Source organism: Streptomyces sp. NPDC093598, from assembly GCF_044764825.1.
GTDB lineage: Bacteria > Actinomycetota > Actinomycetes > Streptomycetales > Streptomycetaceae > Streptomyces.
Map to the genome: position 1 here is coordinate 1 of NZ_JBIWIV010000020.1, position 55,568 is coordinate 55,568.

The following is a 55,568-nucleotide window of genomic DNA, read 5'->3' on the forward strand; positions in this document are numbered from 1 at the left end:
CCCGTGAACGTCTCCACCCACACCGGCTCAGCCCTCAACACCCCACCCATACAGGCAAAATGCCCGCCGCAAAGCCTTCTGCAACACCCTTTAGTCCAGCTCCAGCACCCCTACCGTCTGACCCCCGCTGTTCTCGCCGTCCGGGTGGAAGCCGAGGCCCAGGTAGAAGCCCTCGGGGCCGGTCGGGCCCGGGTGCCACGTGACGTAGAACTTCTTGGTGCCGCGCCGGCGCAGCTCCTCGGCCACCGACTCGACGGCGAAACGGCCGTACCCCTTGCCCTGCTCCCCGGCCGCGATGTTCAGCCGCCACAGGCCCGAACGGATGTCGCTGCCGTCCCCGTACCAGTCGATGTCCAGGCAGGCCATGAGGAAGCCGACCGGGCGGTCGCCGTCGACGATCAGGCGGGGCCAGGCGATGCCGGGATGGACGTACGCCTCGGCGAGCGACTTCACGACCGGGGCGACCGCGTGTTCCTGGTCGGGGCGGACGTGGATGCCGAGGGCGGCGTCGAGGTTCGCGGGGGTGATCTCTTCGAGGCGCGGGCCGGTCGTGGTCATGCGCGCACCCTAGGCAGGCGGTCCGTGCCCGGGCCAGCGGCTTTCCTCAGCCCAACTGCCGGTAACGGCCCCGGAAGTACGTCAGGGGGCCGCCGTCCGCGCTCGGCACCCGGGCCGTCAGGACGCGGCCGATGACCAGCGTGTGGTCGCCCGCCCGGACGCGCTGCTCGGTGCGGCACTCCAGGACGGCCAGGGCGCCGCCGACCAGCGGGGCGTGGGTGTACTCGCCCCGCGTGTACGGGATGTCGGCGAACAGCAGGCGGTCGCTGACGCGGCCCTTCATCGCGAAGCGGCCCGCGATGTGCCGCTGGCTCTCGGAGAGGACCGAGACCGCCCACTGGTCCTGCTCCTCCAGCAGCTCGTCCATGCGGGAGCCCTCACGCAGGCTCACCAGCACCAGGGGCGGGTCCAGGGACACCGACATGAAGGCCGTGGCCGTCATGCCCACGTCCTCGACATCCGGCGCCGAGGGGTCGTCCGGGTCGAGCGATGGCTCCTGCGCGGTCACCAGGACCACGCCCGAGGCCAGCCGGGACATGGCGGCGCGGAACTCGTCGTTGCTCACCCCCTCAGCATGCCCGGAGGCTGGCGACGGAATGATCGGGGACGTGGCAGCGGGAGTGTTCGGCACACCCGGAACGCTAATCGCCGCCGCGCAGGACCCGCATCGGACTCCCGCCCGATCACGGTCTTAGGACTCCCGACGGACCTCCGCGGCCCGCCGACGGGCACGACGGAAATACCTGTGCGCAACCTGACAAAGTCTGCGTTCGGTAGCCGCACGTGAAGAACGCAGAAACTCCACTCAATTGTTCAGCTTTGCCTGTGACTTGAGTCACAAGGGGCAGGAATTGTTGACCCTGTGTACCGAGTGAGCAGCGCGCTGTGATTCAGTGGCGGGGAAGCTGCCAGGACGATACGCCGACGAGAACCCTTGAATCGCTGCGAGTACTCGGGGGGAGGGCGAGCATGGAGACCGAGTCGGAGCCCTACGTCCGTCTTGCGTCCCTGCGACAACTGCACCAGGTCATGGCCGACATGAACACGGCCCGCAGCCTGGCGGACACACTGCAGACCGTCGCGGAGGGCGTCGTGGCGGCCCTCGGGTACGAGCTGGCGTGCGTGAACCTCGTACGGCCGGACGGCGACCTCGTCGTCGCGGCCTTCGCCGGGAACCCCGCCGCCGAGGCCCTCATCACCGGCCGCGTCGGCTCGCGCGACTCCTGGGAACGCCGCCTCGGCATGGGTGAGCACTGGGGCGACCTGGTGTTCATACCGCACACCGAGGGCTGGGTCCTCGACGACGACGACGTCCCGCAGTGGTACACCGACGGCCCCGCCCCCCGCTTCGAGGACGAGTGGCACCCGGCCGACCGGCTCTTCGCCCCCATGTACGCGCCGGGCCCGCAGCGCAGCGCGGGCTGCGGTGAGCTGATCGGCGTGCTCTCCGTGGACCGGCCGCGCAACGGCCGCCGCCCCGGAGCGTGGGGCCGCGAGGCGCTCCAGATGTACGCCTTTCAGGCCGCCATCGCGATCAGCAACGCCCGGCTGCGCGCCAACATGCAGCGCGCGCTCGTCCGCCTGGAGCGCGAGCAGCAGGCGCTGCGGGCGAGCGAGGAAAGCTTCAGGCAGGCCTTCGAGTACGCGCCGTCCGGCATGGCCATCGCCGAGATGGGCGGCGACCAGCACGGCCGGATCCTGCGCACCAACGACGCCCTGTGCCGGCTGCTGGGCCGCCCCGCCTCCGCGATGCGCCGCTACTCGTTCTCCGACCTGGTCCACCCCGAGGACATAGGCACCCTGCTGCGCACCTCGGCGGAGGGCGGACGCGCTGAGCTCCGCCTCGGCCGCCGGGACGGCACCTACGTGTGGGTCAGCCTGCGCAACAGCGTCGTCGCGGACGCCGCCGACGGGCCCCGTTTCCTCCTCACCCACGTCGAGGACATCGAGGAGCGCAAGCGCCGCGAGCTTCAGCTCGCCCACCGCGCCTCGCACGACTCGCTGACCGGCCTGCCGAACTCCGCGGAGCTGCGCTCCCGCCTGTCCGCCCGGCTCTGTCAACGCGCGTCATCCCCGCGCACCGACGCGGAGTCCGTCGACGCGGCCTACGGCCATCCGGCCTTCGACGTGGTCGGGCCCGGCTTCGACTTCCGGCAGGGCATCGAGCCGTACGACGCCTACGACCACCATGTGCACACCGTCGCCCCGGACGGGGATCACGACGACGGCACCAAGGGCCTCGCCGTGCTCTTCTGCGACCTCGACGGCTTCAAGTCGATCAACGACCGGTTCGGGCACAACGCGGGTGACGCGGTTCTCATCGAGGTCGCCCGGCGGCTGAGCAACGGCGTCCGCGACGGGGACACGGTCGCCCGGCTCGGGGGTGACGAATTCGTCATCCTGGCCGACGGGCTCGGCCGCGCCGACGCACAGGACCTCGCGGTCCGGCTCCGAAACGAGATCATCCAGCCCATCCGCGCCGAGGGGCGGGCCGTCCGGGTGGGCGCCAGTTTCGGCATCGGATGGGCACACTGTGGAATGACGGCGGACGAAGTGTTGAAATCCGCTGACGAGCGGATGTACGTCGAGAAACGATCTCGTCCCAAACAACACAGACGCGCGGGGTGAACCCTAGGTCAGCGCGTTGATGCGGTCTGAGTCACCCGTTTGGGTCCCTGGGAGCGGGTAGGCTCGCGTTCTCACGACCCGTACCGCATGCACCGCACCTGACTGAGGAGACCAAGGGATGACGCCCGGCAACAACGGCGCGAGCACGCCCGAGGACGACGACCCGTTCGGCTATCTCTACGCCGACGGGCAGGCCAACGGAGCCCAGCCGCCGTCCGGTGGCTACGGCTACCCGAACTCGGTCAACCGGGTGCGAGCGGTCGGCACGCGCCAGTACGGCCAGCAGCCGCAGCACGCGCAGACGGCGCCGTACGGCCAGGTCCCGCAGCAGCAGGGCGCATACAGCCAGCCGAGCGCGCACTACGCGGCGCCGGAGACGCTGCCGGGTGGTGCGCAGACCGCGCAGCACGCGACCCCGGCGGGCGGCGGCCGGGGTGGCCGCGGCCCCAACACCAAGGGCCTCCTGATCGGCGCGATCGCGGTGGTCGCCGCGGTCGTCATCGGCATCGGCGTGGCCATGCTGGGCGGCGACAAGGACAAGGGCGACGCGGCCAACGAGACGGGCACGACCCCGACCCAGTCCCAGGAATCGAAGCCGAGCCCGTCGGCCAGCAGGGCCGGCGCGGCCAAGCAGGATCTCCCGGAGACCGACGCGAAGGCCCTGCGGCTCAGCCCCGGCATGACGACGGCGTCCGAGTTCAAGGGCGCGAAGGCCGACGGCGGGGTCTATGTGACGGGCTTCAACCAGGTCGGCGCCAAGGTGACCTGGACGGTCGACGGCATCGAGAAGGCCGGCGACTACCGGCTGTATGCCCGTTACAGCATTCCTGGTGTCGACGCCAATGCGACGCTGCTGGTGAACGGCAAGGCGAACACCCAGCCCATGGGCCTGAAGAACTTCATCGGCTCACCGAAGGGCGACTGGGAAAAGGGCTGGCAGACCTCCTGGGCTCCGGTCACCCTGACCAAGGGCACCAACACGATCGAGCTTGCCTGCAACGAGGGCAACCAGTGCGACGCGGTTCTCGACCAGCTCTGGCTGAAGAAGTGACGACTCCGTTCAGGCCGCGCTGACCTCCCCCGAAACCGTCACCCTCCCCAGCAGCCCCTCGTACACCCCCCGGTCGAACTCCCCCGCCACCGGTGCCTGCACCGTCGCTGCCGCGAGGGCCGTCGCCCGGGCCAGGCGGTCCGGCCAGGGGAGGTGTTCCACCAAGCCCGAGAGCAGGCCCGCTACCACCGCGTCGCCCGCGCCCGTCGGGTTGCCTCGTAGCGAGGTCGGCGGGGTGGCGCGCCAGCGGCCTTCCCGGGTGGCGGCGAGGAGGCCTTCGGGGCCCAGGGACGCGACCACGGCGCCCGCGCCCCGGCGGCGGGCGTCCTGCGTGGCGCGCAGGGGTTCGTGGGAGCCCGTCAGTTCCGCCAGTTCGTCGGCGTTCGGCTTGATGATGTCCGGGCGGGCCGCGACGCCCCGGCGCAGCGGCTCGCCGCTCGTGTCGAGGAGAAGCGGGATCCCGGCGGACCTGGCCGTCCGTATCAGGCCCGCGTACGCGCCCACCGGGACGCCCGGCGGCAGGCTGCCGCACAGGGCCACCGCCGATGCCGCGGGGAGCAGGTCCTCGTAGGCCTCCTGGAAGGCCGACCATTCGGAGGGCAGGACCGTCGGGCCCGGTTCGTTCAGCTGGGTGGTGTCGCCGGTGCGCTCGTCGACCACGGCGATGGTGCGGCGGGTCGCCCCGGAGAGCGGGACGAGTGCGTCCACCACGCCCGGTACCGCCGCGAGCTTCTCCCGCACGACCCGGCCCGTCGCCCCGCCCGTGAATCCCGTCACCGTCACCTCGTGCCCGAGGGCCGCGAGGACCCGGGCCACGTTGACGCCCTTGCCGCCGGGGCGTTCCGTCACCTCGGAGACGCGGTGGGAGGTGTGCGGCCTGAGGGACCGTACGCGGTAGGTGATGTCGAGAGCGGTGTTCAGCGTGACCGTGAGGATCACCTGGGCCGACCTCCCCCGATGTGCTTGTCGACATGAACGTGCAGGTAGCCCGATCATGCCAAAGAGACGGCGGTCGGCCCAGTCCTGGAGTCGGCCACCGTCTCTCGACGGCGGGATGGATCAGCCCAGTTGGGGAGGGACCACCCATTCGCCCCGGCGCATGACGCCCTTCAGGTCGTATGCGGAGTCCAGCAGCAGCAGGTCGGCGTACTTTCCGGGCTCCAGTGAGCCGATCGTGTCGGCCAGGCCGAGGAGACGGGCCGGGGTGGCGGACAGAGCCGTCACCGCGTCCTCGACGGACAGGCCGTCGACCGTGACCGCTCGCTTGAACGCGCGGTCCAGGGTGAGGGTCGAACCGGCGATCGTGCCGTCCTCCAGCAGACGGGCCACGCCGTCCGCGACCTCCACCTCCAGCGGGCCCAGCCAGTAGCGTCCGTCGCCGAAACCGGCCGCGTCCATCGCGTCCGTGATGAACGCGACGCGGTCCGCTCCCGCGTGGTGGAACGCCAGCTGGAGCGCGGCGGGGTGCAGGTGCGTGCCGTCGTTGATCAGCTCGACCGTGATCCGGTCGTCCTCCAGCAGGGCCGTGATCGGGCCGGGGGAGCGGTGGCCGAGCGGGGGCATCGCGTTGAAGAGGTGGGTGGCGACCGTGGCGCCCGCGTCGATGGCCTCCACCGTCTGCTCGTACGTGGCGTCCGTGTGGCCGATCGCCGCGATCACGCCGTGGTCGGCGAGGAGGCGTACGGAGTCCAGGCCGCCGGGGAGTTCCGTGGCCAGGGTGACCATTTTCGCCCGGCCCCGGGCCGCGTCGATCAGCTTGCGGACGTCCGCGGGGTGCGGGTCGCGCAGGAGAGCCTCGGAGTGGGCGCCCTTGCGGCAGGGGGAGATGAACGGGCCCTCGAAGTGGACGCCGGCGATCTCGCCCTGCTCGGCCAGTTCGCTCAGCAGGCCGGCGCGCCGGGTGAGGAAGTCCATGTCGCCGGTGACGGTGGAGGCGACCAGGGTGGTCGTGCCGTGCAGGCGGTGGGTGTGGATGCCCTTGAGGATGTCGTCGACCGAGCCGGAGGTGAAGGAGGCTCCGCCGCCGCCGTGGTTGTGGAGGTCGACGAAGCCGGGGATGACGTAGTGGCCGGCTGCGTCGATGACCTGGGCGTTTTCCGGGGCGGTGGCGGCGATGCGAGTGCCGTTGACGACGACCCGGCCGTTTGTGACTGTTTCCGTGGGGAGGACCACGGTCGCTCCGGTGAGGACCGTGGGGGTTCCCGGCGTTGCGGGGTGCGGGTGCGTGATGGCTGGTCGCGCAGTTCCCCGCGCCCCTGGGGCATCCGTCATCAGGTGGTTTCCTCCGAACGGTCGGTCGATGCCAGAAGATCCCAGGCCAGCAGGCCCGCCCCCAGGCAACCGGCGCCGTCGCCCAGCGCCGCGGGGACGATCGACGGCTGCTTCTGGAAGGTGATGCGACTGCGGATCGCTTCCCGCAGGGGTGTGAACAGGGTTTCGCCCGCTTCCGCCAGGCCACCACCGATGATCAAAGTGCGTGGATCCAACAACGTCAGGGCCGTGACCAGGCCGTCGGCCAGGGCGTCCACCGCCTGCTGCCAGACCGCCGCCGCCTTCGGGTCGCCGGAGTCCACCGCCTTCGCGCAGTCCGCCGCCTCCGCACCCGGGTCGCCCGAGGCCGCGGCCCAGGCCTCGCTCACGGCCGCCGCCGAGGCGAAGCGCTCCAGGCAGCCGCGCTGCCCGCACGGGCAGGGCGCCCCGCCGGGGCGTACGACGATGTGGCCGATCTCGCCCGCGAAGCCGTGCGCGCCCGCCTCGACCCGGCCGTCGACGCCGATGGCGCCCGCGATGCCGGTGCCCAGGGCCACGAACAGGAACCGGTCCGCGCCCCGGCCCGCGCCGACCCGGCCCTCGGCGAGGCCGCCGGTGCGCACGTCGTGGCCGAGGGCCACCGGGACGCCCAGTCGCTCCGTCAGCAGGTCGCGCAGGGGGACGTCGCGCCAGCCGAGGTTGGCCGCGTAGACCGCGACGCCGTGCGCCTCGTCGACGATGCCCGGGACGGCCACACCGGCGGCGGACGCGGGCGTGCCGAAGCGCTCGGCGCCGTACGCGCGCAGCTCGGCGGCGAAGTCGAGGATGCCCGCGACGACGGCGTCCGGCCCCTGGGCGCGTCGGGTGGCCCGGCGGGCCCGGTGCACCACCTCGCCCCCCGGCCCGGCCAGTGCGGCCTTCATTCCGGTGCCGCCCACGTCGAGGGCGATGACATGTCTCACGGAGAACAGTGTGACCCGGGACCCCGCAAGAGGTCTAGTCCACTCACGTGGTGTAGACCTTGTTCCGGATATCGAAATGTTTCGGCGGCGGTGACGCCGGGGTTGGGGAAGAGCAGCGGTGCAGCGGCGGCGGATGGCAGGAACGATCGCGGTGGTGTCCGCACTGGGCATGACGGCGGTCCTCGGCGGCTGCGGCGTCACGGGCGGTCCGGGTGACGTGACCCTGAAGCTGGTCGCCGCCGACTACGGCGACAGCGCGGCCAACAGCTCGAAGAAGTACTGGGACAAGCTCGCCGAGGAGTACGAGGCCGACCATCCCGACGTCACGGTCGACGTCAGCGTCTACTCCTGGAACGACGTCGACCGCAAGGTCAGGGAGATGGTCGCCGCCGGTGACCCGCCGGACATGGCGCAGATCGGCGCGTACGCCGACTACGCCGCCCGGGATCAGCTCTACAAGGCCGACGACCTGCTCTCCATACGTACGCAGGCCGACTTCGTCGGGCAGCTGGCCTCCGCCGGCCAGGTGAAGGGCGTGCAGTACGGCCTGCCGTTCGCCGCCTCCACGCGCGTGCTCTTCTACAACAAGACCCTCTTCGCCAAGGCCGGCATCACCCCGCCCGAGTCCTGGGACGACCTGGCCGCGGACGCCGAGGCGCTCAAGGCGAAGGGCGTGAAGTACCCGTACGCGCTGCCCCTCGGCCCGGAGGAGGCGCAGGCCGAGACCATGCAGTGGATGCTCAGCGGCGGGGGCGGCTACACCGACGGCGTCGACAGCTACGGCATCGACTCCCCGGAGAACATCGACACCTTCTCCTGGCTGAAGAACGACCTGGTCGGCAAGGACCTGACCGGGCCGGTCGCGCCGGGTGAGCTGAACCGGGCCGCGGCGTTCGCCGCCTTCGCCAAGGGCGAGGTCGGCATGCTCAACGGCCACCCCTCGCTGATGAAGATCGCCGCCAAGAACGGCGTCAAGTACGGGATGGTGCCCACGCCGGGCAAGGAGGGCCCGAGCAGGTCCACGCTCGGTGTCACCGACTGGATGACGGCGTTCCGCAAGAACGGCCACCGCGACCAGGTGGGCGACTTCCTCGACTTCGTCTACAGCGAGAAGAACGTGCTGGCCTTCTCCCGCGAGTACGACCTGCTGCCGGTCACCTCCTCCGCGTCCGGCACCATGGCCGCCTCCGACGAGGACCGGCACCTCAGGCCGTTCCTGGAGGAACTGCTGGCCTCCGAGCTCTACCCGGTCGGCAAGACCTCCTGGGCCGACGTCAGTTCCCAGGTCAAGCAGCAGATCGGCAAGGCCGTCGCGCCCGGCGGCAGCCCCTCGGGCGTCCTGGGCCACCTCCAGGCGGCGGCGGTCCGGGCGGAGAGCGCGGAGTAGCTCCGCTGTCGGTGGCAGGCGTTACGGTGCCGGGCATGGACGAGGACACAGGTGAGCAGGGGCTCGGGCGCAGGGAACGGGACATCCTCGCGCTCGAACGCCGGGGTTTCCCCGGGCCCGGTGCGAAGGAGCGGGCCATACGTGAGGAGCTGGGGCTCGCCCCGGTGCGCTATTACCAGCTTCTCAATGCCCTGCTGGACGACGCCCGGGCTCTGGCCCATGACCCGGTGACGGTGAATCGGCTGCGGCGCGTCCGGGAGACGCGTCGGTCGGAACGCTGAGGACCGTAGGGCTTCCGGCCGTCGAAGGGTGCGGGGGTGCGGGGGTGGGTTGGGGTTGTTCACGCCCCGCGGCGGAGCCGCATATCGATGCTGTCCCGCGCCCCTCAGGGGCGCGCCTTCAGCCGATCCGGTTCGCCAGCGCGGCCAGCAGCCGTACGACGCCCTCCGGGCCGTCCACCACCAGGTCCGCCCGCTCCCTGAGCTCCGTCACCTCGTCGCTGCCGCTGCACACCAGCAGGCCCGGGGTGCCGTCCGCGCGCAGGGTGTCGACGGCGGCGTAGGCGGGCAGGTCGCCCAGGTCGTCGCCGCCGTAGAGGACGGACCCGGCGCCGATCTCCCGGGCGAAACCGGCGAGGGCGACGCCCTTGTCCATGCCGGGCGGGCGCAGTTCGAGGACCATGCGGCCCGGCTCGACGATCAGGCCGTGCCGGATCGCCAGGCCGGTGAGCGGCTCGCGCAGGGCCTCGAAGGCGGCCTGCGGGTCGGCGGCCCGGCGGGTGTGCACCGCCACGGCCCGGCCCTTGTCCTCCACCCAGGTCCCGCTCCCTTCGAGCAGCCCGGGCAGCTCGGCGCGGACGGCGTCGACGCCGGGGTGCGGGTCGGGGGCGGTGACCTTGCCGCTGCGGGCCTCCCACCGCTCGGCGCCGTAGTGCCCGAGGACGACGAGGTGCTCGAGACCCGGCGCGCCCTCGAAGCCGCCGTTGCGCACCGCGACCTCGGCCGGCCGGCCGGTGATCACCGCCACGGCGGCCACCTTCGGCGCGAGCGCGGCCAGCGCGGCCGGCGCCTGAGGGTGGGCCCGGGCCCGCTCCGGGTCGGCCACGATCGGCGCGAGGGTCCCGTCGAAGTCGAGCCCGATCAGTGCCTTGCCGGGACACGCGAGAAGGGCGGCGAGCCCGTCCTGGCCCGCCTTCGTGCGGGGAGTGGGCAGCGACTGCGACGCCGGCATCGTGCTGCTCATCCCCTCAGCGCGTCGAGCTGGTCGACGAACCACTGCGCCGGCGGCAGTGCCGTCGCCGCCGCTGCCAGTCGCTTGCTGCGCTCGGTCCGCTCCTCCGGGCGCATCGACAGCGCCTCGTGCAGGGCCGCCGCCGTGCCCGTCACGTCGTAGGGGTTCACCGTGATCGCGTCCTCGCCGAGCTCCTCGTACGCCCCGGCCTCCCGCGACAGCACCAGCGCGCAGCCCGCGTCGGAGACGACCGGCACCTCCTTCGCGACGAGGTTCATGCCGTCGCGGATGGGGTTGACGAGGGCCACGTCGGCCAGCCGGTACGCGGCCAGGGAGCGGGCGAAGTCGTCCTTCACGTGCAGCACGACCGGCGTCCAGCCCGGCGTGCCGTACTCGGCGTTGATCTCGTCCGCCAGCCGCTGCACCTCGGCCGTGTAGTCCCGGTACACCGCGAGGTCCTGCCGCGACGGGTAGGCGAAGGCGACGTGCACGACCCGCTCACGCCACTCGGCGTGCGCCTCCAGCAGCCGGCGGTACGCCAGCAGGCCGCGCACGATGTTCTTCGACAGCTCGGTGCGGTCGACCCGGACGATGGTGCGGCGGCCCTCACCGATCTCCTGCCGCAGCGCGGCCATCCGCTCCTCGACGTCCGGCTCGTGCGATCGGGCGCGCAGGAAGTCGGCGTCGGCGCCCAGGCCGTGCACGCCGACCCGGGTGCCGCCGAGCCCGCCCGCGAACCGCTCGGCGCACGCGGTGAACGCGTCCGCCCAGCGCTCGGTGAGGAAGCCCAGCCGGTCCGCGCCCAGCATGCCGCGCAGCACCTGCCCCGCCACGTCGTCCGGCAGCATCCGGAAGTACTCCGGCGGCGCCCACGGCGTGTGCGAGAAATGCCCGATGCGCAGGTCCGGCCGCAGCTCGCGGAGCATGCCCGGCACCAGCGTCAGGTGGTAGTCCTGCACCACCACCGCCGCGCCCTGCGCCGCCTCCTCGGCCAGCGCCTGCGCGAACGCCCGGTTGTACGTCTCGTAGGACGCCCACTGCCGCCGGAACTCCGCGTCGAAGACCGGCTCCAGAGGCGTCTGGTAGAGCATGTGGTGAACGAACCACAGGACCGAGTTGGCGATGCCGTTGTACGCGTCGGCGTGCACGTCGGCCGGGATGTCCAGCATCCGCACGCCGTCCTCGCCGACGCCGCGCCTCACCGCCTCCCGGTCGCCGTCGGACAGCGCCGAGCACACCCACAGCGCGTCCGCGTCCGAACCGATCGCGGAGAGCCCGGAGACCAGCCCGCCGCCGCCCCGTTTGGCGGCCAGCGAACCGTCCTCGCCCACCGTGTACGAGACGGGACCCCGGTTGGAGGCCACCAGCACCTGCGCAGCACCGTACGTTGAAGCCATAAGCCTCAACCTAGCCCGGCCCGGAAACGCTCAAACGTGCGGATCTGCCGTGCCCGGCCGAAAACGGCCCCGGTCAGGCCGCCCTCCGCGCCTGGTACTCGGCGATCTCCACCATCGGCGGACGCTCCTCGGTGTCCACGGAGTACGTCCGCGGCTCGAAGCCGTCCTCGCCCCGCTCGAACTGGGTCAGGGACGGCCGGACCAGATGCCCGCGGGCCAGCCGCAGCTGGGCCGTGCGGTAGATCGCGGCGGCCATCCGGCCCAGCGCCTGCCCGTCCTGGTGCCGGTGCTTGCGCACCCCCACGTCCACCTGGGCGAGGGCGTCCAGGCCCGCCAGGTGCAGGGCGTCGACCAGCATGCCCAGCTCCACGCCGTAGCCGACGGGGAACGGCAGCCGCTCCAGCAGCGAGCGGCGGGCCGCGTACTCCCCGCCGAGCGGCTGCACGAAGCCGGCCAGCTGCGGCCAGTGCATGTTGAGCAGCGGGCGCGCCATCAGCTCGGTGACCCGGCCACCCTGCCCGGTGGCGCCGGCCAGGGGACGGTCGTACATGGCCTTCACCAGGTTCACGTCCGGCTCGGTGAGCAGTGGGCCCACGATCCCGGACACGAAGTCGGACGAGAAGTCCCTGAGGTCCGCGTCGACGAAGCAGACGACGTCCCCGCGGGTGACGAGCAGCGAGCGCCACAGCACCTCGCCCTTGCCGGGCACGGCCGGCAGGCGCGGGAGTATCGCGTCCCGGTGCACCACCCGCGCGCCCGCGGCGGCGGCCACCTCGGACGTACGGTCGGTCGACCCCGAGTCGACGACGACCAGCTCGTCGACGAGCGGGACCTGCCGCATCAGGTCGTGGCGGATGACGGCGACGATGTCACCGACCGTCGCCTCCTCGTTGAGCGCGGGCAGCACGACACTGACCGTCTGCCCCGTGCGCTGCTTGGCGGCCAGGATCCGGTGGAGCGGGCGATCGTTCACTGACCAGGAACGGGTGCTCAGCCACCGCTCGACTTCTTCCAGCACCGTGGCGGCTCCTCTGCGTACTCCAGGCGGGACGGACTGTGATCCATCTCGCGGTTCGGACGACTGTCTCAACTGTCCTGGTCGTCGGTTACAGTCTTGGACAACGCGGATGACCATCGCATGTCCGGGGTCACCCGCCGCCTACAACCACATACAGCTCATCCAGAGGGGCAGAGGGAAACGGCCCGATGAAGCCCCGGCAACCCTCCAGTCGGTACTCGTAGGTCACTGGCGACCACTGCGCGAGGCTCCCGGCTAGGGAAGGTGCCAAATCCGTCTCACGGCGAGATGCGTCGTGAGGAAGATGAGGAGAAAGGGCCTCGCCTCACATGGCTGTGCAGACTGTTGCAAGCACCACTGACTCCACCGTAGACCTCGGCCCCGCCGCCGCGCTGAGCTGCCGCGAGTGCGGTCACCGCGTACCCCTCGGCCCGGTCTTCGCCTGCGAGGAGTGTTTCGGCCCGCTGGAGATCGCCTACGACTTCTCGGCCTACGACACCGAGGAACTCCGCAAGCAGATCGAAGCGGGCCCCGCGAACATCTGGCGCTACGCCCCGCTGCTGCCGGTCCCGGCCGACGTGGCGGACAAGCCGAACATCAACCCGGGCTGGACCAAGCTCGTCAAGGCCGACAACCTCGCGCGCGAGCTGGGTGTCGACGCCGGCAAGCTCTTCGTCAAGGACGACTCCGGCAACCCGACGCACTCCTTCAAGGACCGGGTCGTCGCCCAGGCCCTGGAGGCCGCCCGCGCCTTCGGCTTCACCACGCTCTCCTGCTCCTCCACCGGCAACCTGGCCGGTGCGGTGGGTGCCGCCGCGGCCCGCGCCGGCTTCCGCTCCTGCGTCTTCATCCCGCACGACCTGGAGCAGGGCAAGGTCGTCATGGCCGCTGTCTACGGCGGTGAGCTCGTCGGCATCGAGGGCAACTACGACGACGTGAACCGCTTCTGCTCCGAGCTGATCGGCGACCCGGCCGGCGAGGGCTGGGGCTTCGTCAACGTCAACCTGCGGCCGTACTACGCGGAGGGTTCCAAGACCCTCGCGTACGAGATCTGCGAGCAGCTCGGCTGGCAGCTGCCGGACCAGATCGTCGTGCCGATCGCCTCCGGCTCGCAGCTCACGAAGATCGACAAGGGTCTTCAGGAGCTGATCAAGCTCGGTCTGGTCGAGGACAAGCCGTACAAGATCTTCGGCGCGCAGGCCGAGGGCTGCTCGCCGGTGTCGACGGCGTTCAAGGCCGGGCACGACGTGGTCCGCCCGCAGAAGCCGGACACCATCGCCAAGTCCCTCGCCATCGGCAACCCGGCGGACGGGCCCTACGTGCTGGACATCGCGCGGCGGACCGGTGGTGCGGTGGAGGATGTGAACGACGAGCAGGTCGTCGAGGCGATCAAGGTCCTTGCGCGGACCGAGGGGATCTTCGCGGAGACCGCCGGTGGTGTGACGGTGGGTGTGACGCGCAAGTTGATCGAGAGCGGGGTGCTCGACCCCACCAAGACCACTGTCGTGCTCAACACCGGGGATGGTCTGAAGACGCTGGATGCGGTGGCGGGCACGGGGCTTACCGCGACCATCCGTCCGAGCCTCGATTCGTTCCGTGAGGCCGGGCTCGTCTGAGTGTCGTCGTTCGCCGCGGGCCGGTGGGGGCCGGTCGCGCCCACGCGGCGGAGCCGCACATAGACACAGCCCCGCGCGCCTGAGGGCGCGCCCCAAGCCGTAGCTCAAAAAGAACCGGAGGACATGTCCGATGAGCGTCACCGTTCGCATCCCCACCATCCTGCGCACCTACACCGGCGGGCAGGCCGAGGTCGCCGCCGAGGGGGCGAATCTCGGCGAGGTCATCGCCGATCTGGAGAAGAACCACACCGGGATCGCCGCCCGGGTGCTGGACGACCAGGGCAAACTGCGCCGGTTCGTCAACGTCTACGTCAACGACGACGACGTGCGGTTCGAACAGGGGCTGGAGACGGCGACGCCGGACGGTGCCGGCGTGTCGATCATTCCCGCCGTCGCCGGCGGCTGAACCGGTCGACCGGCTTGATTGTTACCTTGGGTAACGACGGTCACTGAGAGTTTATTGAATTGCCCCCTCCGTGAGAGAAGCGGAGGGGGCAATTCTGTGTGGTTGAGCGGGGTACAGTTGGGGAACGCGATCCCGATCCGTTGATCGGAACCCTGAATTCCTGCCGCGAGTCCGACAAGATGTAGCCAAAGTGTGCGCGTCTTTCGCGGCTTTTGTTCCCTTTGTGGAGCCCGACTTGCCCTGAATTCAGGCGAACTCTCCCCACATTCCGGACCCTGCGCGTCCAGAATTCTCGTCCGATTGACCTGTTGCAGACGGCAGTTGGACAGATACATTCAGCCGCGGTCGACGCGTTCCGGCGCACGCCCCCAACCGTGGGGGGTGAGGTCTGACCCGGGTCCGCGAAGTGTGGATCTGTGCAAGGGCCAGTAATAGGGGAGTTAGGCATGGCTCAGGGCACCGTCAAGTGGTTCAACGCGGAGAAGGGGTACGGCTTCATCGCGGTCGACGGTGGTGCGGATGTTTTCGTCCACTACAGCGCGATTCAGATGGACGGCTACCGCACCCTTGAAGAGGGCCAGCGGGTCGAGTTCGAGATTTCGCAGGGCCAGAAGGGACCGCAGGCCGACATGGTTCGCGTCTCTGCCTGAACGCGCACCACGACCAACGCTCAAGCGACCGGTCTTCTCAGAAGGGCCCGTACCCCCCCGGGGTGCGGGCCCTTCCGCGTGTTCGAAGGGCCTGGCCGGCGGCGTTCGCGGGCGGCTGACGGCCTCGCGCGTCCCCGGGAGGCGCATGCGCCCGCCCGTCACCCGACCGCCACCCCACAACGAGCACTCGCTACGCGAGCGTGCCTTGCACTCTCGGGGGTCGAGTGCTAATCATTGCGTTAGCACTCTGAAGGTGAGAGTGACAACGTAAGGACCGGGTCGGTGAGGCCCACGGACCGGATGGGGCAAGGAACCAGCCGGTCGGGGCCGTCCGTCGCGGGCGCGGGCGCGGTCCGAAGTAATCACCCCCAGTCCTGGAGGGACCACTTCACATGGCCAAGATCATCGCGTTCGACGAGGAGGCGCGGCGCGGCCTCGAGCGCGGCATGAACCAGCTCGCGGACGCCGTGAAGGTGACGCTCGGCCCCAAGGGCCGCAACGTCGTCCTCGAGAAGAAGTGGGGCGCGCCCACGATCACCAACGATGGTGTCTCCATCGCCAAGGAGATCGAGCTCGAGGACCCGTACGAGAAGATCGGCGCCGAGCTGGTCAAGGAAGTCGCCAAGAAGACGGACGACGTCGCCGGTGACGGTACGACCACCGCGACCGTGCTCGCCCAGGCCCTGGTCAAGGAGGGCCTGCGCAACGTAGCCGCCGGCGCCAACCCGATGGCCCTCAAGCGCGGCATCGAGCGTGCCGTCGAGGCCGTCTCCGCCGCCCTGCTGGAGCAGGCCAAGGACGTCGAGACCAAGGAGCAGATCGCCTCCACGGCCTCCATCTCCGCCGCCGACACCCAGATCGGCGAGCTCATCGCCGAGGCCATGGACAAGGTCGGCAAGGAAGGCGTCATCACCGTCGAGGAGTCCCAGACCTTCGGTCTGGAGCTGGAGCTCACCGAGGGTATGCGCTTCGACAAGGGCTACATCTCGGCGTACTTCGCCACCGACATGGAGCGTATGGAGGCCGTCCTCGACGACCCGTACATCCTGATCGCGAACTCCAAGATCTCCAACGTCAAGGACCTGCTCCCGCTCCTGGAGAAGGTCATGCAGTCGGGCAAGCCGCTGCTGATCATCGCCGAGGACGTCGAGGGCGAGGCCCTGTCGACCCTGGTCGTCAACAAGATCCGCGGCACCTTCAAGTCCGTCGCCGTCAAGGCCCCGGGCTTCGGCGACCGCCGCAAGGCGATGCTGCAGGACATCGGCATCCTCACCGGCGGCGAGGTGATCTCCGAGGAGGTCGGCCTCAAGCTGGAGAACGCCACGCTCGACCTGCTGGGCAAGGCCCGCAAGGTCGTCATCACCAAGGACGAGACCACCATCGTCGACGGTGCCGGCTCCGCCGAGCAGGTCCAGGGCCGGGTCAACCAGATCCGCGCCGAGATCGAGAACAGCGACTCGGACTACGACCGCGAGAAGCTGCAGGAGCGCCTGGCGAAGCTCGCCGGCGGTGTCGCGGTCATCAAGGCCGGTGCCGCCACCGAGGTGGAGCTCAAGGAGCGCAAGCACCGCATCGAGGACGCCGTGCGCAACGCCAAGGCGGCCGTCGAGGAGGGCATCGTCGCCGGTGGTGGCGTGGCCCTGCTCCAGGCCTCCCAGGTCTTCGAGAAGCTGGAGCTCGACGGTGACGAGGCGACCGGCGCCAACGCCGTGAAGCTCGCGCTGGAGGCCCCGCTGAAGCAGATCGCCGTCAACGGTGGTCTCGAGGGCGGCGTCGTCGTGGAGAAGGTCCGCAACCTCCAGGTCGGCCACGGCCTGAACGCCGCGACCGGTGAGTACGTCGACATGATCGCCGAGGGCATCATCGACCCGGCGAAGGTGACCCGTTCCGCGCTGCAGAACGCCGCCTCCATCGCCGCGCTGTTCCTCACCACCGAGGCCGTCATCGCCGACAAGCCGGAGAAGGCCGCCGCGCCCGCCGGCGGCGGCATGCCGGGCGGTGACATGGACTTCTGATCGACCTGACGGTTGATCAACGTCCTTACCGAGGGCGGTACCTCCTGTTCCGGCAGGAGGTACCGCCCTCGGGCGTGTCCGGGGTGCGGCCGGGGCGCGTGTCCGGGATCACAGCGGGGGTGGGATGGCCCGGGCGGGGCCCGATGGTTGAAGGTGTTGTCCTATGCGCATGCACATACCTGCCGGTATCCGAAAGTGAGCCCCCACGTGACAGTCGCCGCCTCCGCTTCCCGCGCCGCCGAAATCCTGTCCCGGCCCGTATCGCTGGGCGGCCTGACCGTTCCGAACCGGATCGCGATGGCACCGATGACCCGCATGTTCTCCCCGGGCGGTGTGCCCGGTGATGACGTCGTGTCGTACTACGCGCGCCGCGCCGCCGCCGGAGTCGGCCTGATCGTCACCGAGGGCACCTACGTCGGCCACGAGTCGGCCGGCCAGAGCGACCGCGTGCCCCGGTTCCACGGCGATGAGCAGCTCGCGGGCTGGGCGAAGGTCGCCGAGGCGGTGCACGCCGCGGGCGGCACGATCGTGCCGCAGCTCTGGCACATCGGCATGGTCCGCAACCAGGGCGAGCCGCCCGTCGCCGACGCCCCCGCCGTCGGCCCCTCCGGCCTGCGCATCGGCGCGAGCGAGCCCACCGGCAAGGCCATGACCCAGGCCGACATCGACGCCGTCATCGGCGCGTTCGCCGAGGCCGCGGCCGCCGCCGAGCGCATCGGCTTCGACGGCGTGGAGCTCCACGGCGCCCACGGCTACCTGCTCGACCAGTTCCTCTGGGAGGGCACCAACCGCCGCACCGACGCCTACGGCGGCGACCGGGTCGCCCGCGCCAAGCTCTCGGAGGAGATCGTCGCGGCCGTCCGCGAGACCGTCTCCGCAGACTTCCCCGTCATCTTCCGCTACTCCCAGTGGAAGCAGGAGGCCTACGACGCCCGCCTCGCCGAGACGCCCGAGGAGCTGGAGGCCATCCTGACCCCGCTCGCGGCGGCCGGCGTCGACGCCTTCCACGCCTCCACCCGCCGCTACTGGCTCCCCGAGTTCGACGACTCCGACCTCAACCTGGCCGGCTGGACCAAGAAGCTCACCGGCAAGCCCGCCATCACCGTCGGCTCGGTCGGCCTGAACGGCGACTTCATCAAGGCCTTCCAGGGCCAGGGTGCCGAACTGGGCGACCTCGACAACCTCCTCGACCGCTTTGAGCGCGACGAGTTCGACATGGTCGCCGTCGGCCGCGCCCTGCTCCAGGACCCGGAGTGGGCCCGGAAGGTCCTCGACGGCCGCCTCGAGGACCTGGCGCCGTACAACCCGGCGTCGCTGAAGACCCTCAGCTGACACCCGTCACCTGAGGCTCTGGATCTGCTTGCGTCAGTCACGGACACTGACCGGGCGCCTGTTCACCGGCATCCCGCGAGGAGATCCAGATGACGACGACCGAGTCCCGCCCGCCGACGGGCGGCCCTTCGAACGAGCCCGCACCGGTGGTCCGTACGACCACCGGTGCGGTCCGGGGCCGCAGGGAGGCGGGGCTCGCGGTCTTCCGCGGCATCCCGTTCGCCGCACCCCCGGTGGGCGAGGCCCGCTTCATGGCCCCGCGCCCCGCCCCCGCCTGGGACGGCATACGGGACGCCCACGCCTTCGGCCCGCCGCCCCCGCAGGACCTCGGCAACCTGGGCGGCCCGGGCCTGCTCGACGTGCCCGAGGGCGACGAGTGGCTCACGGTCAACGTCTGGACGCCCGAGCCCGACCCGGCGGCCCGCCGCCCGGTGATGGTGTGGATCTACGGCGGCGCCTACAAGCTCGGCCACTCCGGCAGCCCCGGCTACGACGCCCGGCACATCGCCACCGACGGCGACGTGGTGGTCGTGTCCCTCAACTACCGCCTGGGCATGGAGGGTTTCGCCTTCATCGAGGGCGCTCCCGCCAACCGCGGACTGCTCGACCAGGTGGCAGCCCTGGAGTGGGTGCGGGACAACATCGAGGCGTTCGGCGGCGACCCCGACCAGGTCACGGTCTTCGGTGAGTCGGCCGGTGCCGGTTCGGTCGCCTCGCTGCTCTCCATGCCGCGCACCGCCGGTCTGTTCCGGCGGGCGATCGCGCAGAGCGTGCCGGGGACGTTCTTCTCCGACGCGCTGGCCCGGGACATCGGCGCCGCCCTCGCCGCGGAGGTGGGCCTGCGCCCCACGGTCGCCGACCTCTCGACGATCGCTCCGCACCGACTGACCTCGGCCGGTGAGACGCTGAGCGCCAAGATGCTCCAGTACGTCGACCGCTGGGGCCAGGCGGCGCCCACGGTCACGCCCTTCTCCCCGGTGGTCGACGGCGAGGTCCTGCCCACCATGCCGTGGCAGGCGCTGGCGGCCGGCTCGGCGAAGGACGTCGACCTCCTCGTCGGCCACAACCGCGACGAGTACCGGCTCTTCATCGCCATGGCGGGCCAACTGGGCCAGATCACCGACGAGAGGGCGGTCTCGGCCCTGCGCCTCTTCGCCCCTGGACCCGACGGCGAACAGGCCTACCGCGCCGCCTTCCCCGATGCCTCCCCGAGCGAGCTCTACGAACGCGTCCAGACGGACTGGCTGTTCAACATGCCGTCCCTGCACCTGGCCGAGGCCCAGCGCGCGGGCGGCGGCAGCGCGCACCTCTACGAACTGACCTGGCCGGCCCCCGGCAACGGCGGTGCGCTCGGTGCCTGCCACGGCCTGGACATCCCGCTGCTGTTCGGCACGTACGGGGCGGACCTGGGGCTTCTGCTGTTCGCGGGCGTGGAGCCGTCCGCCGAGGCGCTTTCGCTGTCGTCCCGCTTCCGCGCGTCCTGGACGGCGTTCGCGAGGACGGGCGACCCGGGTTGGCCGGCGTACGACGACGAGCGGCGGCTGGTGCAGGTGCTGGACGCGGAGCCGGTGGTCACGGCGTATCCGGAGGAGCGGTCGCGGCGGCTGTGGGAGGGGTACGAGTTCCTGCCCCTGCCCCTGCTGTAGCCCGGCCGGTCAGAGGTTGCCCATCGGCTCGATGTCCACCTTCACCGGCGTCCCCCACACCCGCAGCACCTCGTAGTCGGTGAACTCGTGCACCAGCCGGTACGCCATGGCGGCCCGGGGAGCCTTGCGCTGGGCGTTGATGAAGAGTTCGGCCTCGCGGCGGTCCCGGCGCGGGGTCCCGCACAGCTGCCAGGTCTGGCCGTTCCACAGCTCCGCAAGCCAGCGCTGCTGGGGCTGGGGGCGGTCGCCGCGTACGCCGTAGCGGGACGGGACGGGTTCGGTGGGCTGGTACTGGGGGGCCGGGCCGTTGAACTCGTTCCGGCGGGCGGCCCTGCGCCGCGTCTCGCACAGCAGGCACAGGTCGGGGGCGGCCTCGTCCACGGGGCCGTTCGGGTGCTCGGGGCAGCGGGTGCTGGGCGCCGCGTTCGAGACGCTCTCCTCCAGCAGGTCCAGCGCGCGCTTCAGGTCGGCCTTGACCTCGTGCAGCTTGGCGTCCGGGGTGTCGGCGGTGAGGGCCTCCCCGTGCTCGCCGAGGAGTCGGAGGGCGCGGCCTAGGGCGGTCAGCTGGGCGTGGTTCATGGTGCCCATTGTCCTCAGTCGGCGTAGTCCTTGAGCTTCTCGGTGTCCAGGGTGATGTTCACGGGGGCGGGCAGCTCGACGGTGGCGCCCCAGGGGTGTCGGGAGATCTGCTGGTAGCGGCCGTCTTTCGGTTCGCTGTGGACGGTGAGTGTGTTGTTGTCGCGGTCGATGAGGAGGTAGACGGGGATGTCGGCCGCTGCGTAGCCGACGGGCTTGTCGATGCGGTCGCGTTGATCGGTGTCGCGGTCGTGGGAGGTGATCTCCACGGCCATCAGGGATCCGTCGGGGTCCGACCACTCGCCATCGCCTCGGAAGTGGTCCACTGGCACCAGAGTCCCGTCCGTGCGAGCGCGGCCCTTGCGGTAGGCCTCGGCCTTGACACCGGACTCGGGCACGAGGTCCAGGTCAGGCCGGTGTTGCATGCACTGGCGCAGCAGCCACATGAAGATCGAGCGGTGGTTGCCGTCCGGCACAGCTTTGACCTCTACCTTTCCATTGATGTACTCGAGCCGCACCGTCTCGGGCGCTACCGCGGCAAGCTCCTCGAACTCGTCCACGTCGAGCGGGCCGTGCCGGATGCACAGTCGCCCGCCCAGGAACTCCAGCCTGTTCCGGATCTCCCTCGGAGCCCTGCTCACGAGTTCGTCGAAGGCCTCGACATCCATCTGCGGGCGGTCGGTCGTGTCTCGGGTCATGGCTTCGCCTCCTTCCCTCCATCGTGCCCCGGGCTGGTGGCGCCGGACCGTAGGAGCCGTCATGTGTGTGCCCTCTCTTGTCGTCGTCGGGACATCGCAGCGCGGATCTGGGCCGCGTGGGCGTGGACCGTGGGGTCGGACAGGGGCGCGGGGGGTTGCGCGGGGGTACGTTCGCCCCGGCAGGCGCTGCAACGGCCCCCTGGCAGGGTTTCCGGACGCCCCGGCGCGCCGCAGTTCGCGCACTCCAGGACCCGTAGGGGCGGGCGTGGGGCGGGTGGAGGCGGGAGTTTGCTGGTCAGGCGGTTGCGGACCAGGGCGGCAGGGTGGTGGACGGGTGTCGGCAGGCCGGCCGTGAGTGCACGCAGTACGTCGTCCTCCGAGGCGCCCCGCGCGAACCAGTCAGTCACGAGTGGGGCGAGTGCCGCGCAGTCGGCCTGGGAGAGGGACAGCACGGGGGCCGTGCGGCCGAGGGCGGCCAGGAGGATGTGGGCCCGGGAGCGGGTGGGGCGCGCTGCCTGCCGCGGTACGTCGCCGCGGGTGAAGGCGGCCCACCAGTCGTCATCCCGAGCGGTGCGGGTGAACCACGTTCGGGTGATCCAGCGGGAGCTGCCGTCGTCTGCCGTCACGCACTCCCGGCCTCGGCGCAGGTGGCCTGCCTGCTGGAGGCGGTTGAGGGCGGTGCCAAGGGCGCACTGGCCGTACGGGAGCTGCTTGGCCAGCGTCTTCACCGAGATGTCGGCGCCGTCGGGGAGCCGGTCGAGGTAGGCGGCGATGGCGGCTTCGCGGGGTGGGAGGTGGGCGAAGTCGTGGTTGGCGCGGGGGAGTTGGTCGGGGGTGGAGCGCTTGCCGTAGCCGGGGTTGGCCATCGGGTGCGCGCACGGGGCGGCAGCACTAAGCTGGGACTCAGCCATGGGATCGAACCTGTTTTTCGATGCCGTTGGTTAAGCCCCCGCAGGTGTTGGCGCACCGGGCGGGGGCTGTTGCTTGTCCAGGAACGTTAGAGGTACGTGACTGTCCGTGGCAAGCCGGACGCGTCGCGTCAACTCGCCGGGTGGGAGGGTGGGTTGAGCCCTCCACCCGTTCCTTGAAAGAGAGCTCGAAGCCCGGCTCCCGAAGCTCAGGCCGTTTCGTCCTTGAGGTTCTCGACGAACGCGGCCCAAGCCGTGGCCCGGAACACGAGCTTCGGGCCGTGGGGGTTCTTGGAGTCGCGGACGGGGATCTCCAGTTGCCCGATGAACGACCCGCTCACGAACAGCCGTTGGCCCGGTTCCTCCTGGCTGAGGCCGGCCTTCTCGCGGGCGTGGCGCGGCTCGGCGCCCAGGAGGGCTCGAGGGGAGGAGGACGGGTCGAGGTCCCTGGCTCGGGGCATGGGCAACTCCCTGTCGCACACATGGGGTTGTCGGAACGCCGTGTATGGCCAGGAATCCGGCGGACGGCCGAGCAACTCACTGACGTGCTGCGCTCGTCGCCCGTGCGGGAGACCCTGCGGGCTCGCGTGCGGCAGGTCAACCGGGAGCCGAAGTCACGGTGACGTAATGGTGGCCGTCCTTGCCGTCTTCGCCGCCCACTCACGCTGGTGATCCTGTACACGGCGGTGCATCACGCCATCCGGCGGCGGCGCACGCTGCCGGTCGTGGTGCGCAACCTCGACATGAGCGGCGGGCATTCCGCAGTCGCCCCCACGTCCTCGGGCCGGACCGCCCATCGAGGACGAGCGGCGGGTGGTCGTGGGGGCGTGGGGGCGTGACGGCTCAGTCGCGCGCCGCCAGGGCGGCCCGCAGGTGCCCGTGGGATTCCTCCAGCAGGCGGGCCGCCGTCGGGCCGTCCACATCGGCCAGGAGGGTCAGGATCGCGTTCTTCACCTCGCCGTCCGTGGCGGTCAGAGCCCGTTCGATCTCCTCGTCGGGGGCGCCGGTGGCGAGGGCGACGATGCGGTGGGAGCGGGCGCGGAGCTTGTCGTTCGAGGCGCGGACGTCGACCATCAGGTTCCCGTAGGTCTTGCCCAGCCGGATCATCGTGATCGTCGAGAGCATGTTGAGGACGAGCTTCTGCGCCGTGCCGGCCTTCAGGCGGGTGGAGCCGGTGAGCAGTTCGGGGCCCACGACGATCTCGATGCCGTGGTCGGCGGCGGCCGCGAGCGGGCTGTCGGGGTTGCAGGCGAGGCCGATGGTGAGGGAGCGGTGGTCGCGGGCGTGTTCGACGGCGCCGATGGCGTACGGGGTGCGGCCGGAGGCGGAGATGCCGACCACCGTGTCGTCGGGGGTCAGGGCGAGGCGCTCCAGGTCCGTCTTGGCCAGTTCCCGGGAGTCCTCCGCCCCCTCGACCGAGGTGACCACGGCGTCCGGGCCGCCCGCGATCAGGCCGACGACCCGGGAGGGGTCGGTGTTGAAGGTGGGCGGGCACTCGGAGGCGTCCAGGACGCCCATCCGGCCCGCGGTTCCCGCGCCCGCGTAGAGGAGGCGGCCGCCGCGGGCCATCCGCTCCGCCACGGCGTCGATCGCGGCGGCGATCTGGGGCAGCCGGGCGGCGACCGCCCCGGCCACGGTGGCGTCCTCGCCGTTCATCAGCCGCGCGATGTCGAGGGTGGGCAGCCGGTCGATGTCCGCGAGTTCCGGCCGGAAGGCCTCGGTGGTCAGGGACTCCAACTCGGTCCTGAGATCACGGGGGTGGGAGGTGGAGGTCATGGACGGCTCTTTCCGTGTCTTTCCGGTGCTGGGCGGGGCGGCTGCCTCAGGAACGATGCCGGTGGGCCAACGCCTCGTACGACGCCGAGAGCGCCGGCGCCGCCGTCTCGTACGTCCGCTGCGCCACCCCCACGAACAGGCAGTCCACCACGAGGAGCTGACCGGTTCGGGATGACATGGCCGCCGGGCGCAGTTCGCTCTCGCGTGCGGTGGACGTGGTGAGGACATGGTCGGCGTACTGCGTGACCGGGCCGTCCGGGCGGCCGGTGATCGCCACCGTCGTCGCACCGCGCTCGAAGGCGACCCGCAGCGGCTCGATGACGTCTCCGGTCGACCCGGAGTGCGTGATGGCGATCGCGACGTCGCCCGCGCGCAGTTGCACGGCGTTGGTGACGGCGAGGTGCGGGTCGCTGTGGGCGTGCGCTATCAGCCCTATGCGCAGCAGCTTCTGCGTGAGGTCCTGGGCGACCAGACCGGACGCGCCGACGCCGTACACGTCGGTGCGGCGGGCCGTGGTCAGCGCGGTGACGGCCGCGCCCAGTTGGACGGTGTCGAGGCCGGCGGCGGTGTCGGCGAGGGTCTGCTGCTCGTCGTAGGCGAGCTTGGCGACCACGTCGGCGATCGGGTCGTCCACGGCGATGTCCGTCGTGATGGCGGGGGCGCGGCCCGACTGCTGCTGCGCGGCGAGGCCGGCGAGGGCCAGGCGCAGGTCGCGGTAACCCGGATAGCCCAGCAGGCGGGCGGTGCGTACGACGGTCGCCTCGCTGGTGCCGGTGAGTTCGGCGAGGCCGGTGACCGTGAGGGCCGCACAGCCGGCCGGGTCGCCCGCGACGGCCTCGGCGACGCGCTGCATGGAACGCGTCATCGACGGGCCCAGCGTGCGGACCTTGGCCGCGAGGGCGGCGGGGGCGGGCGGGGTGCCGCTCGCCCCGGAGGGCCCGCCACGCTCACTGGCGAAAATTTCCTTCACGTATCGGGTCACGATTGAAAGATATTTTCGGAGCGGCGTCGGGGTCAAGAGTGCGCACAATGGGTGCATGGAACCCATCAGCCCCCTGGAGCAGGCGCTGCACGCCGCGCGCGCCCTCGTGCTGGCCGATCTGGTCGCGGGACGCGTCGCCGAGGCGGATGTCGTGTCCCTGGTCGAGGACTCCGTCACCCAGCGGCGATGGTGGGTCGAGCAGTGGCCCGAGGGCGCGCGGTACGTGGCCGGCCTGGTCGCGCAGGACGTCCAGGACGCCCTGCTGGAGCGGTACGGCCGCTGGCCGCTGTGCCCGGTGTGCGGCACCGGCGAGCCGCACGCCCTCGACGTGGAACCGGAGTTGGGGCCCGATCCGCACTGGGTGTGCAGCGATGCGGGCGTGAAGGTCGCCGCCGTGGGGTCGCTGGGCGAGGCCCTCGGCGGTCCGGCGTCCTCGTGAGGCCCTCGTGACGATCTACATCGACCCGCCGACCTGGCCCGGCCACGGCCGCATGTGGTCCCACCTCGTCAGCGACGTCTCCTACGACGAACTCCACACCTTCGCCGAGCGCCTCGGCGTCCCCCGCCGGGCCTTCGAGCGCGACCACTACGACATCCCCGACCAGCGGTACGCCGACGCGGTGCGGGCCGGGGCCGTGGAGGTCAGCAGCCGCGAGGTGGTGCGGCTGCTGCACGGGGCGGGGCTGCGGCGGCCCAAGGGGCGTCACCCCACGCGGGATTCGCGCAGCTCGTAGGTCAGGTGCTCGGGGTCCTCGGCGACCTGGGTGAACCCGGCCCGCGCGAGCACGTTCTGCGAGGGCACGTTGTCCCGCTCCACGGTGGCGACCACGGTCCGCACCTCCTGCCGGCCCAGTGCCCAGGCCGACAGCGCGCGCAGCGCCTCGGTGGCGTAGCCGTGGCCGCGGGCGCCCTCGACCAGGTCGTAGCCGATCTCGACCCGTCCCGTCCCGTCGGGGACGCTGTGGAACCCCATGGCGCCGATCGCGCGGCCGTCCTCGCGCCGGACGAGCACGTACATGCCCCACTCCGGCCGGTGGACCCCGTCCTCGTACTGCTTGTACACCAGCCCGGCACCGACCCGGGTGCCTTCGATCGGGCCGCCCTCGATCCACTCGAAGCCGCCGTCGCCGACCGTGGACAGATCGGTGGCCGCCGCCGGGGTGACGCCCTGGAGAGTGAGCCGCTCGGTGCCGATCACCAGGTTGTTGTTCCAGCGCCACTCGGTGACCGGGGCGCGGCCGGCCAGTTCCCCGCGGCCGGTGGCCCACAGCAGGGTCGGCCACGGGGTGGGCCCGGGCTGGACGTGCGGGAAGATCCGGGGGAGCACGAAGTCGCACAGCTCGGGCGCCGGTTCGTACGACAGGCCCAGCCCCTCGGCGATGTCGTGCGTGTGCAGCAGCACCTCGACCACGCCCATCGCGGCGAACCCCTCACGGTTCGCGCTGCGGAACGGGTACGGATGGAAGGCCCGCACCTCGCGCGGGGTGGTGCGGACGGCGGCGGCGAGCAGGGCCCCCATCGCGCCGATCACCCGCACCGCACCCGCGTTGTCGGTCCCCTCCTCCAGCGAGAGCTCGAACGGCGCGTACCCGTCCTGCTCCCGCCCCGCCAGCTGCCCCGCGTACGCGATGAGATCCTCGGCGATGTGCACCGCCGTCGTGCGGCAGTCCCACTCCAGCCGCCCGGCCCGTACCCCTTCCCAGTCCCGATCGGTGACCGCCCCCAGCACGCTCATGCACTCGGCGACGGCCTGCTCCACCTGTTCCGCTCCCGTGGTCCACATGGCGGGCAGGCTACGAGGCGCCGTGGGGTGGGAGCGACAGCATTTCCAGCTCGGAGGTGAGGTTGTAGCGGGCCGTCGCCTCCCACTCGGCGGCGCCGTGCGGTGTCCTGAACAGGCGCGGGAGGTCCAGGAGTTGGCGCAGGACCGCGGCGCGGCCCTCGCGGAAGGCGTCGCTGGGGACGAAGTGGTACTCCTCGCGGACGGCGGTGGTGTAGGCGGCGTACGCCGACGGGGGCGAGGCGAGGATCGCCAGGTCGGCGTCGCACAGGACCTGGCCGTCGGGGTCGTCGTCGGCGGGGTCGTGGGTGACGGTGAGCCGGACCAGGCGGGCCACCTCGGCGGTCTTCGCGTCGGGAACGCCGGCTTCGGCGAGGGCGCGTTCGGCGAGGCGGGCCGAGCGCTCCTCGTTCTCGGAGCGGTCGGGGAAGTAGACCGCGTCGTGGAACCACGCGGCCAGCCGGACCACGTCCGGGTCGTGCGCGTACCGCTGAAGTTCGTCGACGCGGTCGAGGACCGCGGTGAGGTGCCCGACCGTGTGATAGCGGCGCTGGGGCTCCTGCCAGCGGGTGAGCAGGTTGCCGGCGTACGGCGCCGGGTCCGGGCCGCCGGCCGGGCCCCGGGCCGCCTCCAGGGTGCGGGCGAAGCGGGTGCGCAGGGAGTCGAGATCGGACATGGGGGCATTCTCCCGCTGAGCGGGGTCGGGCACCTAGCGTGGGGGTCATGACGACACCTGCTGATGTTCCTGACGTACGGGACCCCGAGCAGCCCGGGCGGCTGCTGACGATCGAGCGTGACGCGCTGATCCCGCTGCTGCGGGGCCGGACCGGGGAGGACTTCGCGCTGCCTGTCGCCGCGTGCCCGGGCTGGACGGTGCGGGACGTGCTGGCGCACTGCTCGGCCGCGCTGACGCGGGTGGCGGAGGGCCGGTTGGAGGAGGGCGTGTTCTCGCCGGAGTCGAACGACCGGGACATCGCGGAACGGGCCGGCTGGACCGACGCCCAGGTCGTCGACGAGCTGGAGCGGGGGATGGGTGAGGCCGGGCCCGTGATCGCCGGCGCCGGCGGGAAGCTCGACGGTCTCGCCCTGGGGGAGTGGGTGCACGCCGGGGACGTGCGGGAGGCCTTCGGGGAGCCGGGGGCGTACGGCGGGGCCGGGCTGCCGGACGCGCTCGCGCTGCTCGCCCGGATCACCCGCGAGCGGGGGCACGTGCCGCTGCACGCCGACCTCGACGACCTGGACGAGCCGCTGCGGCTGGGGGAGAGCGGCGGGGAGCGGCCCCCGGGCCGTTTCATCGGGGACGGGCCGACGCTCGTACGGCTGTACACGCGGCGGCCGGTCGACGGGGCGCCGGCGTTCGAGCTGGCGGGGGTGGAGGCGAAGGAGCTGAACATCTTCGGCTGAGCACGGCCCCGGGGGCTTGGGATTCCGCGGGAGTGGGCAGCGTAGTCTTTGATTGGACTAGACCTGTCGCCGAACGCCGACGCCCATCCGACGAAGGGGCCCCATGAGCAAGCGTGCAGTGCTGGAGGTGATCGCCCTCGGCGTCGAGGACGCGGTCGCCGCCCAGGCGGGAGGCGCGGACCGCCTCGAGCTGGTCACCGACATCGCGGCCGACGGTCTCACGCCGTCGGCCGCCACCGTCGCCGGGATCCGCCGGGCGGTCGACATCTCGTTGCGGGTGATGCTGCGGCCGGCCGACGGTTTCGCGGCGGGGGATGTCGACCGGCTGGTGCGCGTGGCCGCTCAGCTGCGGGAGGCCGGGGCCGAGGAGTTCGTACTGGGGTTCCTCGACGAAGGGGGTGCGGTGGACCTGGCGGCTGTGGAACGGGTCGTGGCCGTGCTGGACGGCTGCCCTTGGACCTTCCACCGGGCCATCGACCGGGCCGCCGACCGGGACGCCCTGCGCAAGCAGCTGGACGGGATGCCGGGGCTGGACACGTACCTGACGGCCGGGGCCTCCAGTGGGGTCGACGACGGGCTTTCCGTGCTCCTCGCGGAGGCCGCCCGGCAGGGACAGCCGGGGTACGAGCAGCATCTCCTGGTGGGAGGCGGGCTCCGGCTCGACCACGTGCCGACGCTGCTGACGGCCGGGGTCGACGGCTTCCACATCGGCGGGGCGGCCCGGCCGGAGGGCTGGGAGGCACCGGTGTCGGCGGATGCCGTCGCACGGTGGCGGGCCGCCCTGGACGTCGTCTGAACGCCCCCGGGCCTCACCCCTGGGTGACGGTGACCCGCGTGCGGTGATGTCGGACAACGCCCTGGCGGGCGACGGCAGTTCGCCGTCGCACGTTTCTCCAGGTCGCCTCTGTACGGGGAAGCAGGGGATGTGCCCGTGCGTTGTGCCGTTGCATGAGCCTGCGCTTCTCACTGATGGGTCCGGTACGAGCCTGGCGCGACGAAGAGGAGATCGGACTGGGGCCGCGCCAGCAGCGGGCGGTGCTGGCGGCGTTGCTGCTGAACAACGGCATCCGGCTGAGCAACGACCAGTTGATCAGCATGGTCTGGGACGACCCGACGCCGAGCGCGGTGATGGCGTTGCGGACGTACGTGTACAAGATCCGCAAGATCCTTCCGGAGCTGAACCTGAAGTCCAGGGACGGGGGGTACACAGTCCGCGCGGAGATCGTCCACGACTGCCGCGGCGAGCCCTTGGAAGGCCTCCGGAGTGCCTACTTCGACGCGCAACGGGTGCGGCTCGGCGACTACCGGCTCAAGGCGCGGGAGGACTGCCTCGAACGCGAACCCGACGTGCTGGAGCTGCAGAAGCACGTCGCCGCCTTCCCGCTCAGGGAACGACCGCGCGCCCTCCTGATGCGCGCGCTCTACCTGGAGGGCAGGCAGGGCGAAGCACTCGACCATTTCCACCGGGCGCGCGCACTCCTCAACGAGGAGCTCGGCCTCGAACCAGGGCCGGAGCTGCGCAAGGTCCACGCGCAGATCCTCAACGGCGACCTCACCCCGCCGCGCAGGCCGGAGCAGCTGCTGCCGGATCTGATCGACTTCACCGGCCGTGCCGAGGAGATCGCGCAGGCTCTCCGGACGTTGCCGGGCACCGTGGGCATCACCGGTATGCGGGGCAGCGGGAAGACCGCGCTGGCCACCCGGATCGGCCACCTCGTCAGGGGCCGCTTCCCGGACGGGCAGATCTTCGTCAGGGGCCGGGACGTCGCCAACGAGCTGTTGCGCGCGGTCGGCGTGGAGAACCCCGTCGGCGACAAAGCCGCACTGTGGCGGGAGAAGGCGCGCGGCAAGCGTTTCCTGGTCGTGGTCGACGACGTGCAGGACGCGGCGGCCGTACGCGATCTCGCCACGCCCGGCTCGGCGATGATTCTCACGAGCGTCCGCCGGTTGAACGAGCTGCCGGGGGTGACCTGGCTGAAGATCGCCGGGCTGGCCGACCGGGAGGCACGGGACTTTTTCCGCAAGGTCCTCGGCCCGGTGCGCGCGGACGCGGAACCCGGGCAGGCCGAGGCGCTGCTGGAACGCCTCTCGCGACTGCCGGGCCCGATCAGGGTGATCGGCGGCAAGCTCAGCTCGCGTCCTCACTGGACGATCGAGATGGTTCTGCTGCAAATGGGGCGGGAGAGCAAGCTCGACGGCGTGATCCCCTCCGACTGCGCCGCGATGTTCGCCCCGTTGATCGCGGCCGAGGAGCAGCTGAGCGATCCGGAACGGCGCATGCTCATGTGCTTCGCGCGCCAGGACGCCGAGGTGATCGACAGCCACAACGCGGCGGACGTGTCCGGGGCCGACCCCGGTGAGATCGAGCTGGTGCTGGAGTCGCTCACGGGCGTGCACTTGATCGAGCCGCTCGTACTCGGCCGCTACCGGCTGCCGCGGTTCGTGCGTCTTTACTTCGGGCGGCGCACAGTGGCCCTGACCACCTGATTCATTTCGACGTCTTGGACCTGACCAGGCCGTATATCCGGAAATTATGCTCTGACGATCTGGCGCCGCCACGTTTGCAGACATGTCAACCAACGAACTGCAGGACAAGAAGGCACTCGTCACCGGCGCCACGTCGGGTATCGGCCGCGCGATCGCGGTCAAGCTCGCGGAGGCGGGTGCCACCGTCTACGTGACGGGGCGCAGGGCCGAGCTCGGCAAGGAGACCGTCGAGCTGATCGAGCAGGCGGGCGGGACGGGTCACTTCGTCGTCGCGGACGTCGCGAACATCGACGACGTCCGCAAGCTCGCCGAGGAGGTCGGCGAGGTGGACGTGCTGGTGAACAACGCAGGCGTCTTCCCGTTCTCGCCGACCCCTGAGCAGTCGCTCGACAGCTACGAGCAGGTGTTCGACATCAACGTTCGTGCGTCCTACTTCCTGACGGCCGCGCTCGCGCCGGCCATGGTGGCCAAGAAGAAGGGTGCCATTGTCAACGTGTCGTCGGTCGCCGCGCAGATCGGCACCCCGGTCGGCTCCGTCTACAACGCCTCCAAGGCCGCGATGGACGCGCTGACCCGGTCGTGGGCCGTCGAGTTCGGCGCGGCGGGCGTTCGCGTCAACTCCGTGGCGCCCGGCCCGATCCGGACCGACATGGCCATCGACACGGCGGGCGAGATGTTCGAGGCGTTCAGCCAGAGCACACCGCTCACCCGCGCCGGCGAGCCCGAGGAGATCGCCGAGGCCGTGCTGTTCCTGGCCTCCGACAAGGCCAGCTACATCACCGGCGCGGTGCTCACCGCCGACGGCGGCTTGGTCGCGACCTGAGCGCGGGAGCGACTGCTCGGCGCTGATGGGCGACGCCCGCGGGCATCACCGCCGGTGATGCCCGTTGTGCAGGCCCGACGCTTCAGTGAAGGGTGGTCGTCGCCAACTGCGGCGGCAGCCCGGCCGCGTGCGTGACGATCAGGCCCGACACCGCTCGCGTCAGCGCCACATACAGACGTCGGAGCCCTGTCCGTTCGTCCGGCTCGCCGTCGACCATGGCCTGCGGCTCGTCCAGGACCACGTAGTCGTACTCCAGGCCCTTCGCCAGCGACGCCGGGACCAGGGTCAGGCGGGTGTCCTGGGTGGTCTCCTCGCCGGGGCCGAGATACGGGATGCCGGCCTCCGCCAGGGCCTCGGCCAGCTCCGGCACGCGGGCGTCCGCCGCGATCAGGCCCGTCGAGCCCTCGTGGCGCAGCAGTTCGCGGCAGGCGTCGACCACGTCCGTCGTGCCGGAGACCGGCCGGACCTCGAAGTGGCCCGGGTTCTCGCGGATCGAGACCACCGGGGTGAGGCCCGGGGCGATGTGCGGCAGCAGCCGGGAAGCGTAGGTGATGACGTCCGTCGGGACGCGGAAACCGGCCGTCAGCTCCTCCACCAGGGCGTCCGGCTTGCCCAGGTGGTTCAGCGCCTCCTGCCAGCTCCGGGTCGCCCACGGCGTCGTGCCCTGCGCCAGGTCGCCGAGGACGGTCGCGCTGCCCGTGGTGCAGCGGCGGCCGACCGCCCGGTACTGCATGGGGGAGAGATCCTGCGCCTCGTCGAGGACGACATGCCCGAGGCTGGGCGTGCGCTGGATCAGGTCGGTGGCCTCGTCGATCAGGACGGCGTCCGCGGGTGACCACGGGGCCGACTTCACGCTGCGCGCCGGCTTCGCCCAGAGGATCGCCTTCTGCTCGTCCTCGTCGAGGATCCCGTCGGCGTGGACGGCGAGGAAGTCCGCGTCCGACAGCAGCCGCAGCACCAGCTTCGCCGGGTCGACGGCCGGCCAGACCGCCTTGACCGCCGCCTTGACCGCGCTGTTGCGGGCCACCGCGTCCTGCACCCGGTCGTCCGGCGCCTCGCCCGACCGTTCCATCTGCACCAGCACGGCGTGCGCGATGCGCTGCGGCAGGGCGTCGCGGGCGGCGCCGTAGCGGATGTCGCGGTCGAGCAACTCGCGCACGATGTCCTCCAGTTCGTACGCGGGGATCCGCCAGCGGCGGGAGCCGCGCACGACCATGACCGGCTCGGTGGGCATCGTGACGTGCGAGTAGAGGGCCCGGCGCAGTACCCCCGCCAGCCGGGCGTCGCCCTTGACGACCGCGGCCCTCGCGTCGTCCGTGCCCCTGATCTCGACGTGCGCGACGAGGTCGTCGACGGTGGCCTGCTGGACGGTCAACTCGCCCAGTGCGGGCAGGACCTGCTCGATGTAGTGCAGGAACGACCGGTTCGGTCCGATGACCAGGGTGCCGGTGCGGGCGAGCCGCTCGCGGTGGGCGTAGAGGAGGTAGGCGACCCGGTGCAGGCCGACGGCGGTCTTCCCGGTGCCCGGGCCCCCTTGCACACACACCGTGCCGGAGAGGCCGGACCGGACGATCTCGTCCTGCTCCGGCTGGATCGTCGCGACGATGTCCCGCATCGGTCCGACGCGCGGACGTTCGATCTCCTGCTGGAGCAGCTTGCTGGTCCGGGCTGCCTCGGACGGGTCGGACAGGTGCTCGTCCTCGTACGCCGTGAGGTCGCCGCCGGTGTAGCCGAAGCGGCGGCGCAGCGCGATGTCCATCGGGTCCTTCTTGGAGGCCCGGTAGAACGGCTGCGAGACCGGTGCGCGCCAGTCGATGACCATCGGGTCGCCGTCGTGGTCGTGCACATGCCGCCGCCCGATGTAGAAGCGCTCGCCCTCCGCGCCCTCCGCCTCCTCGGCGCCCGGGGCGTGCAGGTAGTCGAGCCGGCCGAAGAACAGCGGGGTGTCGCTGAGGTCGGCCAGGGCCTTGATGCGCTCCTCGATCTGGTGCGCCAGCACCTCGGCGTTGACCCAGTTCGCGGTGACGTCGCTGATGTCGAGGGCCTCCACGTCCTCGCGCATGGCACGCAGGGCGGAACGGGACGCGGAGAGGTGGGAGCGCTCACGCGCGAGCGGATCGTCGACGGGCGTGGACAAGGGGGTGCCTCCGGAGGACCTGCTGAAGAAGTGGGCGGTGAGATGCCGGCCGGTTTCCGTCCGGTCGGCGGCGCTCCGTGAGGGAGGCGGGCAAGAGCGGAGATCTTAGAGGAGCGGGTCGACGGCCGCTAACGGTTTTCTCAGCGCCTCACCCCTCACCCTGCTGCATCCCTCACCCCTGCATCCCTCATCCCCTAGGGGACGGGGCCCTCCTCCATGGGGGCACGGGTCGGCCCAGGGGCGTACGCGGACCGCCGGAAGAGTCGGCCCGGAGACCGACGCGGGCCTTATGGGCCGAAACGCACCATGGAGACATGAGCGCAGCAACCATCCACCCCGCCCCGGCACCGGGCCGCCCGCCCGGCGCCACCGCCGTGGCAGGCAGCCACCGCCACCGCCTCGGCGATGCCCTGCGCGCCGTCAAGGTCTTCGCGGGCGCCGCCTTCGACGTGGTCGTCCTCGGTCAGTACGGAGAGGAAGTCGGCGTGGTCCGCCGCAAGTGACAGGCCGGCCGGTCAGCTCTCCGCGAGCAGCTCGTCCGCGTCCATGATCCGGTACGCGTACCCCTGCTCCGCCAGGAAGCGCTGGCGGTGTGCGGCGAAGTCCTGGTCGATGGTGTCCCGGGCGACCACGGAGTAGAAGTGGGCCTGGTGACCGTCCGACTTGGGGCGCAGCACCCGGCCGAGGCGCTGGGCCTCCTCCTGCCGGGAGCCGAAGGTGCCGGAGACCTGGATCGCGACCGTCGCCTCCGGCAGGTCGATCGAGAAGTTCGCGACCTTCGACACGACGAGCACGCTGATCTCGCCCTCCCGGAAGGCGTCGAAGAGTTTCTCCCGCTGCGCGTTCGACGTCTCACCCTTGATCACGGGCGCCCCGAGGTGCTCGCCGAGCTCGTCGAGCTGGTCGATGTACTGGCCGATGACGAGGATCTGCTGCCCGGCGAAGCGGCGGACGATGGCCTCCGTGACCTTCCGCTTGGTCGCGGTCGTCGCACAGAAGCGGTACTTCTCCTCCGTCTCGGCCGTGGCGTACGCGAGCCGCTCGGAGTCGGTCAGATTGACCCGGACCTCCACGCAGTCGGCGGGCGCGATGTAGCCCTGCGCCTCGATCTCCTTCCACGGCGCGTCGAACCGCTTGGGACCGATCAGGGAGAACACGTCCGACTCCCGGCCGTCCTCCCGCACCAGGGTCGCGGTCAGGCCGAGCCGCCGCCGCGCCTGGAGGTCGGCGGTGAACTTGAAGACCGGCGCGGGCAGCAGGTGCACCTCGTCGTAGACGATCAGCCCCCAGTCCCGCGAGTCGAACAGCTCAAGGTGCGGGTAGACGCCCTTCCGCCTGGTCGTCAGCACCTGGTACGTGGCGATCGTGACGGGCCGGATCTCCTTCCGCGTCCCGCTGTACTCGCCGATCTCGTCCTCGGTGAGCGACGTCCGCTTCACCAGCTCGTGCTTCCACTGCCGGGCGGAGACGGTGTTCGTGACGAGGATGAGGGTGGTCGACTTCGCCTGCGCCATCGAGCCCGCGCCGACCAGGGTCTTCCCGGCGCCGCAGGGCAGGACGACGACGCCTGAACCGCCGTGCCAGAAGTTCTCCACGGCCTGCTTCTGGTACGGCCGGAGTGCCCAGCCGTCCTCGGCCAGCTCGATCTCGTGCGCCTCGCCGTCGACGTACCCGGCGAGGTCCTCGGCCGGCCAGCCCAGCTTGAGCAGCGTCTGCTTGATCTGGCCACGCTCGGAGGGGTGCACGGCGACCGTGTCCGGGTCGATCCGGGCGCCGACCAGGGGCACGATCCGCTTCGACCGCAGGATCTCCTCCAGCACCGGGCGGTCGGTCGTGGTCAGGACCAGTCCGTGCGCCGGGTGCTTGGAGAGGGTGAGACGGCCGTAGCGGTCCATCGTCTCGGCGATGTCGACGAGCAGCGCGTGCGGCACCGGGTAGCGGCTGTACTGCACGAGCGCGTCCACGACCTGCTCGGCGTCGTGGCCCGCCGCGCGGGCGTTCCACAGGCCCAGCGGGGTCAGGCGGTAGGTGTGGATGTGCTCCGGCGCCCGCTCCAGTTCCGCGAACGGGGCGATGGCCCGGCGGCAGTCGTCGGCCTGCTCGTGGTCGACTTCCAGGAGCAGGGTCTTGTCGGACTGGACGATCAGCGGACCATTCACGCGCGGCACCCTTTCTGTGGCCGGAGGGCTCGGACGGCTCGACAGCGCGACGCCTCGGCCAAACGTCCAGTGTGCCTGATCGACCGCGTCACGTGGTGTGATCTGCGCGTCCGGTCGTACTGAATGCCTATTCATCCCAACGTGTGGTGTGAATTCAGTTTTTCCGTCGCGGCCCCGAAGAATGGCGCGGGTGCAGAACCCGACGACCACCACGCTCGGATACGCCCTGTTCGCCACCCGCTGGCTCCAGGCCCCGCTCTACTTCGGGCTCGTGGCTGCCCAGGGCGTCTACGTCTACAAGTTCTTCAAAGAGCTGTGGACCTTAATCCTGATGTGCGTGAGCGGGCACGCCACCGAGACCTACGTGATGCTCGCGGTGCTGAAGCTGGTCGACGTCGTCATGATCGCCAACCTGCTGATCATGGTGATCGTGGGCGGCTACGAGACGTTCGTCTCGCGCATCGGTCTGCAGGGCCACCGTGACCAGCCGGAATGGCTCTCGCACGTCAACTCCAACGTGCTGAAGGTCAAGCTCGCCACGGCGATCGTGGGCATCTCCTCCGTGCACCTGCTCCAGATGTTCGTGGACGTCCACCACACCCCCCGGCACGCCCTGCTGTGGGGGACGGTGATCCACATGGCGTTCATCGCCTCGGCGGCGATCCTCGCCTACATGTCCGGCCCGATGGTCGCCCATACGGACCGCGGACACGCCGACCGCGCACCTGCCGCGCCCGCGCAGGCTCCCGACCACGGAAGCCGGCAGCACACGGAACCGGAATCCGAGAGGCACCGGGCCGCCGCCATCCCCCCACAACCCGCCCCCGACACCGACGCCGAAGCCCGGATCCGTGCCGCCGGGTTCCCGGCGCGCAAGGTGCTGGAGGAGTTCGACCAGCAGCATCCCCGCGGCTTGGACCGGGAGGTCCTCGCGCGGCTCGGCAAGGCGGACTTCGTCGACGCCCGGCGGAACGTGGTCTTCGTCGGGCCGCCCGGCACCGGCAAGACCCACCTGGCCGTCGCCCTGGGCGTGCGGGCCTGTCAGGCCGGGCACCGGGTGCTGTTCGCGACCGCCGCCGAGTGGGCCGCCCGGCTCGCAGGCGCCCGGGCCGCCGGGCGGCTCGACGCGGAGCTGGCCGCTCTCGACGATCACCCCCTCCTGATCGTCGACGAGGTCGGCTACACGCCCCTCGACGCGGCGAGCGCGGGCCTGTTCTTCCAGCTCGTCGCGCACCGCTACGAGCGGGCCTCGCTGATCGTGACCAGCGACCGCCCGCTCGGCCGCTGGGACGAGGTCTTCGGCCCGTCCGCCCCGGCGCTGACGGACCGCCTCGCCCACCACGCCGACATCGTGCGGCTGGACGGCGACAGCTACCGGACGCGCCGCGCTACTTCGACATGGGCAGGCTGACGTTCTGGATCAGCGGGCCCTCGATGGTGACCCCCTCGGTGACCAGCGGCTCACCGGCGACCGGCAGGGGCAGCGGCAGCACCGGGGCCGCGGCGGCACAGGGCCCCGGCAGCCCCACGACCGCGACGGCACAGAAGGCGATGACGGAGAGCTTTTCACGCATGGGGCGACAAGGCCTTTCACGGGTGAGGGGACGAGGGACACCGCGCCCGGGGCCGGCCCGGGGACACCGGGGCCGGCCCGACGACGGAGCGGGAGCCGATCAGATCTGCGGTGTCTCCAGGACGAGGCCGGCGACATCGATGCTCACCGCGGAGGCCGGAGTGGCGAGCCCACCGAACGTCATGAGGGCGGCGGTGGCGAGGACGGCGGCGACTCGACGGACAGATCGCATGCGGGGACTTCCTTTCGGTGAAGCTCACAGGACACCCGGTGGCTGCCCCCGCCCGCACGGCGTGATGCGGCACGCCCGGCAAGGTCGCCCGAGCGTGGGACATCCCCGGCGTGGCGTGCATGAAGACCCGCCTGCACCCGAACGGGTGACACGGTCCGCGAGCGGCCGTCAGCCCGCGTCGTCGGCGAGTTCCGCGACCCCGGTGATCCGGTGCAGCGGATACGTGCGGACCTCGTCCGCGGTGTGGTCGTACGCCGTGACGAAGCCGCCCTCGACGCGGATCGGCGCGATCACCCGCTGGCTGGCGGCGCCCTCGGCGTTGACGTAGCCGATCCACAGGGCCCCGCCGGTCAGGACGGCGGCCTGCATGGTGGCGAGGGTCTCGGCGGCACCCGTGCGGGGCAGCTCGCCATTGACCGCGGGCGAGGTGCCGGGCTTGCGCGGGGTGGTGGTGGCGAGGTCACCGGCCCGAATGGCGCGCAGCGCGGCCGCGAGGAGGGTGTCGTCCGGGACCGGAGGGCCGTCCGGGACCGGCTCGGGCGCACTGCGGGGCGGCGTGCGGTGGGCCAGGGCACGGGTGATCAGCACATCGCCCTCGGCGGACTCGGCGGCCGGCGCGAACCCCATCGCCCGCAGGCCCTCCAGCAGCCCCGACGGGTCGGCCTGCGCGGCCAGCACGGTCGGCGCGAGCCGGCGCAGCCCGAGCCCGGCGGCCCGTTTGTCGGCGAGGATCTCGCTGAGCACCGCGTCGTCGTCGCAGCGCACGTACGCAGAGGCCGCGCCGACCCGCAGATGCCCGTGCCGGCGGGCCACGTCGTCGATCAGGTACGCGAGCGGCTGGGGCACCGGCGTACGGGAGTGCGCGGCGAGGAAGGCGTGCAGGTCGGAGGCGGCCTGCCCGGCGTCCAGCGCCCGCCGCACCGAGCCGGGCGTGAACCGGTAGACGGTGGCCCCGCCCTTGGACTCGACGTCCGCCAGCACGCCCAGCATGTCCGCGAGCGGCCGCCGCAAGGGCCCGGGCGCCACGGCCGTCAGGTCGGCCTGGAGCAGCACGTGGTCCAGCGGCTCGGGCAGGAGCGGCGCGAGCAGCCGGGCCGCGGCGGCGGAGGCGACGGCCTGTTCGGCGGAGGAGAGGGGGGCGAGCGGGGCGGGCCGGTGATGGTGGTGGACGGGCAGCTTGTCCCCCGGCCCGGAGGGCTCCGCTTCCGGGCTCGGCGCGGGGGCCGCGGGCGCGCCCAGCAGTGCCCGGCCGTGGGCCGACAGCGCGCCCCGGCCCGTGACGCCCAGCAGCTCCGCCTCGGACAAGGCCCACTCGGCGAGCCGGCCGCGCAGATCGTCCTCGCGCTGCGCGCCGCGCAGGGGCCGCTCCCAGCGCAGCCGGGCCAGCACCGAACCGGCGGCCGGAGCGGCGCCCTCCGGCAGCCCGGCCAGCAGCGCCAGCACCCGGTGCCGTACCTCGGGCGCCGCCGAGCGGTCCAGGCCCGGCCCGAGCGCCGACAGCGTACGGTCCTTCGCGTCCCGCCCGCCCACCAGTCCGGCCGTCCGGGTCGCCGCGAGCCAGGCCGTGGCCAGCCGCGACCAGCGCTCGGCGGCGGGCTGCTCCAGCCACTCGTCGTACGCCGGGGTCGCCGCGTATCGTTCGTCGGCCTCGCCGTCGGAGGCGATCAGCCCCGCCGCGTACGCCAGTTCCACCCAGAACGCGGCGACCGGCTCGGGCACGTCGAGGGCGACGGCGGTCCGCTTCAGGTCCCGCACGCTCAGCCCACCGGCCCGCAGCACCGCTGGCCCGCCCTCGTCCCAGTCCTTCAGCAGCTCCTCGACGGTCGCGAGGGCGGTGTACGCCTGCCCGGCCGCGGTGCTGTCCACAACCTGTGGACGGTGCGCGGTCGCCGCCTCGACCACCGGCGGTACCGGTTCGGGCGCCCGGTGCGCCAGGCCCCGCCGCAGATGCAGGGCGACCTCGCGCGGCAGGACGACCGTCCCGGGCGCCGTCGGCAGCAGCAGCCCCCGGTCCAGCAGCCAGCGCAGCCGGGGCGCCGGATCGGCGGTGACCTGCCCGTACGGCGGCCCCCACACCAGGCGTTCCAGGACGTCGAGGGAGTCGGCCGGGGCCTCGGCGAGCAGCGCGGCCATCCGGGCCCGGTCCGTGAACAGCCCGGCCAGGGCGGTCACCGCGGACACCGAGTCGTGGGTCGAGGGCAGTCCGGCGGCCGTGACGATCTCCTGGATCCGCCCCGGGGACATCCCGGCGGTGGCCTCCTGGACCGTCGGGCCGAGCCCCGTCGGCGAGGGGTGCTGCGGCGAGGGGGCCAGCAGCTCACGCGCCGTGCGGACCAGCCGCAGCCGGTCGTCGCCGCCCCACACCAGGGCCTGCTCGCGCAGGACGTCCAGGGCGTGCGGCAGGGCCGCGACGACGGCCGGGTCGGCGTCGTCCCCGGCCATGAGCCCGAGCAGTTCGCCGTAGGCCGCCGGATCCGCCGCCACGGCCAGCGCCTCCGCCGTCTGCAGCGCGAACCGGTCCAGCCGCTCCAGGGCCCGCACCACCGAGGCACGGGTGCCGGCGCGGGTGGCGAGCTGGGTGAGGTCGGTGGGGACGGGCGTGATGAGATCCGGGCGGCTGCGCAGGAGCGCGCCCAGCGAAGCGTCGCCCCGCGCGCGGAGCGCTTCCGCGAGGGAGCGGGGGGCCGGGGGCCTGTCCTCGGTGCTCATCCGGTCCACGGTAGCGGGTCGCCTCCGCCGGCCGGGCCGACTGTGCGCGCCCTCGTCCCCGAACGCGGGACGGGCTTTTGGCCGCCCCGACGGCACTCGCGGTACCGTCGTCCGACGGCGTCACGCAACGCACCCGCCCCGGAGGGGACTTCGTGGGGATTGAGAGCGACCAGGTCGTTTACGAGTATCTGAGCCGCGTCGGCGACGTGGCCCAGCAGCGGCAGTTGTCGTCGGCCACCCGCATGCGTCTGGTCGCGGACCTGCGCGACGAGATCGACAAGCGCCGCGCGAAGGCCACCGTCGACTCGCCCGCCGCCGTCCGCCGCATCCTGTCCCGCCTGGGCACCCCCGACGACGTCGTGACCGCGGCGGCGGGCGGCACGGGCGGTGAGCCGTACCGCGCCGCGCCCGCCGCCGTCCCGGTACAGCGCGACGCAGAGCCCGAGGAGCGGGGCGAGCGGGCGAAGGGCGTCATGCGACGGGTCGTACCGCGCCCCCGCCCGGTGCGGCAGGCCGAGGAGTCGCACCCCGCGCCCTCCGACGGCCCGGCCCCGCCGCATCTGGCCGCAGGGCACGAGCTCGGGGACAGCGCGGTCCAGCCGGACTGGTGGCGGGTGGACGGCAGCCCGTTCGGCGTCGGGGACGAGGTGCCGGGGTTCGTGGGCGGCGTGGAGCTGCCGGACCTGCTGAGGCCGCCGGCGCCGCGGAAGGCGGAGACGGAGAAGCCGGCCGCCGGGGAACCGGCCCCGGCCGTCGAGGCGGCCGAGGTGGACGGGAAGGGGAGCCGCCGCCGTCTCCCGCGCCTTCCCGCCGGAAACTGGAGCAACCCGCTGCTCCTGATCGCCGCCGGACTCCTCGTCGCCGGTGCCGTGCTCGGCAACTGGTTCGTCCTGCTGCTCGGCTGGCTCATCGCCTACGCCTCCCGCCGCCTGACCCAGGCCGAGACGAAGTGGGCGGTCGTGATCCTGCCGAGCCTCTCCGTGGCGGGGGGCCTGGTGTGGCTGTGGGGCCGGATGAACGGCCGCTGGGGCGCCCCGATCGCCGAGGGACAGATGAACGCCGCGGTGTCGGAGACCTGGCCGTGGGTGGTGCGGGGAGCGGCGGTGGCGTCGGCGCTGTTCCTGGTGTGGCGTTCACAGCGCTCGCGCTAGCGCGGCACAGGCGGACGTCTGCCGTTCACACCGCCTGGGCACAATGGCCGATATGGCCTTCATGACCTCGCCCGCACTGACCGTCGGCTTCGACCTCGACATGACCCTCATCGACTCCCGTCCCGGGATCCGCGCCTGCTACCAGGCGCTGTCCGAGCGGACGGGGACGTACGTCGACGCCGACCTGGCGGTCACGCGGCTCGGGCCGCCGCTGGCCGAGGAACTGATCAACTGGTTCCCGGCCGGGGAGGTCGAGGCCGTGGCGGACCTGTACCGGGAGATGTACCCGGCGATCGCCATCGCCGCGACCCCGGCGATGACCGGCGCCCGGGAGGCCATCGCGGCCGTACGGGAAGCCGGTGGACGCGCCATAGTCGTCACCGCCAAGTACGAGCCGAACGCCAAACTGCACCTCGCCCACCTCGGCATCGAGCCCGACGCCGTCATCGGCGACCTGTGGGCCGAGCAGAAGGCGGAGGCCCTGCGCGAGCACGACGCGGGCGTCTACGTCGGCGACCACGTCGGGGACGTGCGCGGTGCCCGGACCGCCGGGGCGCTCTCGGTCGCGGTGGCCACCGGGCCCTGCCCGCCGGAGGAACTGCGCGCGGCGGGCGCGGACGTCGTCCTCACCGATCTGACCGAATTCCCGCGGTGGCTTTCGGACTACCGTCCCGCGCGCGCCTGACGCCGGCCCGCTGCCACGGAACGCAGCACTCCCGCACCGGCCATCAGGAATCCGACCGCCATGAGCATGCTCAATCCGAACATGTACGTCGGAAAGGGCGACGTCCCGAGGAACAGCGGGGCGACCGTGACCAGAGTGGCCAGGGCGCCGATGAAGAAGACGACGGCTCCGGCACGGACCAGGCGGTCACCGGGAGCGGCGGAATTCGTTTGGGTTTTGTCACGCACCCGACCAGGGTAGTTCCCAGCGCGAAGGAACAACCGGGTGACGTCTTGTCACCGGCTGCAAGAGCATTAGCCTTGGTACCGGCGGGTCCGTACGACCCGCCCGAGTGCTATCAAGAGCCGTTTCCAGAAGCAGTTTTCCGACGAGTACGAGGACGAGGACAGACGTGCCTACCGGCAAGGTCAAGTGGTTCAACAGCGAGAAGGGCTTCGGCTTTCTCTCCCGCGACGACGGCGGTGACGTCTTCGTCCATTCCTCGGTCCTCCCCGCCGGAGTCGAGACGCTCAAGCCGGGTCAGCGCGTGGAGTTCGGCGTCGTCGCCGGACAGCGCGGCGACCAGGCGCTGTCCCTGACGATCCTGGACCCGACCCCGTCCGTCGCCGCCGCGACCCGCAAGAAGCCCGACGAGCTGGCCTCGATCGTCCAGGACCTGACGACGCTCCTGGAGAACATCACTCCGATGCTGGAGCGGGGCCGCTACCCCGAGAAGACCGCCGGCAAGAAGATCGCCGGCCTGCTGCGCGCGGTCGCCGACCAGCTGGACGTCTGAGCCTCAGGGAAAGCGCAGCGCGTCCGGGCCGAGGGGCGGTACGAGCCCCTCGGCAGCCGCGCGGGTCAGCAGTCCGCGTACGGCCGCGTAGCCGTCCTCGCCGAGGTCGGCGGTGAACTCGTTGACGTAGAGCCCGATGTGCTGGTCGGCGACGGCCGGGTCCATCTCCTGGGCGTGCTCCATGACGTAGGGCCGGGACACCTCGGGGTCGTCCCAGGCGGCGCGCACGGACGTCCGGATGGAGTCGGCGAGCAGCCGGAGCTTCTGCTCGCCCAGCGACCGCTTGGCGATGATCGCGCCCAGCGGGATCGGCAGCCCGGTGGTGTTCTCCCAGTGCTCGCCCATGTCGGCGAGCTTGTGCAGTCCGTAGTTCCGGTACGTGAAGCGCGCCTCATGGATCACGAGCCCCGCGTCGACCTTCCCGTCCCGCACGGCCGGCATGATCTCGTGGAACGGCATGACGACGATCTCGCCGACCCCGTCGGCCACGGTGTCCGCGGCCCACAGCCGGAACAGCAGATAGGCGGTCGACCTCTCACTGGGCACGGCGACCGTACGGCCGGTGAGGTCGGTGTCCGCCTCCCGCGTCAGGACCAGCGGCCCGCAGCCCCGCCCCAGCGCGCCCCCGCAGGGCAGCAGGGCGTATTCGTCGAGGACGTAGGGCAGCACCGCGTACGACACCTTCAGCACGTCGAACTCGCCGCGCTCGGCCATGCCGTTGGTGACGTCGATGTCGGCGAAGGTCACGTCGAGGGCGGGGGCACCCGGCACGCGGTCATGGGCCAGGGCGTCGAAGACGAAGGTGTCGTTCGGGCAGGGCGAGTACGCGATCTGCAGCTGCTCAACCGTCATGCCGGTTCCAACCCTCCAGTACGGGCGTGAGCTTCCCGAACCCCTCGGTCAAGGCTGCCAGAGCCTCCGGGATGCGCCAGGCGGCACGGTCCCTCGGCCCGACGGGATTGGAGATCGCCCGGATCTCCAGCACGGCCACCCCCTGCGCGGCGGCGGCCTCGGCGACACCGAAGCCCTCCATCGCCTCGGCGAGGGCGGTGGGGTGCCGCTCCCGCAGCGCGGCGGCCCGGTCGGCCGTCCCGGTGACGGTCGACACCGTGAGCACGGCCCCGGTCCGGGCCCCGGCGGCGTCGGCGACCCGCCGTGCGAGCTCCGCCGGCGGCTGATGCCTGACGGTCCCGAAACCGAGCTCGGTGACCGGCACGAACCCGTCCTCGGTCTCCGCCCCCAGATCGGCCGCGACGATCCCGTCGGCGACGACGAGCGACCCCACCGGCGCCTCGGGCTGGAACCCGCCCCCGATCCCGGCGGACACGACGAGACCGTAGGGCTCGCCCCGCAGGGCGGCGGCGGTGAGCGCGGAGGCGGTGGAGGCAGCCGCGAGAGCGGGCCCGACACCGGCGGCGATCACCTCGATGCCGGTGTCACCGGGGCAAGCCCTGGCCACCGCGTCCCTCTCCACGGGAACAGCAGTGGCCACGAGGACCCGGCCGAGCCCAGCGGCAGCGATCAGGCGTCCTTCTTGAGCTTGAAGTTCCACAGGCCCGACGCGTCCTTCTCGCCCTCCTTGATGGACACCAGCGTCGAGTTGCCCTGCGCGCCGTACTGGGCGTTGAAGAACACGCTGCCCGGAATCGTGCGGTAGGTCTTCGTGCTGGCGTCGGTCAGCGGCTGACCGTTCATCAGGATCGTCCAGCCCTTGTCGGCGATCTCGGGGTCGACACCGAAGCGCACGGTCTCGTCGGGGTCGACGGAGATGCTCTTGATGCCCTTGTTCTTCAGGCACTGGCTGAGATCGGACGGCTTCAGGGCGTCGCCCTCGCCGCCGCAGGTGGCCTCGGAGTTCACCGAGTCGCTGCCCACGGTGACCGTGGCCATCGGCGTCGGCTTGTCACAGGCCGACAGGACGAGCAGTCCGGCGGATACGACGCCGGCGACGGCGACGGCGCGGCGGCGTCGCACAACGGATTGCAACGTGTTCATGGGCGAAGGCTATCGGGCCCACGGGTCGCACCGCCCACGAGGGGTACGGCTCCCTCGGAGATCCATCAGAAGGGCCCTACGCGACGCGCGCCCGCCCCGTGCTCCCGCGCCGCGCCGAGTCGACCAGCCCCCGTACGGTGGCCAGCCACCCGGTGCCGATGATCGCGGCGCCCACCGCCAGCCCGGCCGTGCCGTTGAGCGGCATCACGATGCCGACCGCCCCGCCCAGCACCCAGGACATCTGCAGCAGTGTCTCGGAACGGGCGAAGGCCGAGGTGCGGACGAGTTCGGGCACGTCCCGCTGGATCAGCGCGTCCAGGGACAGCTTGGCCAGGGCCTGTGCGAACCCGGCGATCGCGGCCAGACCGGCCACCAGGACCGCGCCGAAGAACACCGCGGCCGTGATCGCCGCACCCGCCACGCCCGCCACGACCGTCACGATGATGATCTCCGGCGCCCGGGAGCGCAGCCACGCCCCGACGGCCGTCCCGAGCGCGTTGCCCACGCCCGCCGAGACGCCCACTATCCCCAGCGACACCGCGGCGCTCTGGCCGGAGACCGGGTGCTCGCGCAGCAGGAAAGCCAGGAAGAAGATCAGGAACCCGGTCAGGCAGCGGATGGCGGCGTTGGCGGCCAGGGCGTGGGTGACGGCCGGGCCGACCGTGCGCAGCCCGGGGCGCTTGACCGGCTGCCGGTGCGGGCCGTGCAGGTGCTGCTCGTCCGCCGCCAGCAGGGCACGGTCCTCACCCTTGGCGGAGTCGACCTTCGGCGGCAGCGTGAACGACAGGATCGTGCCCGCCACGAAGAGCACGAAGGCGCCGTAGAGGGGCCAGCGCGGTCCGATCTGCTGGAGTCCGGCGCCGATGGGCGCGGCGATGCCGGTGGCGAGGAGGCCGCCGAGGGTGACCCGTGAGTTGGCCTTCACCAGGGAGAAGCGGGGCGGCAGCAGCCGGGGCACGACGGCGCTTCTGACCACGCCGTACGCCTTCGACGAGACCAGGACGCCGAGCGCGGCCGGGTACAGCTCAAGGCCGCCGCTGACGACCGCGCCGGACAGGATGAGCGCGAGCAGTGCCCGGGCCAGCATCGCGCCGGCCATGGCGGCGCGGCGGCCGTGCGGGAGGCGGTCGAGGAGGGGGCCGATGACCGGCGCGAGGAGGGTGAAGGGCGCCATGGTGATGGCGAGGTACAGGGCGACGCGGCCGCGGGCCTCGTCGGTGGGCACGGAGAAGAAGACGGTGGAGGCGAGGGCGACGGTGATCATGACATCGCCGGCGCCGTTCACGCCGTGCAGTTCGATCAGCTTGCCGAGACCGGACTCGCCGGCGCCGTGCGCGTGGGTGGCCTTGCGGATGCCGCGGGCGGTGCCGGTCACCGGGAAGTGCAGGGCACGGCCGACCGAGCGGAGGGAGCCGCCCACACGGCCCGGTCCGCTCGGTCGGCTGCTTCCCCTGACCCCTTTCGACCCACCGGTCCCGGTGGCGCCCGGGGGTGTCTTCGCGGCTGCCACGACGTCATAGTGCCCCGATAAGGCCGTGGGTAGTGCCATTACCGCTTGTATAGGGCCTGTGGGGTGACTGTCAGGGGTGGCCGCTCGGGAGCCGGTGGGCGGCGCAACAGGACCGTCGGTGTACGCGAAGTGGGGCGGAAGGGTAGCGTGCGTATCTCAGCCATCCCGCAAAATGGATGAAGGACGTCGACGCGGTCCCCCGGTCCGCTCCGTCCGCCCCCCGCGCCGGGAGTGGCGCACTCGTGAGACGGCGTATGGAGAGAAGCGATACCTGTGAGCGCAGCGACAACGCGAAGCCGCACCCCTGACCGTCTGTGCGCCGAGGCCGTCGACCTCGCACGCGCCGCAGCCGAGGAGGCCGCCGCGCCAGGAATCGTCGGGGAACACGTAGGGCTGGTCTCCGAGGGGGACCGCGTCGTCACCCACTTCTTCGAGTGCCGCGAGCTCGGGTACCGGGGCTGGCGCTGGGCCGTGACGGTGGCCCGGGCGTCCCGGGCGAAGATCGTCACGGTGGACGAGGCGGCGCTGCTGCCCGGCCCCGACGCGGTGCTGGCGCCCGAGTGGGTGCCGTGGAGCGAGCGGCTGCGTCCCGGCGACATGGGGCCGGGCGATCTGCTGCCCACCGACGCCGAGGACCTGCGTCTGGAGCCGGGCTACTCCGGTGAGGACGAGCCGGCGCCGAAGTCCCCCGTGTCGCACGAGTTGGCCGACCTGGTGGAGGCGGAGGACGCGGACCTCACCGCGGATTCCCCGGCCGGCTACACGGTCCCCCCCTTGCGCGGTTCGATCCCGGCGGTCGCCGAGGAACTGGGCATGCGCCGGGCCCGCGTCCTGTCCCGCTACGGCCTGCACACCGCGGCCGACCGCTGGGAGGAGGCGTTCGGCCCCAAGACGCCCATGGCCCAGGCGGCCCCCGCGGCCTGCGTCAGCTGCGGCTTCCTCGTCCCCATCGGCGGCTCCCTCGGCCAGGCCTTCGGCGCCTGCGCCAACGAGTTCTCCCCGGCCGACGGCCGCCTGGTCTCCCTGGCCTACGGCTGCGGCGGCCACTCCGAGGCCGCGGTCATGCCCCGGCCGCCCCAGCCGGCCGCCCCGGTCATCGACGAGACCCGGGTCGACCCGTTCCCGCTGCGCCCGTCCTCGGACTCGGGCTCGGTGACGCCGACGGCGGACGCGGACACGGAGGAACTGGGCCACTCGTAGCCGACGGCGGCCCACGCCGGACGGGCGCACGGCCGGTGCTCGCCAGGCGGTACCTTCGTCCTCACGTCCACGAGGAGAAGGAACGGAACGTGAGCAGCAAGTTCGTGCGGCCCGCCGCCGAGGGGGCCGATCCGTTCGGCACCGCCCGTCTGCGGCGCGGTGTCCTCGACGCCTGGGCCACCAGCCCCGCCCGGTTCCGTGAGGACGCCAACGCCGAGGAGGACCTGGTCCTCGGCGGCTACCGGGACCGGCTCGTCGTGGAGCTCGCCCAGAACGCGGCCGACGCGGCGGCCCGGGCCGGGGTGCCGGGGCGGTTGCGGCTCACCCTGCGCGACGGGGTGCTCGTCGCCGCCAACACCGGCGCCCCGCTGGACGCGGCCGGGGTCGAGTCGCTGTCCACGCTGCGGGCGTCGGCCAAGAGGGACACCGGGGACACGTCCTCGGTGGGGCGGTTCGGTGTCGGTTTCGCCGCCGTGCTCTCCGTCACCGACGAGCCCGCCGTCGTCGGCCGGCACGGCGGCGTGCGGTGGTCCCTGGCCGAGGCCAGGGCACTGGCCGCCGAGACCGCCCGGCACAGCCCCGGCCTCGGGGACGAGGTCCGGCGGCGGGACGGGCACGTACCCCTGCTGCGGCTGCCGCACGCCGCCGAGGGCACCGCCCCGGACCCGTACGACACCGCCGTCATCCTTCCGCTGCGTGACGCGGCCGCCGCCGATCTCGCCGAGCGGCTCCTGCGGGCCGTCGACGACGCCCTGCTGCTCACCCTTCCCGGACTCGAAGAGCTGGTCGTCGAGATCAACGGGGAGAGCCCGCGGACCCTCACCCGCCGTACCGACGGGCCCTTCACCGTCGTCGACGACTCCGCCGACGGCGTCACCCACTGGCGCACCGCCGCCGCCCACGGCCCGCTCACTCCCGACCTCCTCACCGACCGGCCCGTCGAGGAGCGGCTGCGGCCCCACTGGTCCGTCACCTGGGCCGTGCCCGTGGGCAGCGACGGCAGCCCGGTCCGGCCCCGCACCAGCGCGGTCGTGCACGCCCCCACACCGAGCGACGAGCCGCTCGGTGTCCCGGCCCTGCTCATCGCCTCGTTCCCGCTGGACTCCACCCGCCGGCACGCCGCCCCCGGACCGCTGACCGACTTCCTGGTCCAGCGCGCGGCCGACGCCTACGCCGAACTCCTCGGCGACTGGCGGCCGGTGACCTCCGCGATCATCGACCTGGTGCCCGGACCGCTCGGCAAGGGCGAGCTGGACGGCGCCCTGCGCCAGGCGATCCTGGAGCGGCTGCCGCGGACCTCCTTCCTGCCGCCCGCCCTCCCTCCCCGAGAGGGGGACGACCTGCCCGACTCCCTGCGGCCGCGGGACGCCGAGGTCGTCGAGGGCGCGGGCGCGGACACCGTGCGAGTGCTCGCCGAAGTGCTGCCCACCCTGCTGCCCGCCGGGCTCGAACGCCGCGCGGAACTGCGGACCCTGGGCGTCTCCCGGCTTCCGCTGACCGACGCGATCGACCGGCTGGCCGGTCTGGACAAGGAACCGGGCTGGTGGCGGCGGCTCTACGACAGCCTGGCCGGGATCGACCCGGACCGCTTGTCGGGGCTCCCGGTTCCGCTCGCTGGGGGCACATCCCAGGCTTTCGGCACTGGGGGAGGCCGGACGACCATCGGGCCCCGGCAGGTCCTGCTGCCCAGCGCGGAGGCCGCCCGGATCGATCCCGAGGTGCTGGCCCGGCTCGGTCTGAAGGTCGCCCACCCGGACGCCGCCCACCCGATCCTGGAGAAGCTCGGCGCCCTGCCCGCCACACCCCGGGCCGTCCTCACCACCCCGCAGGTCCGGGCCGCCGTCGCCGCGTCCCTGGACGACGAGGGCGGCGTGAACTGGGAAGAGGACGTCCTCGACGCCGACGAACTGGCCGACACCGTGCTCGCGCTGGTCCGGGACGCCGGACTGGAGCCCGGTGACGAGCCCTGGCTCGGCGCGCTCGCCCTGCCCGACGAGGACGGCGAACCGGCCCCGGCCTGCGAACTCGTCTACCCCGGCGGCCCCTTCGCCCAGGTGATGCGCGAGGGCGAACTCGCCTCCGTGGACGCCGAGCTGGCCGGCAAGTGGGGCGAGCAGCCGCTGGCCGCGTGCGGGGTCCTGGTGAACTTCGCGGTCGTCCGCGCCACCGACGTCGTCCTCGACCCGGACGAACTGGAGCCCCGCGAGGGCGACTTCGCCGAGCCGGACGACGCGGGCCTGCTGGACGCCGTCGACGTGTGGTGCGAGGACATCCTCGACCGCTTCCCGGACAGCCCGGTCCCGCCGGTCGCCACCGAGATCATCGCCGTACGGGATCTGGACCTGGTCGACGAGGACAAGTGGGCGCAGGCGCTGGCGCTGCTGTCCCGGCCGCCGCTCAGGGACGCGATCGTGCAGCCCATGCGGATCCTGCTGCCGGACGGGACGCACGAGGTCGTCCGGCCGTACACCGCCTGGTGGCTGCGCGGGAACCCGGTGCTCGCCGGCCGCCGCCCGGCCGGTCTGCGGGCCGCCGGCGGCGACCCGCTGCTGCGCGGCCTGTACGACGAGGCCGACGCCACCGGGTTCGAGGACGAGCAGGTGCTGCGGGCGCTGGGGGTGCGCACCTCCGTCGCCGCGCTGCTGGACGAGCCCGGCGGTGCCGCCGAGCTGCTCGACCGGCTCGCCGACCCCGAGCGGGAGGTGACGGCTGCTCAGCTGCACGCCCTGTACGGGTCGCTGGCCGAGCTGGACCCGGAGCAGGTGACCCTGCCGGACGACCTGCGGGCCGTCACCGACGGCCGGGTGGAGGTCGTGGACGCGGCCGACGCCGTGGTGTGCGACTCGCCCGACCTGCTGCCGTTCACCGAGGGCGTCCCCCTGCTTCCCGTACGGCCGTCACGCGCCGCCGAGCTGGCCGAACTGTTCCAGGTGCGGCGGCTGAGCGAGTCCGTCACCGGGGAAGTCACCTCCGAAGGCACCGAGCACGACGTACCGGAGCCGGTGCGGGTGCTGCTGGGCCGGCAGACCCCGTCCTTCTACGTCGAGCACGAGGAACTCGTCGTCGACGGCGTGGAGATCGACTGGCGGCTCACCGACGACGGCGTCCTGCACGCCGCCACGCTGGAGGGCGTCGCCGCGGGGCTCGCCTGGGCGGCGGGGCAGTGGCCGCGGCGGTTCGAGGTGGCGGCGCTGCTGGAGGACCCGTCCCGGACCGAGGAGCTGGCGCGGGACCGCTGGTTCGACTGATCCGGTGGCGCGGTGCGGCCGTTGGTGAAAACTCCCGCACATATTTTTCACCTGTCGTACAACCATGCGCACTGCTGAAGTATCTGATCACGTGAGTCAACAGACTCCACGATCACTTGGGCCCCGAGAGCCGACGACGAGCACCGGGGCCCCTCTCCACCTGGAGAACGCATGCGTATCCGAGCCACCGTGGCCGCCGTCACCGGCGCCCTGGCCCTTTCCGCCCTCGCCGTGCCCGCCGCCCAGGCCGCCGAGCCGAAGGTTCCCGCGGACATCGCCGCCGCGAGCGAGGTCGTCCACGCCGGATCCGGCCGGTCGGCCTTCGCCGCCGCCGTGGACGGCGAGCCGATCGCCATGAACGCGACCTTCTCCTCGGTCAAGGTCAACAACGGCAAGAACATCTCCGTCGGCACCACCAACGTGGTCAAGGTCCCCGTGTCCTTCACGCTGACCCACGGCCAGGAAGTGGACATCCACGCGGAGGACTTCTTCGCGGGTGTCGAGCTGTACCGCGGTGCCTCGTTCGAGGAGTCGATCTACTACTTCGACAGCAACGACGCGACCTGCACGGACTCCTCCGCGACCGTCGCCAGCTGCAAGGCCACCGTCGCGATCGACCCGTACGCGCTGCTGAACGAGGACGCCGGCTCCTGGAAGGCGGCCGCGTTCGCGGTCGCGTTCAACGGCGAGGACCCGGAGGACCCGAACCTGGACAACGTCGGAGTCGCGGTGAAGGACCCGACGAACTCCTTCAAGCTCCAGCGCTACTCGAAGCTGACGGTCAACGCCTCGCCCGAGCCGGTGAAGAAGGGCAAGACCATCACGGTCACCGGCAAGCTGTCCCGTGCCAACTGGGACGACAACCAGTACCACGGCTACACCAACCAGTCGGTGAAGCTGCAGTTCCGCAAGAAGGGCAGCGACACCTACACCACGCTGAAGACCATCAAGTCGAACAGCACGGGTGAGCTGAAGACCACCGTCACGGCCTCGACCGACGGCTACTTCCGCTACTCCTTCGCGGGCACCACGACCACCCCGGCGGTCAACGCCGCGGGTGACTTCGTCGACGTGCGATAACACCGCCCGCAGCGACCGTCCACGCGACGGCACCGCCGGTCCCGGAGCCATACCGGGGCCGGCGGTGCCGTTTCCGGTGCGCAGTCGTCATGCGTGTGTCAAACGTTGCGGATGAGACGGCAAAACCCGGGCCCCGCCCTACAACCCTGCCCGGGGCTCGTGGATCTGATCGCGTGAGTCAACAGACTCCTAGATCACTTCTCCACCTGGGGAACACATGCGCATCCGAGCCACCGTGGCCGCCGTCGCCGGCGCCCTGGCCCTCTCCGCCCTCGTCGTCCCGGCCGCGCAGGCCGCCGACGCCCCGTCCGGCAAGCAGGCCTTCAGCGCCGCCTCGGCCGACGCGGGCACGGGCACCACCGCGTCGACCCTCGACGTCACCTTCTCCGACGTCAAGGTGAACAGCGGCAAGAACATAGTCGTCGGCACCACCAACGTGGTGAGCGTGCCGGTCACCTTCACCGTGACCCACGCCGCGGACCTCGACACCAGCACCGACCACTTCGCCACCGGCCCGCTGATCTACCACGGCTCCTCGCTCGACGCCGCCGACAACGTCCTCATCAGCGACGACCCGGCCACCTGCACCGCCGCCTCGTCCACGGTCCTCGACTGCAAGGGCGTCATCAGCGTCCGCCCGGCCGACGGCGACCTGTTCAACTCCGACGCCGGCACCTGGGGCGCCGGTGCCCTCGCCGTCACCAGCGACGACGCCGAGAAGATGCAGGGCGGCCTCGGCAGCACCAAGGTGCAGCGCTACTCCAAGCTGACGGTCAACGCCGGCCCCGAGCCCGTCTCCAAGGGAAAGACGATCACCAGCACCGGCAAGCTGTCCCGCGCCAACTGGGAGGACAACACCTACCACGGCTACACCAACCAGCCGGTCAAGCTCCAGTTCCGCAAGGCGGGCACCAGCACGTACACCACGGTCAAGACGGTGTACTCCGACCAGTACGGCAACCTGAAGGCCACCGCCACCGCCCAGTACGACGGCTACTGGCGCTTCAGCTTCGCCGGCACGACGACCACCCCGGCGGTCAACGCCACGGGCGACTACGTCGACGTGAAGTAACCGGTCAAGCGGGCAGGCGGCGGTCCACCCACCTCCACAGGAGTTCCAGGGCGGCCGCCGCCACTGCCGCGATGCCGACCGCGATCCACGGCATCGTCATCCCGACCAGCCTCAGCGCGAAGAAGTGCTGCAGCCACGGCACGACCAGCACCAGCAGGAACGCCCCGGCCATGGACGCGACCAGGGCGACCCGCCACCAGGTGTACGGCCGGGCGATGATCGCCAGCACCCACATCGAGATGAGGAACAGCGTCAGCGTCGCCGCACTCGTCTCCGCGTCCAGAGCCCCGGCACCCGTGTAGTGCTCCCGGGCGATCAGATACGTCGCGAAGGTCGCCACCGCCGCCACGACCCCGCCCGGGATCGCGTACCGCATGACCCGCCGTACGAAGTTCGGCTTCGCGCGCTCCTTGTTGGGCGCGAGCGCCAGGAAGAACGCCGGGACGCCGATCGTCAGCGTCGACAGCAGGGTCAGATGACGCGGCAGGAACGGGTACTCCACCTGCGAGCAGACCACCAGGACGGCCAGCAGCACCGAGTAGACCGTCTTGACGAGGAACAGGGTCGCGACCCGCGTGATGTTGCCGATGACCCGGCGCCCCTCGGCGACCACCGACGGCAGCGTCGCGAAGCTGTTGTTCAGCAGCACGATCTGCGCCACCGCCCGGGTCGCCTCCGAGCCGGAGCCCATCGCCACGCCGATGTCGGCGTCCTTCAGGGCGAGCACGTCGTTCACCCCGTCACCGGTCATCGCGACCGTGTGCCCGCGGGACTGCAGCGCGCCCACCATGTTCCGCTTCTGCTGCGGGGTGACCCGCCCGAACACCGTGCCCTCGTCGAGGGCGTCGGCCATCCCCTCCTGCTCGGCGGGCAGCCGGCGCGCGTCCACCGTGGTGCCGGACAGGCCGAGCTTGGCGGCGACCGCGCCGACCGACACCGCGTTGTCACCGGAGATGACCTTGGCCCGGACGTTCTGGTCGGCGAAGTAGCGCAGGGTCTCGGCGGCGTCCGGCCGCAGCCGCTGCTCCAGCACGACCAGGGCGGTGGGCTTCGCCCCCTCCGTCACCTCGGGATGGTCCAGGGCCCGATCGACCCGGGCGAGCAACAGCACCCTCAGGCCCTGCTCGTTCAGCCGCCCGGTCTCGGCCAGGGCCGGATCGTCCTCCGCCAGCAGCACGTCCGGCGCGCCCAGCAGCCACCTACCGCTCTGCCCGTCGCCCTCGCTGAACGCGGCGCCGCTGTACTTGCGGGCCGAGGAGAACGGCAGCGCCTCGGTGCAGCGCCACTCCTCGACGGCCGGATAGGTGTCGATGATCGCCTTCAAGGAGGCGTTCGGCCGCGGGTCCGACTCGCCGAGAGCACCGAGCACCTTGCGTACGTACGTCTCGTCGGCGCCCTGGAGCGGACGCAGCTCGGTGACGTCCATGCCGCCCTCGGTGAGGGTGCCGGTCTTGTCGAGGCACACGGTGTCGACCCGGGCCAGGCCCTCGATCGCGGGCAGCTCCTGCACCAGGCACTGCTTGCGGCCGAGGCGGATCACGCCGATGGCGAAGGCGACCGAGGTGAGCAGGACCAGGCCCTCGGGGACCATCGGGACGATGCCACCGACCGTGCGGGCGACGGAGTCGTCGAAGGCGTTCTCCTTCACGAACAGCTGGCTGATGATCAGGCCGATCGCGGTCGGGACCATCATCCACGTGACGTACTTGAGGATCGTGGAGATACCCGACCGCAGTTCGGACTGGACGAGGGTGAAGCGCGAGGCCTCCTCGGCGAGCTGGGCGGCGTAGGCCTCACGGCCGACCTTCGTCGCCTGGAAGGCCCCGCCGCCCGCGACCACGAAGCTGCCCGACATGACCTGGTCGCCCGGGTGCTTGACGACCGGGTCGGCCTCACCGGTGAGCAGCGACTCGTCGATCTCCAGCCCGTCGGCCTCGACACAGACCCCGTCGACGACGACCTTGTCCCCCGGCCCGATCTCGAGCAGGTCGTCCAGCACGATCTCGGACGTGCTCACCTGCGCGGCGGTCCCGTCCCGGCGTACGGTCGGCCGCACCTCGCCGATCAGCGCGAGCGAGTCCAGCGTCTTCTTCGCCCGCCACTCCTGGACGATCCCGATGCCGGTGTTCGCGAGGATCACGAACCCGAAGAGGCTGTCCTGGATCGGCGCGACCACCAGCATGATCAGCCACAGGACGCCGATGATCGCGTTGAAGCGGGTGAAGACGTTCGCACGGACGATGTCGACGGTGGACCGGCTGCTGCGCACCGGCACGTCGTTGACCTTGCCGCGCTCCACCCGTTCGGCGACCTCAGCACCGGTCAGGCCGGTCTCGCGGGAGGTGACCGTCACCGGCAGCGCGGAGTCGGGCCGGGCACCCGCGTCGAGATGCGTCATGCATTCGACGGTACGTGCGGATTTGCCGCTTCACCCGCTGAATGCGGCGAAGATCCGACCTGGG

General features: G+C 71.8%; 52 protein-coding genes, 1 pseudogene and 1 riboswitch. Of the genes and pseudogenes, 25 read left to right on the top strand and 28 right to left on the bottom strand.

Annotated elements, in window-relative coordinates:
* Positions 1-90 precede the first annotated feature (90 nt).
* Together ACIRDU_RS34935 and ACIRDU_RS34940 are read right to left on the bottom strand one after the other, a co-directional pair.
* A complete protein-coding gene (locus ACIRDU_RS34935) occupies positions 91-558 on the bottom strand; it encodes a GNAT family N-acetyltransferase (RefSeq protein WP_403587404.1) in 468 nt (155 codons plus the stop codon).
* A 46-nt stretch (positions 559-604) separates the two neighbouring features.
* Positions 605-1,189: a flavin reductase family protein gene (locus ACIRDU_RS34940; protein ID WP_403587407.1), complete on the bottom strand. Its 585-nt coding sequence runs from the start codon at positions 1,187-1,189 to the stop codon at positions 605-607.
* 338 nt (positions 1,190-1,527) lie between these two features.
* Between ACIRDU_RS34940 and cdgB the strand changes: the two genes are divergently transcribed.
* Positions 1,528-3,186, top strand: a complete 1,659-nt coding sequence (gene cdgB / locus ACIRDU_RS34945) for a diguanylate cyclase CdgB (RefSeq protein WP_403587410.1) — start codon at positions 1,528-1,530, stop codon at positions 3,184-3,186.
* Between the two features lie 118 nt (positions 3,187-3,304).
* A complete protein-coding gene (locus tag ACIRDU_RS34950; RefSeq protein WP_403587413.1) occupies positions 3,305-4,237 on the top strand; it encodes a CBM35 domain-containing protein in 933 nt (310 codons plus the stop codon).
* 9 nt (positions 4,238-4,246) lie between these two features.
* On the opposite strand, the gene ACIRDU_RS34955 is transcribed toward ACIRDU_RS34950, so the two are convergent.
* From ACIRDU_RS34955 to ACIRDU_RS34965, 3 genes are all read right to left on the bottom strand, one after another.
* Positions 4,247-5,176, bottom strand: a complete 930-nt coding sequence (locus tag ACIRDU_RS34955; RefSeq protein ID WP_403587415.1) for a 1-phosphofructokinase family hexose kinase — start codon at positions 5,174-5,176, stop codon at positions 4,247-4,249.
* Between the two features lie 120 nt (positions 5,177-5,296).
* A complete protein-coding gene (gene nagA, locus ACIRDU_RS34960; protein WP_403587417.1) occupies positions 5,297-6,508 on the bottom strand; it encodes an N-acetylglucosamine-6-phosphate deacetylase in 1,212 nt (403 codons plus the stop codon).
* Positions 6,508-7,449: an ROK family protein gene (locus tag ACIRDU_RS34965; protein WP_403587420.1), complete on the bottom strand. Its 942-nt coding sequence runs from the start codon at positions 7,447-7,449 to the stop codon at positions 6,508-6,510. Before ACIRDU_RS34965 ends, nagA begins: the two co-directional genes overlap by 1 nt.
* 133 nt (positions 7,450-7,582) lie before the next feature.
* Between ACIRDU_RS34965 and ACIRDU_RS34970 the strand changes: the two genes are divergently transcribed.
* A complete protein-coding gene (locus ACIRDU_RS34970) occupies positions 7,583-8,836 on the top strand; it encodes an extracellular solute-binding protein (RefSeq protein ID WP_403587421.1) in 1,254 nt (417 codons plus the stop codon).
* A gap of 35 nt (positions 8,837-8,871) precedes the next feature.
* Positions 8,872-9,117 (top strand): DUF3263 domain-containing protein, encoded by a 246-nt coding sequence (locus tag ACIRDU_RS34975; protein ID WP_403587424.1) that lies wholly within the window; start codon positions 8,872-8,874, stop codon positions 9,115-9,117.
* Between the two features lie 118 nt (positions 9,118-9,235).
* On the opposite strand, the gene otsB is transcribed toward ACIRDU_RS34975, so the two are convergent.
* The 3 genes from otsB to ACIRDU_RS34990 all read right to left on the bottom strand — a co-directional run bounded on the left by otsB (position 9,236) and on the right by ACIRDU_RS34990 (position 12,481).
* Entirely contained in the window at positions 9,236-10,066 is an 831-nt protein-coding gene (otsB, locus tag ACIRDU_RS34980; protein ID WP_403587668.1) for a trehalose-phosphatase, read from the bottom strand.
* An 8-nt stretch (positions 10,067-10,074) separates the two neighbouring features.
* Positions 10,075-11,463, bottom strand: coding sequence for a trehalose-6-phosphate synthase (locus tag ACIRDU_RS34985; protein ID WP_403587426.1), 1,389 nt, complete (start codon positions 11,461-11,463; stop codon positions 10,075-10,077).
* Between the two features lie 73 nt (positions 11,464-11,536).
* Positions 11,537-12,481, bottom strand: a complete 945-nt coding sequence (locus ACIRDU_RS34990; protein WP_403587429.1) for a glucosyl-3-phosphoglycerate synthase — start codon at positions 12,479-12,481, stop codon at positions 11,537-11,539.
* Between the two features lie 155 nt (positions 12,482-12,636).
* Positions 12,637-12,792: riboswitch (SAM riboswitch) on the top strand.
* An 18-nt stretch (positions 12,793-12,810) separates the two neighbouring features.
* Between ACIRDU_RS34990 and thrC the strand changes: the two genes are divergently transcribed.
* The 6 genes from thrC to ACIRDU_RS35020 all read left to right on the top strand — a co-directional run bounded on the left by thrC (position 12,811) and on the right by ACIRDU_RS35020 (position 20,146).
* Positions 12,811-14,097 carry a threonine synthase gene (gene thrC, locus ACIRDU_RS34995; RefSeq protein WP_403587432.1) on the top strand — a complete coding sequence of 429 codons (1,287 nt, stop codon included), beginning with the start codon at positions 12,811-12,813 and terminating at the stop codon, positions 14,095-14,097.
* Between the two features lie 130 nt (positions 14,098-14,227).
* Positions 14,228-14,503, top strand: coding sequence for a MoaD/ThiS family protein (locus ACIRDU_RS35000; RefSeq protein WP_003991133.1), 276 nt, complete (start codon positions 14,228-14,230; stop codon positions 14,501-14,503).
* 446 nt (positions 14,504-14,949) lie between these two features.
* Positions 14,950-15,153: a cold-shock protein gene (locus ACIRDU_RS35005; protein WP_010035953.1), complete on the top strand. Its 204-nt coding sequence runs from the start codon at positions 14,950-14,952 to the stop codon at positions 15,151-15,153.
* Between the two features lie 392 nt (positions 15,154-15,545).
* Positions 15,546-17,168 (top strand): chaperonin GroEL, encoded by a 1,623-nt coding sequence (gene groL, locus ACIRDU_RS35010; RefSeq protein WP_403587435.1) that lies wholly within the window; start codon positions 15,546-15,548, stop codon positions 17,166-17,168.
* Between the two features lie 207 nt (positions 17,169-17,375).
* On the top strand, positions 17,376-18,500 hold the full coding sequence (locus tag ACIRDU_RS35015; RefSeq protein ID WP_403587438.1) for an NADH:flavin oxidoreductase: 1,125 nt from the start codon (positions 17,376-17,378) through the stop codon (positions 18,498-18,500).
* An 89-nt stretch (positions 18,501-18,589) separates the two neighbouring features.
* A complete protein-coding gene (locus ACIRDU_RS35020) occupies positions 18,590-20,146 on the top strand; it encodes a carboxylesterase/lipase family protein (RefSeq protein ID WP_403587440.1) in 1,557 nt (518 codons plus the stop codon).
* A gap of 9 nt (positions 20,147-20,155) precedes the next feature.
* Here ACIRDU_RS35020 and ACIRDU_RS35025 read toward each other — a convergent pair whose 3' ends face one another.
* From ACIRDU_RS35025 to ACIRDU_RS35055, 7 genes and pseudogenes are all read right to left on the bottom strand, one after another.
* The gene (locus ACIRDU_RS35025) at positions 20,156-20,725 is read right to left on the bottom strand and encodes a hypothetical protein (RefSeq protein ID WP_403587442.1); all 570 of its coding nucleotides are present in this window, start codon (positions 20,723-20,725) and stop codon (positions 20,156-20,158) included.
* Between the two features lie 14 nt (positions 20,726-20,739).
* The gene (locus ACIRDU_RS35030; protein ID WP_403587444.1) at positions 20,740-21,420 is read right to left on the bottom strand and encodes a Uma2 family endonuclease; all 681 of its coding nucleotides are present in this window, start codon (positions 21,418-21,420) and stop codon (positions 20,740-20,742) included.
* A gap of 59 nt (positions 21,421-21,479) precedes the next feature.
* Complete coding sequence (locus ACIRDU_RS35035) at positions 21,480-22,331, bottom strand: hypothetical protein (protein WP_403587447.1); 852 nt, start codon at positions 22,329-22,331, stop codon at positions 21,480-21,482.
* 206 nt (positions 22,332-22,537) lie between these two features.
* Positions 22,538-22,654: a DUF397 domain-containing protein gene (locus tag ACIRDU_RS35040; RefSeq protein WP_403587671.1), complete on the bottom strand. Its 117-nt coding sequence runs from the start codon at positions 22,652-22,654 to the stop codon at positions 22,538-22,540.
* A pseudogene (locus tag ACIRDU_RS35045) lies at positions 22,628-22,789 on the bottom strand (transcriptional regulator); the annotation flags it as partial. The pseudogene ACIRDU_RS35045 and the gene ACIRDU_RS35040, both read right to left, overlap by 27 nt.
* 382 nt (positions 22,790-23,171) lie before the next feature.
* A complete protein-coding gene (gene murQ / locus ACIRDU_RS35050; protein WP_403587449.1) occupies positions 23,172-24,104 on the bottom strand; it encodes an N-acetylmuramic acid 6-phosphate etherase in 933 nt (310 codons plus the stop codon).
* Positions 24,105-24,150: 46 nt separating this feature from the next.
* Positions 24,151-25,086 carry a MurR/RpiR family transcriptional regulator gene (locus tag ACIRDU_RS35055; protein WP_403587452.1) on the bottom strand — a complete coding sequence of 312 codons (936 nt, stop codon included), beginning with the start codon at positions 25,084-25,086 and terminating at the stop codon, positions 24,151-24,153.
* A 55-nt stretch (positions 25,087-25,141) separates the two neighbouring features.
* Between ACIRDU_RS35055 and ACIRDU_RS35060 the strand changes: the two genes are divergently transcribed.
* On the top strand, positions 25,142-25,525 hold the full coding sequence (locus tag ACIRDU_RS35060; RefSeq protein WP_403587453.1) for a hypothetical protein: 384 nt from the start codon (positions 25,142-25,144) through the stop codon (positions 25,523-25,525).
* 7 nt (positions 25,526-25,532) lie between these two features.
* On the top strand, positions 25,533-25,820 hold the full coding sequence (locus tag ACIRDU_RS35065; RefSeq protein ID WP_403587456.1) for a DUF4031 domain-containing protein: 288 nt from the start codon (positions 25,533-25,535) through the stop codon (positions 25,818-25,820).
* Here ACIRDU_RS35065 and ACIRDU_RS35070 read toward each other — a convergent pair.
* Both ACIRDU_RS35070 and ACIRDU_RS35075 read right to left on the bottom strand, forming a co-directional pair.
* Positions 25,790-26,845, bottom strand: coding sequence for a GNAT family N-acetyltransferase (locus tag ACIRDU_RS35070; RefSeq protein ID WP_403587674.1), 1,056 nt, complete (start codon positions 26,843-26,845; stop codon positions 25,790-25,792). The genes ACIRDU_RS35065 and ACIRDU_RS35070 overlap by 31 nt on opposite strands.
* A gap of 34 nt (positions 26,846-26,879) precedes the next feature.
* Positions 26,880-27,542 carry a hypothetical protein gene (locus ACIRDU_RS35075; protein WP_403587459.1) on the bottom strand — a complete coding sequence of 221 codons (663 nt, stop codon included), beginning with the start codon at positions 27,540-27,542 and terminating at the stop codon, positions 26,880-26,882.
* Between the two features lie 47 nt (positions 27,543-27,589).
* On the opposite strand from ACIRDU_RS35075, the gene ACIRDU_RS35080 reads away from it, so the two are divergent.
* The 4 genes from ACIRDU_RS35080 to ACIRDU_RS35095 all read left to right on the top strand — a co-directional run bounded on the left by ACIRDU_RS35080 (position 27,590) and on the right by ACIRDU_RS35095 (position 31,580).
* Positions 27,590-28,270, top strand: coding sequence for a maleylpyruvate isomerase family mycothiol-dependent enzyme (locus tag ACIRDU_RS35080; protein ID WP_403587462.1), 681 nt, complete (start codon positions 27,590-27,592; stop codon positions 28,268-28,270).
* Between the two features lie 103 nt (positions 28,271-28,373).
* Positions 28,374-29,066, top strand: coding sequence for a copper homeostasis protein CutC (locus ACIRDU_RS35085; RefSeq protein ID WP_403587465.1), 693 nt, complete (start codon positions 28,374-28,376; stop codon positions 29,064-29,066).
* 173 nt (positions 29,067-29,239) lie between these two features.
* Positions 29,240-30,757 (top strand): BTAD domain-containing putative transcriptional regulator, encoded by a 1,518-nt coding sequence (locus ACIRDU_RS35090; protein ID WP_403587468.1) that lies wholly within the window; start codon positions 29,240-29,242, stop codon positions 30,755-30,757.
* 82 nt (positions 30,758-30,839) lie between these two features.
* Complete coding sequence (locus ACIRDU_RS35095) at positions 30,840-31,580, top strand: SDR family NAD(P)-dependent oxidoreductase (protein WP_403587470.1); 741 nt, start codon at positions 30,840-30,842, stop codon at positions 31,578-31,580.
* A gap of 82 nt (positions 31,581-31,662) precedes the next feature.
* Here the strand turns inward: ACIRDU_RS35095 and ACIRDU_RS35100 are convergent, their stop codons facing one another.
* A complete protein-coding gene (locus ACIRDU_RS35100) occupies positions 31,663-33,717 on the bottom strand; it encodes a HelD family protein (RefSeq protein ID WP_403587473.1) in 2,055 nt (684 codons plus the stop codon).
* Between the two features lie 314 nt (positions 33,718-34,031).
* Here ACIRDU_RS35100 and ACIRDU_RS35105 point away from each other — a divergent pair, with 314 nt between their 5' ends.
* Positions 34,032-34,220 (top strand): hypothetical protein, encoded by a 189-nt coding sequence (locus ACIRDU_RS35105; protein WP_062927558.1) that lies wholly within the window; start codon positions 34,032-34,034, stop codon positions 34,218-34,220.
* A gap of 12 nt (positions 34,221-34,232) precedes the next feature.
* Here the strand turns inward: ACIRDU_RS35105 and ACIRDU_RS35110 are convergent, their stop codons facing one another.
* Complete coding sequence (locus ACIRDU_RS35110) at positions 34,233-35,876, bottom strand: DNA repair helicase XPB (RefSeq protein WP_403587477.1); 1,644 nt, start codon at positions 35,874-35,876, stop codon at positions 34,233-34,235.
* Positions 35,877-36,057: 181 nt separating this feature from the next.
* On the opposite strand from ACIRDU_RS35110, the gene istB reads away from it, so the two are divergent.
* The gene (gene istB / locus ACIRDU_RS35115) at positions 36,058-37,287 is read left to right on the top strand and encodes an IS21-like element helper ATPase IstB (RefSeq protein ID WP_403587479.1); all 1,230 of its coding nucleotides are present in this window, start codon (positions 36,058-36,060) and stop codon (positions 37,285-37,287) included.
* Here istB and ACIRDU_RS35120 read toward each other — a convergent pair.
* From ACIRDU_RS35120 to ACIRDU_RS35130, 3 genes are all read right to left on the bottom strand, one after another.
* On the bottom strand, positions 37,265-37,450 hold the full coding sequence (locus ACIRDU_RS35120) for a hypothetical protein (RefSeq protein WP_403587481.1): 186 nt from the start codon (positions 37,448-37,450) through the stop codon (positions 37,265-37,267). The two genes, istB and ACIRDU_RS35120, sit on opposite strands and share 23 nt — an antisense overlap.
* 99 nt (positions 37,451-37,549) lie before the next feature.
* Complete coding sequence (locus ACIRDU_RS35125) at positions 37,550-37,681, bottom strand: hypothetical protein (protein ID WP_403587484.1); 132 nt, start codon at positions 37,679-37,681, stop codon at positions 37,550-37,552.
* Between the two features lie 168 nt (positions 37,682-37,849).
* Positions 37,850-40,390 (bottom strand): helicase-associated domain-containing protein, encoded by a 2,541-nt coding sequence (locus tag ACIRDU_RS35130; protein WP_403587486.1) that lies wholly within the window; start codon positions 40,388-40,390, stop codon positions 37,850-37,852.
* 152 nt (positions 40,391-40,542) lie between these two features.
* Between ACIRDU_RS35130 and ACIRDU_RS35135 the strand changes: the two genes are divergently transcribed.
* Complete coding sequence (locus tag ACIRDU_RS35135; RefSeq protein WP_403587488.1) at positions 40,543-41,541, top strand: hypothetical protein; 999 nt, start codon at positions 40,543-40,545, stop codon at positions 41,539-41,541.
* 52 nt (positions 41,542-41,593) lie between these two features.
* Complete coding sequence (locus tag ACIRDU_RS35140) at positions 41,594-42,226, top strand: HAD family hydrolase (RefSeq protein ID WP_403587490.1); 633 nt, start codon at positions 41,594-41,596, stop codon at positions 42,224-42,226.
* Here the strand turns inward: ACIRDU_RS35140 and ACIRDU_RS35145 are convergent.
* The gene (locus tag ACIRDU_RS35145; RefSeq protein WP_033312232.1) at positions 42,205-42,453 is read right to left on the bottom strand and encodes a hypothetical protein; all 249 of its coding nucleotides are present in this window, start codon (positions 42,451-42,453) and stop codon (positions 42,205-42,207) included. The two genes, ACIRDU_RS35140 and ACIRDU_RS35145, sit on opposite strands and share 22 nt — an antisense overlap.
* A 164-nt stretch (positions 42,454-42,617) precedes the next feature.
* Between ACIRDU_RS35145 and ACIRDU_RS35150 the strand changes: the two genes are divergently transcribed.
* Positions 42,618-43,001, top strand: a complete 384-nt coding sequence (locus ACIRDU_RS35150; protein WP_010035896.1) for a cold-shock protein — start codon at positions 42,618-42,620, stop codon at positions 42,999-43,001.
* 3 nt (positions 43,002-43,004) lie between these two features.
* Here ACIRDU_RS35150 and ACIRDU_RS35155 read toward each other — a convergent pair whose 3' ends face one another.
* The 4 genes from ACIRDU_RS35155 to ACIRDU_RS35170 form a co-directional block, all read right to left on the bottom strand.
* Positions 43,005-43,853 (bottom strand): 1,4-dihydroxy-6-naphthoate synthase, encoded by an 849-nt coding sequence (locus tag ACIRDU_RS35155; RefSeq protein WP_403587493.1) that lies wholly within the window; start codon positions 43,851-43,853, stop codon positions 43,005-43,007.
* Positions 43,843-44,553, bottom strand: coding sequence for a futalosine hydrolase (locus ACIRDU_RS35160; RefSeq protein WP_403587496.1), 711 nt, complete (start codon positions 44,551-44,553; stop codon positions 43,843-43,845). The genes ACIRDU_RS35155 and ACIRDU_RS35160 overlap by 11 nt, the downstream gene beginning before the upstream one ends.
* The gene (locus ACIRDU_RS35165; protein ID WP_403587498.1) at positions 44,523-44,996 is read right to left on the bottom strand and encodes a DUF2771 domain-containing protein; all 474 of its coding nucleotides are present in this window, start codon (positions 44,994-44,996) and stop codon (positions 44,523-44,525) included. The genes ACIRDU_RS35160 and ACIRDU_RS35165 overlap by 31 nt, the downstream gene beginning before the upstream one ends.
* Before the next feature lie 76 nt (positions 44,997-45,072).
* Positions 45,073-46,506 (bottom strand): MFS transporter, encoded by a 1,434-nt coding sequence (locus tag ACIRDU_RS35170; RefSeq protein ID WP_403587500.1) that lies wholly within the window; start codon positions 46,504-46,506, stop codon positions 45,073-45,075.
* Between the two features lie 273 nt (positions 46,507-46,779).
* On the opposite strand from ACIRDU_RS35170, the gene ACIRDU_RS35175 reads away from it, so the two are divergent.
* The 4 genes from ACIRDU_RS35175 (at position 46,780) to ACIRDU_RS35190 (ending at position 53,106) form a co-directional block, all read left to right on the top strand.
* Positions 46,780-47,706: a DUF3027 domain-containing protein gene (locus ACIRDU_RS35175; protein WP_403587503.1), complete on the top strand. Its 927-nt coding sequence runs from the start codon at positions 46,780-46,782 to the stop codon at positions 47,704-47,706.
* Between the two features lie 89 nt (positions 47,707-47,795).
* Positions 47,796-50,954 (top strand): sacsin N-terminal ATP-binding-like domain-containing protein, encoded by a 3,159-nt coding sequence (locus ACIRDU_RS35180; RefSeq protein WP_403587506.1) that lies wholly within the window; start codon positions 47,796-47,798, stop codon positions 50,952-50,954.
* A gap of 171 nt (positions 50,955-51,125) precedes the next feature.
* Positions 51,126-52,034, top strand: a complete 909-nt coding sequence (locus ACIRDU_RS35185; RefSeq protein WP_403587508.1) for a hypothetical protein — start codon at positions 51,126-51,128, stop codon at positions 52,032-52,034.
* Positions 52,035-52,251: 217 nt separating this feature from the next.
* Positions 52,252-53,106, top strand: coding sequence for a hypothetical protein (locus ACIRDU_RS35190; RefSeq protein ID WP_403587511.1), 855 nt, complete (start codon positions 52,252-52,254; stop codon positions 53,104-53,106).
* A 4-nt stretch (positions 53,107-53,110) separates the two neighbouring features.
* Here ACIRDU_RS35190 and ACIRDU_RS35195 read toward each other — a convergent pair whose 3' ends face one another.
* Positions 53,111-55,504 carry an HAD-IC family P-type ATPase gene (locus tag ACIRDU_RS35195; RefSeq protein ID WP_403587514.1) on the bottom strand — a complete coding sequence of 798 codons (2,394 nt, stop codon included), beginning with the start codon at positions 55,502-55,504 and terminating at the stop codon, positions 53,111-53,113.
* Between the last annotated feature and the right edge of the window lie 64 nt (positions 55,505-55,568).

Bases quoted from the DNA above. Each gene is read 5' to 3' on its own strand.
- ACIRDU_RS34935 (WP_403587404.1), bottom strand. From the start codon at position 558: ATGACCACGACCGGCCCGCGCCTCGAAGAGATCACCCCCGCGAACCTC.
- cdgB (WP_403587410.1), top strand. From the start codon at position 1,528: ATGGAGACCGAGTCGGAGCCCTACGTCCGTCTTGCGTCCCTGCGACAA.
- ACIRDU_RS34950 (WP_403587413.1), top strand. From the start codon at position 3,305: ATGACGCCCGGCAACAACGGCGCGAGCACGCCCGAGGACGACGACCCG.
- nagA (WP_403587417.1), bottom strand. From the start codon at position 6,508: ATGACGGATGCCCCAGGGGCGCGGGGAACTGCGCGACCAGCCATCACG.
- ACIRDU_RS34970 (WP_403587421.1), top strand. From the start codon at position 7,583: ATGGCAGGAACGATCGCGGTGGTGTCCGCACTGGGCATGACGGCGGTC.
- ACIRDU_RS34975 (WP_403587424.1), top strand. From the start codon at position 8,872: ATGGACGAGGACACAGGTGAGCAGGGGCTCGGGCGCAGGGAACGGGAC.
- otsB (WP_403587668.1), bottom strand. From the start codon at position 10,066: ATGCCGGCGTCGCAGTCGCTGCCCACTCCCCGCACGAAGGCGGGCCAG.
- ACIRDU_RS34985 (WP_403587426.1), bottom strand. From the start codon at position 11,463: ATGGCTTCAACGTACGGTGCTGCGCAGGTGCTGGTGGCCTCCAACCGG.
- thrC (WP_403587432.1), top strand. From the start codon at position 12,811: ATGGCTGTGCAGACTGTTGCAAGCACCACTGACTCCACCGTAGACCTC.
- ACIRDU_RS35000 (WP_003991133.1), top strand. From the start codon at position 14,228: ATGAGCGTCACCGTTCGCATCCCCACCATCCTGCGCACCTACACCGGC.
- ACIRDU_RS35005 (WP_010035953.1), top strand. From the start codon at position 14,950: ATGGCTCAGGGCACCGTCAAGTGGTTCAACGCGGAGAAGGGGTACGGC.
- groL (WP_403587435.1), top strand. From the start codon at position 15,546: ATGGCCAAGATCATCGCGTTCGACGAGGAGGCGCGGCGCGGCCTCGAG.
- ACIRDU_RS35020 (WP_403587440.1), top strand. From the start codon at position 18,590: ATGACGACGACCGAGTCCCGCCCGCCGACGGGCGGCCCTTCGAACGAG.
- ACIRDU_RS35025 (WP_403587442.1), bottom strand. From the start codon at position 20,725: ATGAACCACGCCCAGCTGACCGCCCTAGGCCGCGCCCTCCGACTCCTC.
- ACIRDU_RS35030 (WP_403587444.1), bottom strand. From the start codon at position 21,420: ATGACCCGAGACACGACCGACCGCCCGCAGATGGATGTCGAGGCCTTC.
- ACIRDU_RS35035 (WP_403587447.1), bottom strand. From the start codon at position 22,331: ATGGCTGAGTCCCAGCTTAGTGCTGCCGCCCCGTGCGCGCACCCGATG.
- murQ (WP_403587449.1), bottom strand. From the start codon at position 24,104: ATGACCTCCACCTCCCACCCCCGTGATCTCAGGACCGAGTTGGAGTCC.
- ACIRDU_RS35060 (WP_403587453.1), top strand. From the start codon at position 25,142: ATGGAACCCATCAGCCCCCTGGAGCAGGCGCTGCACGCCGCGCGCGCC.
- ACIRDU_RS35075 (WP_403587459.1), bottom strand. From the start codon at position 27,542: ATGTCCGATCTCGACTCCCTGCGCACCCGCTTCGCCCGCACCCTGGAG.
- ACIRDU_RS35080 (WP_403587462.1), top strand. From the start codon at position 27,590: ATGACGACACCTGCTGATGTTCCTGACGTACGGGACCCCGAGCAGCCC.
- ACIRDU_RS35085 (WP_403587465.1), top strand. From the start codon at position 28,374: ATGAGCAAGCGTGCAGTGCTGGAGGTGATCGCCCTCGGCGTCGAGGAC.
- ACIRDU_RS35090 (WP_403587468.1), top strand. From the start codon at position 29,240: ATGGGTCCGGTACGAGCCTGGCGCGACGAAGAGGAGATCGGACTGGGG.
- ACIRDU_RS35095 (WP_403587470.1), top strand. From the start codon at position 30,840: ATGTCAACCAACGAACTGCAGGACAAGAAGGCACTCGTCACCGGCGCC.
- ACIRDU_RS35105 (WP_062927558.1), top strand. From the start codon at position 34,032: ATGAGCGCAGCAACCATCCACCCCGCCCCGGCACCGGGCCGCCCGCCC.
- istB (WP_403587479.1), top strand. From the start codon at position 36,058: ATGGCGCGGGTGCAGAACCCGACGACCACCACGCTCGGATACGCCCTG.
- ACIRDU_RS35120 (WP_403587481.1), bottom strand. From the start codon at position 37,450: ATGCGTGAAAAGCTCTCCGTCATCGCCTTCTGTGCCGTCGCGGTCGTG.
- ACIRDU_RS35125 (WP_403587484.1), bottom strand. From the start codon at position 37,681: ATGCGATCTGTCCGTCGAGTCGCCGCCGTCCTCGCCACCGCCGCCCTC.
- ACIRDU_RS35130 (WP_403587486.1), bottom strand. From the start codon at position 40,390: ATGAGCACCGAGGACAGGCCCCCGGCCCCCCGCTCCCTCGCGGAAGCG.
- ACIRDU_RS35140 (WP_403587490.1), top strand. From the start codon at position 41,594: ATGGCCTTCATGACCTCGCCCGCACTGACCGTCGGCTTCGACCTCGAC.
- ACIRDU_RS35155 (WP_403587493.1), bottom strand. From the start codon at position 43,853: ATGACGGTTGAGCAGCTGCAGATCGCGTACTCGCCCTGCCCGAACGAC.
- ACIRDU_RS35165 (WP_403587498.1), bottom strand. From the start codon at position 44,996: ATGAACACGTTGCAATCCGTTGTGCGACGCCGCCGCGCCGTCGCCGTC.
- ACIRDU_RS35185 (WP_403587508.1), top strand. From the start codon at position 51,126: ATGCGTATCCGAGCCACCGTGGCCGCCGTCACCGGCGCCCTGGCCCTT.
- ACIRDU_RS35190 (WP_403587511.1), top strand. From the start codon at position 52,252: ATGCGCATCCGAGCCACCGTGGCCGCCGTCGCCGGCGCCCTGGCCCTC.
- ACIRDU_RS35195 (WP_403587514.1), bottom strand. From the start codon at position 55,504: ATGACGCATCTCGACGCGGGTGCCCGGCCCGACTCCGCGCTGCCGGTG.